This window comes from Streptomyces durhamensis (assembly GCF_000725475.1).
GTDB classification, from domain to species: Bacteria; Actinomycetota; Actinomycetes; order Streptomycetales; family Streptomycetaceae; genus Streptomyces; species Streptomyces filipinensis.
In genome coordinates this window covers 1-57,085 of record NZ_JNXR01000027.1, presented here as the reverse complement: position 1 = coordinate 57,085, position 57,085 = coordinate 1, and the positions used below count along the sequence as shown (strand labels likewise).

The 57,085-nt window shown below is 72.6% G+C and carries 50 protein-coding genes (1 of these 50 cut by a window edge); 13 read left to right on the top strand and 37 right to left on the bottom strand.

What is annotated here, in order from left to right:
- The 6 genes from IO33_RS0132655 to IO33_RS0132630 all read right to left on the bottom strand — a co-directional run.
- On the bottom strand, positions 1-1,312 hold the 5' portion of the coding sequence (locus tag IO33_RS0132655) for a serine/threonine-protein kinase (RefSeq protein WP_031171708.1). 317 nt of this gene lie to the left of the window's left edge; only the first 1,312 of its 1,629 coding nucleotides appear in the window; the start codon lies at positions 1,310-1,312; the stop codon falls past the left edge of the window.
- 79 nt (positions 1,313-1,391) lie between these two features.
- A complete protein-coding gene (locus tag IO33_RS0132650) occupies positions 1,392-3,113 on the bottom strand; it encodes a serine/threonine-protein kinase (RefSeq protein WP_031171705.1) in 1,722 nt (573 codons plus the stop codon).
- A gap of 96 nt (positions 3,114-3,209) precedes the next feature.
- The gene (locus IO33_RS0132645; RefSeq protein WP_031171704.1) at positions 3,210-4,979 is read right to left on the bottom strand and encodes a serine/threonine-protein kinase; all 1,770 of its coding nucleotides are present in this window, start codon (positions 4,977-4,979) and stop codon (positions 3,210-3,212) included.
- Positions 4,980-5,106: 127 nt separating this feature from the next.
- Positions 5,107-8,178 (bottom strand): protein kinase, encoded by a 3,072-nt coding sequence (locus IO33_RS0132640; protein ID WP_031171701.1) that lies wholly within the window; start codon positions 8,176-8,178, stop codon positions 5,107-5,109.
- Between the two features lie 163 nt (positions 8,179-8,341).
- Positions 8,342-10,441, bottom strand: coding sequence for a serine/threonine-protein kinase (locus IO33_RS0132635; RefSeq protein WP_031171699.1), 2,100 nt, complete (start codon positions 10,439-10,441; stop codon positions 8,342-8,344).
- 264 nt (positions 10,442-10,705) lie between these two features.
- Positions 10,706-12,415, bottom strand: coding sequence for a glycerol-3-phosphate dehydrogenase/oxidase (locus tag IO33_RS0132630; protein WP_031171696.1), 1,710 nt, complete (start codon positions 12,413-12,415; stop codon positions 10,706-10,708).
- A gap of 279 nt (positions 12,416-12,694) precedes the next feature.
- Between IO33_RS0132630 and IO33_RS0132625 the strand changes: the two genes are divergently transcribed.
- The gene (locus tag IO33_RS0132625) at positions 12,695-13,903 is read left to right on the top strand and encodes a nucleotide sugar dehydrogenase (protein WP_031171694.1); all 1,209 of its coding nucleotides are present in this window, start codon (positions 12,695-12,697) and stop codon (positions 13,901-13,903) included.
- 138 nt (positions 13,904-14,041) lie between these two features.
- Entirely contained in the window at positions 14,042-14,593 is a 552-nt protein-coding gene (locus IO33_RS0132620) for a hypothetical protein (RefSeq protein ID WP_031171692.1), read from the top strand.
- Between the two features lie 67 nt (positions 14,594-14,660).
- Here IO33_RS0132620 and IO33_RS0132615 read toward each other — a convergent pair whose 3' ends face one another.
- The 4 genes from IO33_RS0132615 to IO33_RS0132600 all read right to left on the bottom strand — a co-directional run bounded on the left by IO33_RS0132615 (position 14,661) and on the right by IO33_RS0132600 (position 20,195).
- Complete coding sequence (locus IO33_RS0132615; RefSeq protein ID WP_031171690.1) at positions 14,661-15,785, bottom strand: GuaB3 family IMP dehydrogenase-related protein; 1,125 nt, start codon at positions 15,783-15,785, stop codon at positions 14,661-14,663.
- Positions 15,786-15,922: 137 nt separating this feature from the next.
- Positions 15,923-17,431 carry an IMP dehydrogenase gene (guaB, locus tag IO33_RS0132610; RefSeq protein WP_031171689.1) on the bottom strand — a complete coding sequence of 503 codons (1,509 nt, stop codon included), beginning with the start codon at positions 17,429-17,431 and terminating at the stop codon, positions 15,923-15,925.
- Between the two features lie 173 nt (positions 17,432-17,604).
- A complete protein-coding gene (locus IO33_RS0132605; protein WP_030641278.1) occupies positions 17,605-18,192 on the bottom strand; it encodes a sigma-70 family RNA polymerase sigma factor in 588 nt (195 codons plus the stop codon).
- A 1,391-nt stretch (positions 18,193-19,583) separates the two neighbouring features.
- Positions 19,584-20,195 carry a response regulator transcription factor gene (locus IO33_RS0132600; protein ID WP_003948568.1) on the bottom strand — a complete coding sequence of 204 codons (612 nt, stop codon included), beginning with the start codon at positions 20,193-20,195 and terminating at the stop codon, positions 19,584-19,586.
- A gap of 380 nt (positions 20,196-20,575) precedes the next feature.
- Here IO33_RS0132600 and IO33_RS0132595 point away from each other — a divergent pair, with 380 nt between their 5' ends.
- Complete coding sequence (locus tag IO33_RS0132595) at positions 20,576-20,905, top strand: WhiB family transcriptional regulator (RefSeq protein WP_031171686.1); 330 nt, start codon at positions 20,576-20,578, stop codon at positions 20,903-20,905.
- Between the two features lie 102 nt (positions 20,906-21,007).
- Here IO33_RS0132595 and IO33_RS0132590 read toward each other — a convergent pair whose 3' ends face one another.
- Positions 21,008-21,907, bottom strand: coding sequence for a LysR family transcriptional regulator (locus IO33_RS0132590; RefSeq protein ID WP_031171685.1), 900 nt, complete (start codon positions 21,905-21,907; stop codon positions 21,008-21,010).
- 81 nt (positions 21,908-21,988) lie between these two features.
- Here IO33_RS0132590 and IO33_RS0132585 point away from each other — a divergent pair, with 81 nt between their 5' ends.
- The 3 genes from IO33_RS0132585 (at position 21,989) to IO33_RS0132575 (ending at position 24,290) form a co-directional block, all read left to right on the top strand.
- Positions 21,989-22,657 carry an MOSC domain-containing protein gene (locus IO33_RS0132585; RefSeq protein WP_031171683.1) on the top strand — a complete coding sequence of 223 codons (669 nt, stop codon included), beginning with the start codon at positions 21,989-21,991 and terminating at the stop codon, positions 22,655-22,657.
- A 74-nt stretch (positions 22,658-22,731) separates the two neighbouring features.
- Positions 22,732-23,505 carry an SDR family NAD(P)-dependent oxidoreductase gene (locus IO33_RS0132580; RefSeq protein WP_031171681.1) on the top strand — a complete coding sequence of 258 codons (774 nt, stop codon included), beginning with the start codon at positions 22,732-22,734 and terminating at the stop codon, positions 23,503-23,505.
- A gap of 77 nt (positions 23,506-23,582) precedes the next feature.
- Positions 23,583-24,290, top strand: a complete 708-nt coding sequence (locus IO33_RS0132575; RefSeq protein ID WP_031171679.1) for an ester cyclase — start codon at positions 23,583-23,585, stop codon at positions 24,288-24,290.
- Positions 24,291-24,347: 57 nt separating this feature from the next.
- On the opposite strand, the gene groL is transcribed toward IO33_RS0132575, so the two are convergent.
- The 4 genes from groL to IO33_RS0132555 all read right to left on the bottom strand — a co-directional run bounded on the left by groL (position 24,348) and on the right by IO33_RS0132555 (position 28,729).
- Positions 24,348-25,973, bottom strand: a complete 1,626-nt coding sequence (gene groL, locus IO33_RS0132570) for a chaperonin GroEL (RefSeq protein WP_031171676.1) — start codon at positions 25,971-25,973, stop codon at positions 24,348-24,350.
- Positions 25,974-26,094: 121 nt separating this feature from the next.
- Positions 26,095-26,403: a co-chaperone GroES gene (gene groES / locus IO33_RS0132565; protein ID WP_020132158.1), complete on the bottom strand. Its 309-nt coding sequence runs from the start codon at positions 26,401-26,403 to the stop codon at positions 26,095-26,097.
- A gap of 245 nt (positions 26,404-26,648) precedes the next feature.
- On the bottom strand, positions 26,649-27,470 hold the full coding sequence (locus IO33_RS0132560; RefSeq protein WP_051927107.1) for a polysaccharide deacetylase family protein: 822 nt from the start codon (positions 27,468-27,470) through the stop codon (positions 26,649-26,651).
- A 347-nt stretch (positions 27,471-27,817) separates the two neighbouring features.
- Positions 27,818-28,729 (bottom strand): polysaccharide deacetylase family protein, encoded by a 912-nt coding sequence (locus IO33_RS0132555; RefSeq protein ID WP_031171670.1) that lies wholly within the window; start codon positions 28,727-28,729, stop codon positions 27,818-27,820.
- Between the two features lie 90 nt (positions 28,730-28,819).
- On the opposite strand from IO33_RS0132555, the gene IO33_RS0132550 reads away from it, so the two are divergent.
- Positions 28,820-29,983 carry a class I SAM-dependent methyltransferase gene (locus tag IO33_RS0132550; protein ID WP_031171668.1) on the top strand — a complete coding sequence of 388 codons (1,164 nt, stop codon included), beginning with the start codon at positions 28,820-28,822 and terminating at the stop codon, positions 29,981-29,983.
- On the opposite strand, the gene IO33_RS0132545 is transcribed toward IO33_RS0132550, so the two are convergent.
- From IO33_RS0132545 to IO33_RS0132530, 4 genes are all read right to left on the bottom strand, one after another.
- Entirely contained in the window at positions 29,980-31,281 is a 1,302-nt protein-coding gene (locus IO33_RS0132545; protein ID WP_031171666.1) for an RNA polymerase sigma factor, read from the bottom strand. The two genes, IO33_RS0132550 and IO33_RS0132545, sit on opposite strands and share 4 nt — an antisense overlap.
- Before the next feature lie 43 nt (positions 31,282-31,324).
- Positions 31,325-31,681 carry a YciI family protein gene (locus IO33_RS0132540; RefSeq protein WP_031171664.1) on the bottom strand — a complete coding sequence of 119 codons (357 nt, stop codon included), beginning with the start codon at positions 31,679-31,681 and terminating at the stop codon, positions 31,325-31,327.
- 179 nt (positions 31,682-31,860) lie between these two features.
- The gene (locus tag IO33_RS0132535) at positions 31,861-32,928 is read right to left on the bottom strand and encodes an LCP family protein (RefSeq protein WP_031171662.1); all 1,068 of its coding nucleotides are present in this window, start codon (positions 32,926-32,928) and stop codon (positions 31,861-31,863) included.
- A gap of 197 nt (positions 32,929-33,125) precedes the next feature.
- Positions 33,126-34,148: a LacI family DNA-binding transcriptional regulator gene (locus IO33_RS0132530; protein WP_031171659.1), complete on the bottom strand. Its 1,023-nt coding sequence runs from the start codon at positions 34,146-34,148 to the stop codon at positions 33,126-33,128.
- A gap of 142 nt (positions 34,149-34,290) precedes the next feature.
- Between IO33_RS0132530 and IO33_RS0132525 the strand changes: the two genes are divergently transcribed.
- Together IO33_RS0132525 and IO33_RS0132520 are read left to right on the top strand one after the other, a co-directional pair.
- Complete coding sequence (locus IO33_RS0132525; protein WP_031171657.1) at positions 34,291-36,597, top strand: beta-xylosidase/alpha-l-arabinosidase; 2,307 nt, start codon at positions 34,291-34,293, stop codon at positions 36,595-36,597.
- Between the two features lie 152 nt (positions 36,598-36,749).
- Positions 36,750-37,619, top strand: a complete 870-nt coding sequence (locus IO33_RS0132520) for a COG4705 family protein (RefSeq protein ID WP_031171656.1) — start codon at positions 36,750-36,752, stop codon at positions 37,617-37,619.
- A gap of 217 nt (positions 37,620-37,836) precedes the next feature.
- On the opposite strand, the gene IO33_RS0132510 is transcribed toward IO33_RS0132520, so the two are convergent.
- Genes IO33_RS0132510 through tsaB form a run of 4 tightly spaced genes read right to left on the bottom strand, consistent with a single transcriptional unit; the run spans position 37,837 to position 40,355 of the window.
- Entirely contained in the window at positions 37,837-38,094 is a 258-nt protein-coding gene (locus IO33_RS0132510; RefSeq protein WP_031171654.1) for a hypothetical protein, read from the bottom strand.
- Positions 38,091-39,182 (bottom strand): tRNA (adenosine(37)-N6)-threonylcarbamoyltransferase complex transferase subunit TsaD, encoded by a 1,092-nt coding sequence (gene tsaD / locus IO33_RS0132505; protein ID WP_031171652.1) that lies wholly within the window; start codon positions 39,180-39,182, stop codon positions 38,091-38,093. Before tsaD ends, IO33_RS0132510 begins: the two co-directional genes overlap by 4 nt.
- The gene (gene rimI, locus IO33_RS0132500) at positions 39,175-39,681 is read right to left on the bottom strand and encodes a ribosomal protein S18-alanine N-acetyltransferase (RefSeq protein WP_031171650.1); all 507 of its coding nucleotides are present in this window, start codon (positions 39,679-39,681) and stop codon (positions 39,175-39,177) included. The genes tsaD and rimI overlap by 8 nt, the downstream gene beginning before the upstream one ends.
- A gap of 17 nt (positions 39,682-39,698) precedes the next feature.
- Positions 39,699-40,355, bottom strand: a complete 657-nt coding sequence (gene tsaB / locus IO33_RS0132495; protein WP_031171648.1) for a tRNA (adenosine(37)-N6)-threonylcarbamoyltransferase complex dimerization subunit type 1 TsaB — start codon at positions 40,353-40,355, stop codon at positions 39,699-39,701.
- A gap of 114 nt (positions 40,356-40,469) precedes the next feature.
- On the opposite strand from tsaB, the gene IO33_RS0132490 reads away from it, so the two are divergent.
- Entirely contained in the window at positions 40,470-41,033 is a 564-nt protein-coding gene (locus tag IO33_RS0132490) for a hypothetical protein (protein ID WP_031171646.1), read from the top strand.
- Here IO33_RS0132490 and IO33_RS0132485 read toward each other — a convergent pair.
- The 6 genes from IO33_RS0132485 to IO33_RS0132460 all read right to left on the bottom strand — a co-directional run bounded on the left by IO33_RS0132485 (position 41,030) and on the right by IO33_RS0132460 (position 46,799).
- Positions 41,030-41,311 carry a hypothetical protein gene (locus IO33_RS0132485; protein ID WP_078963992.1) on the bottom strand — a complete coding sequence of 94 codons (282 nt, stop codon included), beginning with the start codon at positions 41,309-41,311 and terminating at the stop codon, positions 41,030-41,032. The genes IO33_RS0132490 and IO33_RS0132485 overlap by 4 nt on opposite strands.
- 126 nt (positions 41,312-41,437) lie before the next feature.
- Entirely contained in the window at positions 41,438-41,950 is a 513-nt protein-coding gene (gene tsaE, locus IO33_RS0132480) for a tRNA (adenosine(37)-N6)-threonylcarbamoyltransferase complex ATPase subunit type 1 TsaE (RefSeq protein WP_031171642.1), read from the bottom strand.
- Entirely contained in the window at positions 41,916-43,175 is a 1,260-nt protein-coding gene (locus IO33_RS0132475) for an alpha/beta fold hydrolase (RefSeq protein WP_031171640.1), read from the bottom strand. Before IO33_RS0132475 ends, tsaE begins: the two co-directional genes overlap by 35 nt.
- Before the next feature lie 120 nt (positions 43,176-43,295).
- On the bottom strand, positions 43,296-44,462 hold the full coding sequence (gene alr, locus IO33_RS0132470) for an alanine racemase (protein ID WP_031171638.1): 1,167 nt from the start codon (positions 44,460-44,462) through the stop codon (positions 43,296-43,298).
- A gap of 483 nt (positions 44,463-44,945) precedes the next feature.
- Positions 44,946-46,382: a bifunctional ADP-dependent NAD(P)H-hydrate dehydratase/NAD(P)H-hydrate epimerase gene (locus IO33_RS0132465; RefSeq protein ID WP_031171636.1), complete on the bottom strand. Its 1,437-nt coding sequence runs from the start codon at positions 46,380-46,382 to the stop codon at positions 44,946-44,948.
- Positions 46,383-46,427: 45 nt separating this feature from the next.
- Positions 46,428-46,799 (bottom strand): holo-ACP synthase, encoded by a 372-nt coding sequence (locus IO33_RS0132460; RefSeq protein WP_031171634.1) that lies wholly within the window; start codon positions 46,797-46,799, stop codon positions 46,428-46,430.
- A gap of 92 nt (positions 46,800-46,891) precedes the next feature.
- Here IO33_RS0132460 and IO33_RS0132455 point away from each other — a divergent pair, with 92 nt between their 5' ends.
- A complete protein-coding gene (locus IO33_RS0132455; protein WP_031171633.1) occupies positions 46,892-47,671 on the top strand; it encodes an SDR family NAD(P)-dependent oxidoreductase in 780 nt (259 codons plus the stop codon).
- 58 nt (positions 47,672-47,729) lie between these two features.
- On the opposite strand, the gene glmS is transcribed toward IO33_RS0132455, so the two are convergent.
- On the bottom strand, positions 47,730-49,577 hold the full coding sequence (gene glmS, locus IO33_RS0132450; RefSeq protein WP_031171630.1) for a glutamine--fructose-6-phosphate transaminase (isomerizing): 1,848 nt from the start codon (positions 49,575-49,577) through the stop codon (positions 47,730-47,732).
- A 163-nt stretch (positions 49,578-49,740) separates the two neighbouring features.
- On the opposite strand from glmS, the gene coaA reads away from it, so the two are divergent.
- Positions 49,741-50,709 carry a type I pantothenate kinase gene (coaA, locus tag IO33_RS0132445; protein WP_031171628.1) on the top strand — a complete coding sequence of 323 codons (969 nt, stop codon included), beginning with the start codon at positions 49,741-49,743 and terminating at the stop codon, positions 50,707-50,709.
- 90 nt (positions 50,710-50,799) lie between these two features.
- Here the strand turns inward: coaA and IO33_RS0132440 are convergent, their stop codons facing one another.
- The 4 genes from IO33_RS0132440 to rplM all read right to left on the bottom strand — a co-directional run bounded on the left by IO33_RS0132440 (position 50,800) and on the right by rplM (position 53,978).
- Positions 50,800-51,330 carry a hypothetical protein gene (locus tag IO33_RS0132440; RefSeq protein WP_157857949.1) on the bottom strand — a complete coding sequence of 177 codons (531 nt, stop codon included), beginning with the start codon at positions 51,328-51,330 and terminating at the stop codon, positions 50,800-50,802.
- A 111-nt stretch (positions 51,331-51,441) separates the two neighbouring features.
- A complete protein-coding gene (glmM, locus tag IO33_RS0132435) occupies positions 51,442-52,800 on the bottom strand; it encodes a phosphoglucosamine mutase (protein ID WP_031171624.1) in 1,359 nt (452 codons plus the stop codon).
- 179 nt (positions 52,801-52,979) lie between these two features.
- Positions 52,980-53,492 (bottom strand): 30S ribosomal protein S9, encoded by a 513-nt coding sequence (rpsI, locus tag IO33_RS0132430; RefSeq protein ID WP_004927169.1) that lies wholly within the window; start codon positions 53,490-53,492, stop codon positions 52,980-52,982.
- A 42-nt stretch (positions 53,493-53,534) separates the two neighbouring features.
- Positions 53,535-53,978 (bottom strand): 50S ribosomal protein L13, encoded by a 444-nt coding sequence (gene rplM, locus IO33_RS0132425; protein ID WP_030345455.1) that lies wholly within the window; start codon positions 53,976-53,978, stop codon positions 53,535-53,537.
- 298 nt (positions 53,979-54,276) lie between these two features.
- On the opposite strand from rplM, the gene IO33_RS0132420 reads away from it, so the two are divergent.
- Complete coding sequence (locus IO33_RS0132420; RefSeq protein ID WP_031171618.1) at positions 54,277-55,152, top strand: hypothetical protein; 876 nt, start codon at positions 54,277-54,279, stop codon at positions 55,150-55,152.
- 1 nt (position 55,153) lies between these two features.
- Here IO33_RS0132420 and truA read toward each other — a convergent pair whose 3' ends face one another.
- The 3 genes from truA to IO33_RS0132405 form a co-directional block, all read right to left on the bottom strand.
- Entirely contained in the window at positions 55,154-56,008 is an 855-nt protein-coding gene (gene truA, locus IO33_RS0132415) for a tRNA pseudouridine(38-40) synthase TruA (protein ID WP_031171616.1), read from the bottom strand.
- Positions 56,009-56,083: 75 nt separating this feature from the next.
- Positions 56,084-56,578, bottom strand: a complete 495-nt coding sequence (rplQ, locus tag IO33_RS0132410; protein ID WP_031171613.1) for a 50S ribosomal protein L17 — start codon at positions 56,576-56,578, stop codon at positions 56,084-56,086.
- Between the two features lie 189 nt (positions 56,579-56,767).
- Positions 56,768-57,085 (bottom strand): DNA-directed RNA polymerase subunit alpha C-terminal domain-containing protein (locus tag IO33_RS0132405; protein WP_030173928.1); only part of this gene is annotated, 318 nt, incomplete at its 5' end.

The window sequence follows — 57,085 nt, the reverse complement described above, 5'->3', positions numbered from 1 at the left end:
GCGCGCTGTTCTTGATCTCGTGCAGGGAGTCGTCCGCCTTCCGGGCCAGGTGCAGCTCGACCCAGACACTGCCGCTGGAGTCCTCGTACGTCACCCAGTTCTTGTCGGTGGCGTCCTTGCCGGGTCTGACGGCCCGGTAACCGGCGGGCACGGCGACCGTGGCGCCCAGCTTCGCCTCCGGCTTCTTCGCCCAGCCGTCGGGCAGCGGGCCCGCGAAGGGGTCGGCGAGGACGAGGTACACCGCCACCGCCGCAGCGACCAGCGCCGCGCCCGCGCCCAGCCACACCGCGCGGCGAAAGCGCCGGGAGCGGCCGGGCGCGGGGGGCAGCAGGGCGGGCTGCGTCGGTGCCGGGGGCGCCGACGGCGCCGGGGGCCGTGCCGCCTCCTCCAGCAGCGCCCGGACCCGGTCGGCCGGCGGCCGCTGCGCGGGGTCCTTGCGCAGCAGTCCGTCGATGACCTCGGCCAGCGGGCCGGAGGCGGCCGCGGGCGCGGCCGGGGTGGAGTTGAGGACCGACTGCAGCGTGGCCGGGGTGTTGCTGCGGCGGAACGGCGAGACGCCCTCGGTGGCCGCGTAGAGCAGCACCCCCAGCGACCACAGGTCGCTCGCCGGGCCGGGCCGCTGGCCCAGCACCCGCTCCGGTGCGACGTACTCGGGCGAGCCGACGAAGCCGCCGGTGTCCGTGAGCCGCGTGTCGCCCTCGATCCGGGCTATCCCGAAGTCGGTGAGGACCACCCGGTCGTGCCGGCCGAGCAGGACGTTGTCGGGCTTGACGTCACGGTGCAGGACGCCCGCCGCGTGCGCCGCCTCCAGCGCGCCGAGCACCTGAAGCCCGATCCTGGCCGCCTCGCGCGCGCCCAGCGTGCCCTCCTGCAGGACGTCGCCGAGGGTGCGGCCGTGCACCAGCTCCATCACGATCCAGGGCCGGCCGTCGACGACCGCGACGTCGTGGACGTTCACCACCGCCGGGTGGTCCAGCCGGGCCGCCGCGCGGGCCTCGCGGCGCATGCGCTCGAAGGCGTTGGCGCGTTCCCGTTCGGGAAGGTGGTCGGGGACGTGGGGCTCCTTGACGGCCACCTCCCGGTCCACCGTCTCGTCCTTGGCCCGCCACACCGTGCCCATCCCGCCGTGGCCCAGCTTGCCGAGCAGCCGGTACCGGCCGGCGACCAGCCGTCCGGCACCCGCCTCCTGCTGCGGGGGCGGGACGGCGTCCGGTCGTGGATGCGACGGTACCTGCGGCTGCTGCCGCGGCGGTCGCAGGACAAAACTCGTCGTGTCGTCGGTGCCGTGACCGACTCCCCCGTCGCTGCTCATGGACCATCCATAGCGCGCCACCGGTGCCGACAGCCACCGGGTACGCGAACCGGTCACACACCCGTGACCGAGCGGCCGGTCAGGAGCCCGCCCGGAAGGTGTCGACCGCCACGTCGAAGTACTCCCGCGCCTCCCGCACCTTGCCGACCGGCGCCGACACCCAGACGTCGTACATCCGCCCGGCCTCCTGCCAGCACAGGTCGTAGGTGTGGCGCGGGCCCTCCGCCGCGTTGAAGCCGTCCCAGGTGAACTCCCACAGCGCGGCCGGATGCCCGTCGTGCGTGGCGGCGGTGACCCGGCCGTCGCGGTAGCCGGGGTTGGTGGCGGACCCGCCTGCGGCCGACCGCTCCAGCGCGCCCCGCGGGCCGCCCGGCTGGGCACCGGTCACCTTCACGCCGAGGCGGTAGGTCTGGCCGGGCGAGAGGTAGAAGACGCGCTCGCCCTGCGGACTGCGGGTGAAGTCCTGCGGCACGGCGAGGGAGAAGCCGGCCGGATCCCGGGCGGTGCGGTAGCCGGAGGGCGCGGTGCGCGAGCCGGTCGAGGCGGGACCGGTGACCGTCGGGCGTGTCGCGGTGGGCGCCGGCACGGCGGTGCCGGGTGCCGAGGGCGGACGCGTACCGCTCCCGGTCGCCGGGGACGTCGCCGTGCCGCCGGGGCTGCCGCCGCCCCCGTCCCGGTGCAGCAGCAGCGCCGCCGCCGACACACCGGCCCCGGCGAGCGCGGCGATCAGCAGGGCCGCGAGCAGCACCCCGCGCGGGGACGTCCGGGGCGGCGGCTCGGCCGTCGGCCCGGCCGCGGCGGGCGGCTGCGGTGTCCGGTGCGGAGGGGCCGGCTCGGTGGGCGTGTACGGCGTGGCGGCGTGCGGCGCACGACTCGCCGCCGTCCCGGGCCGCGGCGTCCGGCCCCCGCCCGTCCGGTGGGCGTGCCCGGGGGCCGGGGTGCCGGACGGGCCCGGTGCCGGCGGTGTCCGGCCCGTCTCCAGGAACGTCCGCAGCATCTGCTCGGCCGGTGCCGCGCCGAGCCGCCGGTCGGGGTCGCGTTCCAGCAGCCCCCGTACGACCGGCAGCAGGGGCTCCGCCTCGGCGGGGGGCCGGATGTCGGCGGCGACCACGGCGTGCAGGATGCCGCCGAGCGAGTCGCGCCGGAACGGCGACTCGCCGCTGAGCACCGTGCACAGCAGCGCGCCCACCGACCACAGGTCGGACTCCGGCCCGGTGCGCAGCCCCGACATCCGCTCCGGTGCGGTGTATTCGGGCGAGCCGACGAAGGAGCCGGTCTCGGTGAGCGTGGTGGCGCCCGCGACCTGCGCGATACCGAAGTCGGTCAGCACCACCCGGCCGGTGCCGGACTCGATCAGGACGTTGGCGGGCTTGATGTCCCGGTGCAGCACCCCCACCTCGTGCGCGGTGCGCACCGCGCTGAGCAGGGCGACACCGATCCGCGCGGCCTCGGCGGCGTCGACCGGTCCCTGCCGCGCGATCCGGTCGGCGAGCGAGCCTCCGTCGACCAACTCCATGACCAGGTAAGGACGTTCGTCCTGTTCCACCACGTCGTGCACGACGATGATGTGCGGGTGGCGCAACTGGGCGACCGCCCGCGCCTCACGGAACGTACGGTCCCGGCGGCGCCGCGCGTCGTCCTCGGTGAGGGAGTCGTCCGGGAGGAGTTCCTTGACCGCGACACGCCGTCCCAGTACCTGGTCGAGGGCCCGCCACACGACTCCCATGCCGCCACGCCCGATGCGTGCCTCCAGGCGGTAACGGCCCGCGATCACCCGGAAGTCGGCGCCCTCGGTCCCCATGGGCCCCATCATGCCGCACCGGACCCATGCGCTCCGGGGCGCCGATCGGCCAAGCCGGGCCGATCGACCAGCGTTTTTCGGCCGTATCAGCCGTCGTCAGCCGTCCTTCGGCTGCTGCCAGCCCTGCAGAACCGCCTTGAACTGCTTGCTGGTCGTCGCCCAGTCCGCCGCGGGCGACGAGAGGTAGACCGCGTACTCGTTGCCCTTCCAGGAGATGTACGTCTCCTCGACGGCACGCCGCGGTCCCGGGAACGGCGTGTCCTTCGGCAGCGCGGTCCAGGTGTACTCCCAGACCGAGCCGCCGAGGTCGCGGTAGATGTTCTTCTGCAGCCGGACGCGGTGGTAGCCGACCAGCCGCCGGCTGATCTGCTCCTCCAGGTTGATCTGGTGCGAGTAGGCGTCCTTGAAGTCCGGTGAGGTGTCGAGAGCGATACGGACGAAGTGCTTGCCGCCGTCGGGCGTGTAGTCGACCTGCCGGAGGGAGGGGACGCTGGGTTTGCTCTCCACCTCCTTCCGCGACCAGCCCTTGGGCAGGTAGATGCTGAAGCCCCACTTGTCGTCGTAGCGCTTCCACGAGGCGGGAACCGTTCCGTCGGGGCGCGGCGCGGCGCTGCCGCTCGCGGAGGCCGGCGCGGTGGCCGGGCCCGCACCCCCGCTCGTGCCGGTGTTCTGCTCCATGCCGCCCCACTTCTGGAAGGCCACGGCCGCGCCACCGCCGAGCACCGCCGCCGCGGCGACGACGAGCGCGAGGGTGCGCAGCCTGCGCCGGGGACGGGGCCGGGGCGTCGCCGGGCCACCCGCCGCGTTCGAAGGCGTGGGCGCCACGGCCGTCGGCCCGGTCGCGGAACGGCCCGGACCCGCCGGCGCTCCGGGGCCGTAGCCCGGGGTGGTCGCTCCGGGGTCGTAGCCGGAGGTGGTCGCGCCGGGGTCGTAGCCGTGGGAGCCGTAGCCCGCGGTGGTCCCCGTGGAGCCGTGGCCCGAGGCGGACGAACGGCTCGTCCCGGGGGTGTGCACGCCCGAGCCCTGGTTCGGGATGAACGGCTGGGCCGGGTGGCGGCCCTCGGCCGCCTCGGCGAGCATCTGTTCCGCCTGCTCCGCACCCGGCCGCCGGTCCGGTTCCTTGCGCAGCAGGGAGGCTATGACGGGGCCGAGCGCACCGGCGTGGCGCGTCTCGTCGGCGTCCTCCTCGACGACCGCCTGCATGGTGCCCAGCGGTGAGGTGCGGCGGAACGGCGAACGGCCCTCGACCGCCGTGTACAGGGTGGCGCCGAGCGCCCACAGGTCCGAGGCCGGGCCCGGGTCGTGGCCGCGCACCCGCTCCGGCGCGAGGTAGTCGACCGATCCGACGACCTCTCCGGTGCGCGTGATGGTGGAGTCGCCCTCGATCTGGGCGATGCCGAAGTCGGTGAGCAGCACCCGGCCGTCGCGGCCGAGGAGGACGTTGCCGGGCTTGACGTCCCGGTGCAGTACGCCGGCGGAGTGCGCGGCGCGCAGCGCCCGCAGCACCCACAGGCCGATGCGCGCGGCCTCCCGCGGCTCGACGCGCCCCCGTTCCTTCACCGCGTCGGCCAGCGAATGGCCCTCGACCAGCTCCATGACGATCCACGGGCGGCCGTCGTGTTCGAGGACGTCGTGCACGGTGACGACCGCAGAGTGGTTGATGCGCGCGGCGGCGCGGGCCTCCGCCCGGGTCCGTGCGAGCAGGACGGCCCGGTCGCTGTCGGAGACGTAGAGTGCGGCGGTCAACTCCTTGACGGCGACCGTCCGGTTCAGCACCTCGTCGTGGGCGCGCCACACCCGGCCCATGCCGCCGCTGCCGATCGAATCGGCGAGCCGGTAGCGGCCCGCTATGAGCAGGCCCTGCATCTGATTCACGTTGCCCCGCAATGTTCTTGACAGGGTCAGGTTAAGGACCGGTCCACCAACAGGGAACCAGCGGGGTCCCAAGGTGACACCACTGTGACGGTTGCCGCCGCCCCTGTGTACAGGGCGCTCAACGCGTGTAGCGGTACGTCGCCGTGGCCTGCTCGTAGAGCTGCGTCACCTCGTCCCGGTCGGCCTCCGGACCGCGGACCTGGACGATGTGGTAGCGGCCGTTCAGCAGGATCGCCATGTTGCGTACGAACAGGTCGTGTCCCTGCCCGTCGGTCCAGGTGAACTGGCCCTCGGCCATGGTCCGTCCGCCCACCTCGATGGTGCGCAGCCCGGTGGCCGTGGCCCAGCTGGAGTCGCGGTACGGCTGGAGTTCGCGTTCCTTGTCCCGCTGGTAGCGCATCGGGTCGCTGCCGTACGTCGCGGCGCCGTCCCGCCCGGGGACGACGATCAGCTCGAAGCTCCCGTGTGCGTAGAGCACCTGGCCGCTGCCGTTCTTCGGAATGCGGTCCCAGCCCTTGGCGACGGCCACCTGGAAGCCGTCCGGGTCCTTGCGCAGGGTGAAGCCGTCGGCGACGGACGTGTCGCCGCCGGTCTGGGTCTCGGTGGCGGGCGCGCTGCTCTCCGGTGCGCTCCGCCCCGGGGAGGGCTGCCGCCGGGTGTGCGACGGCGCGGGACTCGCCTCGGCCGCGGTGCCGGTGCGGTCGCCGCCCGCGGCCCCGTTCTCCCCCTGTCGGGGCATGAACAGCATCGCGTAGGCGATCGCGCCGGCCAGCAGGAGCAGGATCAGCAGGAGCAGGGTCCGGCCGAGGCGCCGCGGGGAACGGCCCTCCTCCCGGGCTCGCTTGTGCCGGCCGTGCGCGGGGGCCGCGGGGAGTCCCGCGCGGCGACGGCGCACCAGCTCCCCGCGGCGCCGGACGATCGGCAGCCGGCTGGGGTCGGCGGGCGGCACGGGTACGACATGGGTGCCGGCGTCCGGCTCGGGCGCGGAGCGCACCAGCGAGCGCAGCCAGCCGTTCAGTTCCTCGACGTCCAGGCGCTCGGTGGGGTCCTGGCGCAGCAGTGACTCCACGACCGGCCGCAGCGGACCGCATTCCTCGGCGAAGGCGGGCGGCTCGGCGCACACCAGCTGCACCAGCTCGGCCGTCGACTCCTCCGGGTACGGCGCGTGCCCCTGCACGGCGCGGAACAGCAGCGCCCCGAGCGCCCACAGGTCGGTCGCGGGCCCGATCGGCGCCGCCAGCTGCCAGTTCTCGTGCACGGGTACGGCTTGCTCCGGCGCCCACCGCTCGGTCACCGGCCCGACGACGGTCATCCGCACCTGCCGCGCCCGCTCGGCCGCCAACGCGGTGCCGGGCCCACGCCGGGCACCTGTCACGGCCGCCCCGGCGCCGTCCCAACCGGGGCGGGCCTGGACGTGGGCGGAACCGGGACCGGGACCAGGACCTGTGACGGGGGAGAGCGGGTCACCGGCCTGCCGCCCGCGTGCGGTGCCGGTCCCCTGCCCCGGCCCGGACGCCTGGCCGGGAACGGACGTCTGACCAGGCCCGGACGTTTGACCGCGCACGGACGCTTGCCCGGGAACAGACGCCTGGCCGGGAACGGACGCCTGACCTGGCACGGACGGGTACGCGGAGCGTCGGCCCGGCGGGGGCGGCACGGGCCGCCGCACACCGCCGCCCGGCTCCGGGCTCCCGGAGCCCGGGAAGGCACCGCTCGGATCCCGGAAACCGCCACCGGACTCCGGCCCCGCGGAGGCACCGTTGAGCCCGGAAGAGCCACCCGCCGCACCGGGACGCGCCGAGGCGCCGTTCAGCTCCGAAGAGCCACCAGCCCCACCGGAGCGCTGCCAGCCGCCGCCCACGTCCGGGAAGTCGCCCGGGGCACCCGGGCCCTGGGAAGCGCCGTTCAGCTCCGAGGGGTCTCCAGACCCACCAGGGCGCTGCCGGCCCTCATCCAGCTCCGGGAAGCCCCCGCGGACACCCGGCCCCAGGGGAGCACCGTTCGGCTCCGAGGGGTGTACCCCGTAGGGGTCGGCGACGCGGCCGGGCGGGGTCGGCCCGGCGGGGTGAGGCGGTGCCGTGCCGTCGGTCTTCTCGGTACCGGCGCCGTCCTCGGCGGGCGGCCGGGCCCCTGGCAGGGCGGCGCGGCCGCCCTGGCGGGCCTCCTGGACCCGGGCGGCGGCACGGGCACCCGCGCGGTACGCGGCGATGGCCCCGGCGCGGGCGGCACGGATGTCCGCGCCGCCCTCCGGGGGCCGTTGCCCCGCCGGGCGGGGCACAGCGGTGCCGCCGGAGGCCCCGTTCGCCCCGGGCAGCGCTCCGGCCGACCGCGCCTGGATCGCGGCCCGGCGCGCGGCCTCGGGATCGACGTCGGGATCGACGTCGGCGGCGGGGACGGGTCCCGATCCGGCCGCCGCACCACTCGCCCGGCCGCCGGAACCGGAGGACGCGCCCCACCCCCCGGCGAACGGAGTCGGCGCCGGTCGCGCGGCGCTGCCGGGCTCGGCCGGCGCTGTCCCGGCTCCGCCCACGGCGTGCGCGGCGCCCGGGGCGGCGTCCCCCGTGCCGTCCTCGGGCGGCACCGGGTCGTACCCGCACAGCGCCTCCTCCGCGGCGCCGACGGCGAGGCCGGTCAGCATCACACGGCCGTCGTCGCAGACCAGCACCGTGCGCGCGGTGACGTTGCGGTGCACCCAGCCATGGGCGTGCAGCACCCGCAGCGCCATGAGCACGTCGGAGGCGACCTCGGCCGCCCGGTACGGCGACAGCGGCTGCTCGGCGAGCAGTGCGGACAGCGGGCGCGCGGCCACCAACTCGCTGACGATCCACAGCGAGCCGCCCTCGGCGAAGACGTCGAAGACCTGGTCGAGGCGCGGATGGTCGGGGATGCGGGCCGCCGCCTGCACGGCCTCCACGGCGCGCCGCACGGCCGGATCGGCGGGCCGCCGGGTGGCGGTCCGGGCGTCCGGCGCCCGCCGGGTGCCGCGCTCGCGCGCGGTGAACCCCTCGGGCAGGCCCTCCGCGTCGAGCACCTCCGCCTCGACGACCTCCGGCAGCGGCACCTGCCGGACGAGCACGTCCTGGCCGCTGTAGGTGTCGAAGGCGCGGGTCTCGGTGAGTTCGTACTCCTCGGCGGGCGGCAACGGCAGGCGGTAGCGGTCGGCGAGCACCCGACCCGCGTAGTCCTCCACTTTGCCTCCCCCGGCCGCCCGGTCGGTCACATCCGTTCGCCTCGCGACCCGTTCCGCACACGCATCCGGCTGCGTACGATCCGCAACCATTCACGATACGTGCCGGAGGCAACCCGCATTGAGTGGATGACGGATTATCACGCCCCAAACCGGCGCCCGCTGTCTACGACTTGGGCGTGAAGGTCGTCGTCAGCGTCTTCCAGGTGTCCTTGCGCAGCACACTGTCCCACTTCGCGGACTTCGCGGTGTACATCAGTCCGTAACCGAGGTGGCCGTTGACCACGAACCCGCGGTCGATGGTGCGGTAGCCGGTGCCGTCGTCGACGTAGGTGAACTCCCAGTCGGCCGTGTTCCAGCCGCGGTAGTCCACCTTCTCGATGCGGATCCGGTGGTACTGGGAACGCTCCATGTAGCCTTCCTGGTTCTCCCAGTCCGCCACCGGGTCGTCCTTGGGGCTGCCGGTCCAGCCGATGAGCAGCTTCTGCCCGTCGGGACCGGTGTAGCGGTCGCCCGCACCGCCGGTGGACTGGTACGACCACCCCTTGGGCAGCCCGATCGAGTACCCCTGGCCGCCCTTGCGGGTCGACACCGCCGGCGCGCTCCCGCCGCCCTTGGAGCCGGACGTGCCGGAGGCGTCGTCGGTGGACGCGCCCGCGTCGACCGCGCGGGACGCGGCACCGGTGCCGGCCGCGGACGGGGCCGCCCCGTCCGTCCGTGCCCCGCCTGCCGTCGTCGTGCCGCCCTTGTCCTGCTTGGTGGACGCGCTGGCGCTGGCGGCCGCCTCGGCCGCGCTGCTCTTGCCGTCCTTGCCGTCGCCGTCGTTCAGCACGATGGCCAGGATGGTGCCGAGCACGGCGAGGACGATCACCACGGCGATGATCACCAGGGTGCGCCTGGGCACCACGTCGGTCAGCGGCGCTCTCGGCACCGGTCGCGGCGGCAGGTCCAGGTCCGGCGGGGGCATCACGGGCCAGCCCGAACTCGGCTTGTTCGCGCTGGAGTTCGGTCCACGGACGGCACCCGACGCCGGGCCGCCAGGCCGTCCTGGGGATCCGGCGCCGGACCCCGTGGAGGAGCCGGGCCGCGCCCCACCGGAGGACGCCGGGCGGGCGCCACCGGAGGACGCCGGGCGGGCGCCACCGGAGGACGTCGGGCGGGCGCCGCCGGCCGTGGCACCGCCCACGCCCGCCGCTCGCCCGGCACCCGGCACGCTCGTGTCGCCGCCACTCTTCGTCCGTGCCGACGCCGCGGCGGTGGCCGCCGCCCCGGCCGCCTTGCGGACCGATCGCAGCGCGCCGCGCAGCTTGTCCGCCGCCTCCTCGCCGCGCCCGCCCTCGGACGGCCCGGGCTGCGCGGGCAGCGGAACCACCCGCGTGGCGTCCAGGGGCTCCGGTTCGGGCGCGTGGAGCACCCTGTTGAGCAGAACCCGGGCGCCGGCGTCGTCGAGCCGCTCGGCCGGGTCCTTGGTGAGCAGGCCGTAGATGACGTCCTTGAGGGGGCCCGCGTTCTTGGGCTCCTCCACGGGCTCGGTCATCACCGCGGTGAGGGTGGCGATCGCCGACCCCTTGTCGTACGGGGGGACGCCCTCGACCGCGGCGTACAGCAGGCCGCCGAGCGACCACAGGTCGGCCGCCGGGCCCGGCTTGTGACCGCGGGCGCGCTCCGGGGAGATGTAGGACGGGGCGCCGACGAGCATGCCGGTGGAGGTGATGGACGGGTCGCCTTCGACCTGCGCGATGCCGAAGTCGGTGAGCACGACCCGGCCGTCCTCGGCGATGAGCACGTTGGACGGCTTCACGTCGCGGTGCAGGATGCCCTCGCGGTGCGCGGCGCGCAGCACGTCGAGGACGGCGAGGCCCACTTCGGCGGCGCGCCTCGGTTCCAGCAGGCCGTCCTCGCGGATGACCTCGGCGAGGGACTTGCCCTCCACCAACTCCATGACGATCCAGGGCCGGTCGTCCTCGTCGACCACGTCGAAGACCGTCACCGCGCTGTTGTTGCGGATCCGGGCGATCGCCTTGGCCTCGCGCAGGGTGCGCGTGATCAGGCGCCGCTTCTCCTCCTCGTCGATGTTCGACGGGAACCGCAGCTCCTTGACGGCGACCGTCCGGCTCAGGGTCTCGTCCTCGGCGCGCCAGACGGTGCCCATTCCGCCCCGGCCCAGCACGTCTCCCAGCCGGTACCGCCCGGCGAGGAGACGACGCTCGCTCTTGTCCTGACGAGTCTCCTGACGAGATGTTCCCGCCCGCTCCGCCTCCGACATGCGTCCCCTCATACAACCCGCCCTGACAGAGCTTCCATTGTCTCTCACTCGACAAGTGCTCAACGCCCAGGGCCCCTCGCCGCGGCGGGGCCAACGTGCCGGAAGCCGGGCGAAGTGCACGTTTCTCGCGCGGGGATGACGACTGTTCGGCTGTCGGCGGCCCCGGCTGCCCGACGTGAGCGGAAGGTACGGCTCCGCTGTGCGCTCCCGTCATGACGGAGCGCCATGACGCCGGCCGGGGAACGGGGCGGGCGGGCGCCCCGCTCAGCTGAGCGGCACGATGTCCGGTGCGCCGAGCCGCGCCGCGTCGGCCGTCTGGTCGTCGGGCTGGAGCTGGGACTCCCGCTCGGCCTCCACGCGCTTCTCGTAGTGCTCGACCTCGCGCTCGATCTGGTCCTTGTCCCAGCCGAGGACCGGTGCCATCAGCTCGGCCGCCTCGCGGGCGCTGCGGGTGCCCCGGTCGAAGGTCTCGATGGAGATGCGGGTGCGGCGGGTGAGGACGTCGTCCAGGTGCCGGGCGCCCTCGTGCGAGGCGGCGTACACCACCTCGGCGCGCAGATAGTCGTCGGCGGCGGCCAGGGGCTCGCCCAGGGCGGCGTCGGCGGCGATGAGGTCCAGGACCTCCTCGGCCATGGAGCCGTACCGGTTCAGCAGGTGTTCCACGCGGGCCACGTGCAGTCCGGTGCGGGCGGCGGTCCGTGCGCGTGCGTTCCACAGCGCGTGGTAGCCCTCCGCGCCGAGCAGCGGGGTCTCCTCCGTCACACAGTCGGCGACCCGCATGTCCAGGCCGTGCACGGCCTCGTCTACGGCGTCCTTCGCCATCACCCGGTAGGTGGTGTACTTGCCGCCCGCCACGACCACGAGCCCGGGCGCCGGGTGGGCGACGGTGTGCTCGCGGGACAGCTTGCTGGTGGCGTCGGACTCCCCGGCGAGCAGCGGGCGCAGTCCGGCGTACACGCCCTGTACGTCGTCGCGCCCGAGCGGCACCGCGAGCACCGAGTTGACGTGTTCCAGCAGATAGTCGATGTCGGCGCTGGACGCGGCCGGGTGGGCCTTGTCGAGGTCCCAGTCGGTGTCGGTGGTGCCGACGATCCAGTGCCGGCCCCAGGGGATGACGAACAGGACGGACTTCTCGGTGCGCAGGATCAGACCGCTGCTGGAGTGGATGCGGTCCTTGGGCACGACCAGGTGGATGCCCTTGGAGGCGCGGACGTGGAACTGGCCGCGCTCGCCCACCATGGCCTGCGTGTCGTCGGTCCACACGCCGGTCGCGTTGACGATCTGCTTGGCGCGGATCTCGTACTCCCCGCCGCCCTCCACGTCCTGCACCCGGGCGCCGACGACCCGCTCGCCCTCGCGCAGGAACCCGGTCACGCGCGCGCGGTTGGCCACCTTGGCGCCGTAGGACGCCGCCGTGCGCACCAGGGTGGCCACGAAGCGGGCGTCGTCCATCTGGGCGTCGTAGTACTGCAGGGCTCCGACCAGGGCGTCCTTCTTCAGGCAGGGGGCGACGCGCAGGGCTTGACGGTGGGACAGATGGCGGTGCAGGGGCAGGCCCCGGCCGTGTCCGCGGGCCATGGACATCGCGTCGTACAGGGCCACGCCCGAGCCCGCGTACAGCCGCTCCCAGCCCTTGTGCTGCAGCGGATAGAGGAACGGCACCGGTTTGACCAGGTGCGGGGCGAGCCGCTCCAGGAGCAGACCGCGCTCCTTCAGGGCCTCGCGGACGAGGGCGAAGTCGAGCATCTCCAGATAGCGCAGACCGCCGTGGACGAGTTTGCTGGACCGGCTGGAGGTCCCGGACGCCCAGTCGCGGGCCTCGACCAGACCGGTGGACAGGCCGCGGGTGACCGCGTCCAGGGCGGTGCCCGCGCCGACGACTCCGCCGCCCGTCACCAGGACGTCCAGCTCGCGCTCCGCCATCGCCGCCAGTGCCTCTGCGCGCTGCGCCGGCCCAAGAGTCGCTGTCCTCACCGCTGCCTCCCGCTGTCGCACACTCGCTCGCGTCGGCCGCACCCGGTGGGCGAAGCCCGGTTCATCCCCTCCTCATGCCCAAATTCTGACCGGGTTGCCCGACTTCAGCCACCACGGGCTCCCAACCTGTGGACAACTTGCGCACAACCCTGGAAGACACACGGACACAATCAGACATAACGGTCATATATGTACCTAGTCTGACAGAGAACTCGCTCATCCTGTCGGCAGCGGTTGCGTACCTGTTCCGCTTCGGCTACTGGGAAGGACGGCCCACGCATGCCCTCAGACCTCGCCGTCATCGGACTCGGCCCCTACGGTTTGCCGCTCGCCCAGGCCGCCGTCGCCGCAGGCGTCGCCACCATCGGCTACACGACCGGCCCCGAGGCGGGCTCGCTCAGCCCGGCCGAGCTGCGCCGGATGCACGCGGCGGGCTTCCGGCCGGGCACCGACCCGGCCCAGCTCGGCCGGGTGCGCACGGCGGTGATCTGCGCGTCGACCCCGCGCGGCGCCGACGGCGGGCTCGACCTCGGCCAGGTCGAGGCGGCCGCCCGCACCCTCGCCGAACGGCTCCGCCCGCACACCACGGTCATCCTGGAGTCGCCCGTGCTGCCCGGCACGACGGAGGAGTTCCTGCGGCCCCTGCTGGAGAAGGGCTCCGGGCTGCGCGCCGGCCGCGACTTCCACCTCGCCTACTCCCCCAGCCGGGTCGACCCCGGCAACCGCGACCACACCCCCGCCAACATCCCCAAGGTCATCGGCGGCCTCACCCCGGCGTGCACCGAGTCGGCCGCCGCCTTCTACGGCCGGCTCACCGACAAGGTGGTACGCACGCGTGGTCTGCGCGAGGCCGAGACGGTGCAGTTGCTGGAGACGAATTTCCGGCACGTCAACATCGCGCTGGTCAACGAGATGGCCGTGCTCTGCCACGAGCTGGGCGTCGACCTGTGGGACGTGATCCGCTGCGCGGAGACCAAGCCGTTCGGCTTCCAGGCTTTCAAGCCCGGACCTGGCGTCGGCGGGCACGGCGTCCCGCAGGACCTCACCGGCCACGCCACCCGCACCCTGCGCATGGTGGAACTGGCCCAGCAGGTCAACAGCCGGATGCCACGGTACGTCGTCCAGCGCGCGGCGGCCCTCCTCAACGAGCACGGCAAGTCCGCCCGGGGCGCGCGCGTGCTGCTGCTCGGCGTGACCTACAAGCCCGACCTCGCCGACCTGCAGGGCACACCCGCCCAGGAGATCGCGGTCCGGCTGATGGAGCTGGGGGCCTCCGTGAGCTTCCACGACCCCTACGTGGCCGCCTGGAACGTCCTGGACCGCCCGGTCCCGCGCGCGGACGCGCTCTACGAGGCCGCCGCCGACGCCGACCTGACCATCCTGCTCCAGCACCACCGGACGTACGACCTGCAGGGGCTGTCGGTGAAGGCCCAGCTGCTGCTGGACACGCGCGGCGCCACGCCCACCGGGGCGGCGCACCGGCTCTGAGCCCGGTCACGAACGGAAAACGGCCGGGGGCCCTGTCGTCCCCGGCTGTTAGTCTCCCCCGGACCCGCCGCACACGGATGCGCGGGCCTCTTCCGTTTCCGTAACGCCGTCGTGCTCCACCTCGGGGGGATTTCTGTCATGAGCCAGTCAGCGCCACCGCCACAGCCGCCGCAGTCCGGTCCGCTGGGCGCCAACCCGTACGCCCAGCAGGCCCCGGCCCCCGTCCCGGGAGCGCCGTACCCGCCGCAGCCGGGCGCCTTCGCCGCGCCGGCGCCGGCCGCCCCGGTCCGCAGCAACCTGGTCCTCGGCCTGGTCGCCGCGCTCGTCGCCGCCGTGGTCGCCGGTGCGCTCTACGGCGTCATCGCCGGCGCCACCAAGCACGAGATCGGCTACGCGGCCGTCGGCGTCGGCTTCGTCATCGGCCTCGCGGCCGGCAAGGCGGGCGGCCGCAACCCGGCCCTGCCCGTCCTGAGCGCCGTCCTCGCGCTCGGCGCGGTCTACCTGGGCCAGCTGGTCGGCGACGCGATCATCATCGCCAACCACTTCGACGTCAGCTTCAACGAGATCTTCTTCAAGCACTTCAGCGGTGTCCAGGAGGTCTGGAAGAAGGACGCCGACCCGCTGACCTTCCTGTTCCTGGCCATCGGCGCGGCAGCCGCGTTCTCGGGCTCCAGGAAGGCCGCCCAGTAGACCCGCGCCCGCACGGGAAAGGGCCCGCCCACCGCTGACGGTGGCCGGGCCCTTCGCGTCGTACGGGTCAGCGGCGGTGCTGGCTGTCCGCGACCGTCACCTCGACCCGCTGGAACTCCTTCAGCTCGCTGTAGCCGGTGGTGGCCATGGCGCGGCGCAGGGCGCCGAAGAAGTTCATCGAACCGTCGGGGGTGTGGGACGGGCCGGTGAGGATCTCCTCGATGGTGCCGACCGTGCCGAGGTCGACCTTCTTGCCACGGGGCAGCTCCTCGTTGACCGCCTCCATGCCCCAGTGGTGGCCCTTGCCCGGCGCGTCCGTGGCGCGCGCCAGCGGGGAGCCCATCATCACCGCGTCCGCGCCGCAGGCGATCGCCTTGGGCAGGTCGCCGGACCCGCCGACGCCACCGTCCGCGATCACGTGCACGTACCGCCCGCCGGACTCGTCCATGTAGTCACGGCGCGCCGCTGCCACGTCGGCGACGGCCGTCGCCATCGGCACCTGGATGCCCAGCACGTTGCGCGTGGTGTGGGCGGCGCCGCCGCCGAAGCCGACCAGGACACCGGCCGCACCGGTCCGCATCAGGTGCAGGGCCGCGGTGTAGGTGGCGCAGCCGCCGACGATCACCGGCACGTCCAGCTCATAGATGAACTGCTTCAGGTTCAGCGGCTCGTGCGCGGACGAGACGTGCTCCGCCGAGACCGTCGTACCGCGGATGACGAAGATGTCCACGCCCGCGTCCACGACCGCCTTGGAGAACTGCGCGGTGCGCTGCGGGGAGAGCGCGGCAGCCGTGACCACGCCGGAGTCGCGCACCTCCTTGATGCGCGCGCCGATCAGCTCCTCCTTGATGGGGGCGGAGTAGATCTCCTGGAGGCGGCGGGTCGCCTGCTCGGCCGGCAGCACGGCGATCTCGTCGAGCAGCGGCTGCGGGTCCTCGTGCCGGGTCCACAGGCCTTCGAGGTTGAGCACGCCGAGGCCGCCCAGCTCGCCGATGCGGATCGCGGTGGCCGGGGAGACGACCGAGTCCATGGGGGCGGCGAGGAAGGGCAGCTCGAAGCGGTAGGCGTCGATCTGCCAGGCGATCGAGACCTCCTTCGGGTCCCGCGTACGGCGGCTGGGGACGACGGCGATGTCGTCGAAGGCGTACGCCCGGCGGCCGCGCTTGCCGCGCCCGATCTCGATCTCAGTCACGTCTGTGGCCTTTCCCTATGCGTTGCAGCGCCTTCCAGTATCGCCGACGCCCGCGGCAGAAGCCCTCCGCAGGTACGGCAACGGCGGCCCCGGATGCTCCGGGACCGCCGTTGCGGAAGCTCACGCGCGCGTGGGCGTCACTTCTTGCTGCTGTAGTTGGGCGCCTCGACCGTCATCTGGATGTCGTGCGGGTGGCTCTCCTTCAGACCCGCCGAGGTGATCCGCACGAAGCGGCCGTTGGCCTGCAGGTCCGGGACCGTCCTGCCGCCGACGTAGAACATCGACTGGCGCAGGCCGCCGACCAGCTGGTGGACCACGGAGGACAGCGGGCCGCGGTAGGGCACCTGACCCTCGATGCCCTCGGGGATCAGCTGCTCGTCGGAGGCGACGCCCTCCTGGAAGTAGCGGTCCTTGGAGAACGACCTGCGGTCGCCGCGGGTCTGCATGGCGCCCAGCGAGCCCATGCCGCGGTACGACTTGAACTGCTTGCCGTTGATGAACAGCAGCTCGCCCGGGGACTCCTCGCAGCCCGCGAGCAGCGAGCCGAGCATCACCGTGTCGGCGCCGGCGACCAGAGCCTTGGCGATGTCGCCGGAGTACTGCAGACCGCCGTCGCCGATCACCGGGACCCCGGCGTCCTTGGCGGCGAGCGCGGCCTCGTAGATCGCGGTGACCTGCGGGACGCCGACGCCGGCGACCACACGGGTGGTGCAGATGGAGCCCGGTCCGACACCGACCTTGATGCCGTCGGCACCCGCGTCGACCAGGGCCTGGGCGCCGTCACGCGTGGCGACGTTGCCGCCGATGACGTCGACGCCGGAGGAGTTCGACTTGATCTTGGCGATCATGTCGCCGACCAGGCGGGAGTGGCCGTGCGCGGTGTCCACCACGATGAAGTCGACACCGGCCTCGATCAGGGCCTGGGCGCGCTCGAAGGCGTCACCGGCCACGCCGACCGCCGCGCCGACCAGGAGACGGCCGTCGGCGTCCTTGGCGGCGTTCGGGTACTTCTCGGCCTTGACGAAGTCCTTGACGGTGATCAGGCCCTTGAGGACACCCTCGCCGTCGACCAGCGGCAGCTTCTCGATCTTGTGCTTGCGCAGCAGCTCCATGGCCTCCGGCCCGGAGATGCCGACCTTGCCGGTGACCAGCGGCATCGGGGTCATGACCTCGTGCACGCGGCGGCTGCGGTCGCTCTCGAAGGCCATGTCACGGTTGGTGACGATGCCGAGGAGCTTCTTGTCGCCGTCGGTCACCGGGACGCCGCTGATGCGGAACTTGGCGCACAGCGCGTCGGCCTCGGCGAGCGTGGCCTCCGGGTGGATGGTGATGGGGTCGGTCACCATGCCGGACTCGGAGCGCTTCACCAGGTCGACCTGGTTGGCCTGGTCCTCGATGGACAGGTTGCGGTGCAGCACGCCGACGCCGCCCTGGCGGGCCATCGCGATCGCCATGCGCGACTCGGTGACCTTGTCCATGGCGGCGGACAGCAGCGGGATGTTGACCCGCACGTTCCTGGAGACGTACGAGGCGGTGTCGATGTCGTCGGGCGCCATGTCCGACGAGCCCGGCAGCAGCAGCACGTCGTCGTAGGTCAGCCCGAGTGTCGCGAATTTTCCGGGCACTCCGTCGACGTTGGCAGTCATGACACCTTCCCCAAATGGCCTTGATCGGTGCGGATGTCCATGCTAACGGGAAGCATCGCTAGCAAATTCCACGGTACGGGCTCGCTTCAGGCTTCGTATGTTCGTACGGAAACGGAAGCGTGCGTGTTCAACAGGATCCGCGAGCGGACGACAGGGGCCTCGCCCCAAGGGTGTTACTGCTCGGCGAGCGCCCGGAGCCGGCTCAGTGCCCTGTGCTGGGCGACCCGGACCGCGCCGGGTGACATTCCCAACATCTGCCCCGTCTCCTCCGCGGTCAAGCCCACGGCGATGCGCAGCAGCAGCAGTTCGCGCTGGTTCTCCGGGAGGTTGGCCAGCAGCTTCTTGGCCCACTCGGCGTCGCTGCTGAGCAGGGCGCGCTCCTCGGGACCGAGGGAGTCGTCGGGGCGTTCCGGCATCTCGTCGGAGGGCACCGCCGTGGAGCCCGGGTGGCGCATGGCGGCGCGCTGGAGGTCGGCGACCTTGTGGGAGGCGATGGCGAAGACGAACGCCTCGAAGGGGCGGCCGGTGTCCCGGTAGCGGGGCAGCGCGAGCAGGACCGCGACACAGACCTCCTGGGCCAGGTCCTCGACGAAGTGACGCGCGTCGCCGGGCAGCCGGGACAGCCGGGTACGGCAGTAGCGCAGCGCCAGCGGGTGGACATGAGCGAGCAGATCGTGCGTGGCCTGCTCGTCCCCGTCGACGGCGCGATGCACGAGCGCACCGATCGCCCCGTGGGCCGTGCCCGCCTCGTCGTCGCGCATCGGTCCATGGTGCCTTGCGGCCGTCCGGTCCGTCGCATCGTGCTCGTGGTTGTGCACCGAAGCGTTATGAGCAAGTGCGCCGGCACTCATCCCCTGCGCCCTCCCCTTCACCTCGACCGACTCGTCCCCGAGAGACTCCACATCTCAAGGATGCGGCATCCGCGCCGAAACGAGCAGCGCGCGTGCGGTGGGCCGCCTTGCGCCGCGCTCTCCCAAGCGTCCGGCGGAGTCGTACGCCGGGGGCGCGGACAGCCCGGCCCGGTGTGCCGCGCTCCTCGTCCAGCGGTGCCGACCACGGGTGTTCCCACAGTGGATCTCCGAGCCCGGGTACGGCCGGCCACCCGTCCGGCGGCCTGCCACCCACCTCGCCGGGTGTGACCGGGTCCACCCGCCGAAGGCCCCTCACGGCCGCCTCCACGGGCAACCGGGACGGCCCTGAGGGCGCGGCGGTACGACGCCGGAGCCGAGGGTGCCACAGCAGGACACCCGGCATCCGTGCCCGCTTTGGACCCGGCGCCCCGCCGGCCACGCACGCGTGCGTGCCCGCAGGTGCGGCTTTCGACACCGGGAGCACCACGCTCCCGCGCACGACCGCGGCACGCCCCTCCGGCCCGGCAGCCGGGAATGAATCCGCGCGTGCGCCATGGCGCGGTTCGCGTCGTCACACGACCCGAACAGCCCGACGAGACCCACTGCCCCGCCCACCCCCCCACCACCACATGCCCCCGCCGCCCCGGCACCACCAAGGCCGCCACACGCCCCGTGGCCCTCGAAGCAACCACGGGACGAGGAACCAACGAGGTCGCCCCGAGACGCGGCACCCCCGAGACCCCCGCAAGACACGGGCCCGAGACCGCCACACGCCCCCGGACCACCCACGTCCCCGCAGGACGGGAAACCGCCGCAGGCGCCACACGGCCCCGGACCACCGAATCCCGCCCAAGACGGGGAACCGCCGCAGGCGCCACACGGCCCAGGACCCCCGATGCCTCCCCAAGGCGAGAGACCGCCGAGGCCGCCACAAGGTCCAAGACCCCCGAAGCCCCCGCAGGACACGGAACCACCCAAGCCGCCCCAGAACACGAGTCGGCCGAAGGCGTCACACGGCCCGGGCCGACCGAAGCCGCCATGGCCTGTGGGGCCACCGAAGCCACCGCAAGCCGCGGGACCGTCGAAGGCGACCCACGTCGCGGGGCCGGCGGTGTCGGCGTCTGGGCCGGGTGCGCGGAGAACGGCAGTTCACCCGAACCCGCGCGCAGTGACGCCCCTGTCGGGTGTTCCCGCGCCGATGGGGCGCCCCACTGCTGCCAGGGGAGGCGGATGCGTGTCCGGCTCCGGGAGTGCTGCCCGGGGGCGGCCGGCCCCGCCTGCCCCGCGGGGCTGGGCACTGCCTACCGGACCAGTCCCCAGCGGAAGCCGAGCGCCACGGCGTGGGCCCGGTCCGAGGCGCCGAGCTTCTTGAACAGGCGCCGCGCGTGCGTCTTGACGGTGTCCTCGGAGAGGAACAGCTCGCGGCCGATCTCTGCGTTGGAACGGCCGTGGCTCATGCCCTCCAGGACCTGGATCTCACGCGCGGTGAGCGTCGGCGCGGCACCCATCTCGGCCGAGCGCAGACGGCGCGGGGCGAGCCGCCAGGTGGGGTCGGCCAGTGCCTGCGTGACCGTGGCCCGCAGCTCCGCGCGCGAGGCGTCCTTGTGCAGGTAGCCCCGGGCGCCGGCGGCGACCGCGAGGGCCACGCCGTCGAGGTCCTCGGCGACGGTGAGCATGATGATGCGCGCGCCGGGGTCGGCGGACAACAGCCGGCGCACCGTTTCCACGCCGCCCAGGCCGGGCATGCGCACGTCCATCAGAATGAGGTCGGAGCGGTCGGCGCCCCAGCGGCGGAGGACTTCCTCGCCGTTGGCCGCCGTCGTCACGCGCTCGACGCCGGGCACGGTCGCGACCGCGCGGCGGAGCGCTTCTCGGGCAAGCGGGGAGTCGTCGCAGACGAGGACGGATGTCATGACCGCCCTCCGCAGCTGATGCGCGTCACCTTGAGCCTCCAGGCTGGTACGGAATCGTCACCTGTGCGGTCGACCGTCTCGGACGCCTGCCCGAGCTCTTGTGTTTTCAACCGCCTCCGCACTCTCAACGACGGTCACTCGAAAGAGTTACGGGGCTGCGTGCCGTCTTCGGCACTCTACGTGAGGGCCTCGACACGGTGCAGACACGGACAACAGACCCTCAACTTTTCATCACAACTATGCCCCATTTGGCCGCTTTTCTTCCCGTTTCGGGATGTCCGAGGCTAGATTCGCAATGAGTCATATTTTCATCTCCTTAGACCGGAGATGTACGGTCGTTGGCACCGTATCCGCTCAGAACGGCTACAAGGGGTCACGTAATGGCAGATTTCTCCCGCCTTCCCGGACCGAACGCGGACCTGTGGGACTGGCAGCTGCTGGCTGCCTGCCGCGGCGTGGACAGCTCGCTCTTCTTTCACCCGGAGGGCGAGCGCGGGGCGGCTCGGAGCGCTCGCGAGAACTCGGCCAAGGAAGTCTGCATGAGGTGCCCTGTCCGCGCGGAGTGCGCGGCGCACGCGCTGGCGGTACGCGAGCCGTACGGCGTGTGGGGCGGACTGACCGAGGATGAGCGTGAGGAGTTGATGGGGCGCGCGCGCAACCGGCTGATGACGGCCTCGGCCGTCGGCGCGGATGCAGCCCCGAACCATTGAAGGAACGTTTCTGCACCCACAGCCCCCCGGGTGCGCTCTTTCCCCTCCACCAGGGCACGCCGCGTGCGTGCCCTTGATCTGCCGCGCCCCTCCCCGCGGCGGCTAGCCGCGCCCGGCCGCCCGGGCCAGCTGTTCCAGCGTCGCCGCCACGGCCGGCACCTGTGCCAGGTCGGGCAGGGTGAGGGCGACGATCTCGCGCCGTACCGCCGGCTCCAGCCGCACCATGCGCACACCCCGCGGCCGTACCGACTCCACCGCCAGCTGGGGCAGTACGGCCACCCCCAGGCCGGCGCCGACCAGGCCGACCACCGCGGGGTAGTCGTCCGTGGCGAAGTCGATGCGCGGAACGAAACCGGCTCCCTCGCAGACCTCGACCAGCTGGCCGCGGCAGCGCGGGCAGCCCGCGATCCACGGCTCCTCGGCCAGTTCGCCGATGGCGACGGACTCCGCGCGCGCCAGGCGGTGCCGCTCCGGGACCAGGGCGACCAGGCGGTCGGTCAGCAGGGGCCGTACGACCAGGTCGTCCCAGTCCTCGGCGACCGCCGCCCCCTCGTAGCGGAAGGCCAGGGTGAGGTCGCAGTCGCCCTCGCGCAGAAGGTCTGCGGACTTCGGGGGCTCGGCCTCCTCCAGGGAGACGCGGGTGCCGGGGTGGGCGGCGCGCAGGGCGGCCAGGGCGGTGGGCACGAGGGTGGACGTACCGCTCGGGAAGGAGACCAGCCGGACCCGGCCGGCCCGCAGGCCCGCGATGGCGGCGACCTCCTCCTCGGCCGCGGTGAGCCCGGCGAGAATGCCGGAGGCGTGCCGGACCAGGGCTTCTCCGGCCTGGGTCAGCCGCATCTCGCGGCCGTTGCGGACCAGCAGCGGGGTGCCGACCGAAGCCTCCAGGGCCTTCATCTGCTGGCTGACGGCGGGCTGGGTGCAGCCCAGTTCACGCCCCGCCGCGGAGAAGGAACCGGTGGTGGCGACGGCGCGCAGGACGCGGAGATGACGGGCCTCGATCACCCTTCGAGCATAAGGGTTTCTTGGGGAGGAGGCGAGATATCAATTCGACGCTTTGGGATGCGGTCCCGTACCGTTCGGGGCATGAGGGTTCTCACGGTCAATCTGGGCCGCCCGCAGCCGGTGCCGTACACCGACCAGCCACAGGGTGTGACGGGCATCGACAAGAAGCCGGTCGACGGGCCGGTGCGGGTGACGGCACCAGGCCCCAAGGGTGTGGGCGGAAGCGGCCTGGCCGGGGACGCGGTGTGCGAGCTGCGCCATCACGGCGGGGACGACCAGGCTGTGTACGCCTACGCGCGCGAGGACCTCGACGACTGGGGACGCGCACTCGACCGGTCGCTGCCCAACGGCTGCTTCGGGGAGAACCTGACGACGCACGGGCTGGACGTGTCCGGGGCGCTGATCGGCGAGCGCTGGCGGATCGGCGCCGCGCTGGTCCTGGAGGTGACCTCCGGCCGGATCCCGTGCCGCACGTTCCAGGGCCATCTGGGCGAGCGCGGCTGGGTCAAGAGGTTCACACAGAAGGGCGCAACGGGTGCCTACCTCCGGGTGATCGAACCGGGCGAGATCCAGGCGGGCGACCCCGTGGAGATCGTGCACCGGCCGGACCACGGGGTGACGGCGGCGCTGCAGTTCCGCGCGGTCACCACCGAGCGGGAACTGCTGCCGCGGCTGCTCGCGGCGGGCGAGGCGCTGCACGCGGAGACGCTGGCCACGGTGCGCAAGTACACGGCGCAGCGGCAGGGCTGAGGGGCCGTCGGCCGGGGCGCCACCCGGGCCGACGGCCAGCGGACGCGCTTGCTCCGGGTCACTACCCTTGGGCCATGACAACGGCTCTGATTACGGGATCGACCGCGGGGATCGGCGCCGCGTTCACGCGGCGGCTGGCGGCGGACGGACACGACCTCGTGCTGGTGGCACGGGACACCAAACGGCTGCGCGAACAGGCGACCGAACTGCACGACCGGCACGGCATCGAGGTGGAGGTGCTGACCGCCGACCTGTCCGAGGACAAGGGCATCGAGGCGGTCGCCGACCGCCTCGGCGACCGGAAGAACCCGGTCGACCTGCTGGTCAACAACGCGGGCTTCGGCAACAAGGGCCGCTATCTGGAAGTGGCCATGGCCGACGAGCTGCGGATGCTGAAGGTGCACTGCGAGGCGGTGCTCCGGCTGACGTCGGCGGCGGCCGAGGCGATGCGCGAGCGCGGGCGGGGCGGGATCGTCAACGTCGCCTCCGTGGCCGCCTTCGTGCCGCGCGGCACCTACGGCGCCTCCAAGGCGTGGGTCGTGCAGTTCACGCAGGGCGCGGCCAAGGACCTGGCCGGCAGCGGCGTACGCCTGATGGCCCTGTGCCCCGGCTTCGTGCGCACCGAGTTCCACGAGCGGGCCGGGATGGGCACGGACAACATCCCGGGCTGGATGTGGCTGGACGCCGACAAGCTGGTCGCGGCGGCCCTGGCCGATCTGGCGCGCGGCAAGTCGCTGTCGATCCCCGACCCGCGCTACAAGGCGCTGATGGGCCTGGTGAAGGTGACCCCGCGCGGGCTGATGGGCGGGATCTCCTCCCGGACGGGACGCAAGTACGGGCCCCGCTAGCGGACGGGTGGCGCTGCCGTACCGGTGCGAAAATAGGCGTGACGGAGACCGGGCCAGGGGGGCCGGGAGGCGGCGTCATGACCTTCGTACAGCTCATCGAGTGCAGGACGAGCCGGCTGGACGAGATGAACCGGCTGATGGACGACTGGGTCGCGCAGACCAGGGGCAGACGGACGGCGACGCACGCGCTGGTCGGCAAGGACCGCTCGGACGCGTCGCACATCGTCGAAGTGGTGGAGTTCCCGTCGTACGCGGAGGCGATGCGGAACTCGAAGCTCCCGGAGACCGGCCAGATCTTCCAGGAGATGGTCGCGCTGTGCGACGAGGCGCCGACGTTCATGGACCTGGACGTCGTGCGGGACGAGCGGCTCTCCGAGGACACCGTGCGGCGGTTCTACGGGGCGCTCGCGACCGCGGGCGAGCTCTCTCCCCTCAACGACCTGCTGGACGAGGACGTCCACAGCCACGATCCGGTGAACCCGCAGGACACCATCGGCCTGGACAACGCCCGTGCCGAGTACCGGATGTGGCGCGCCGCCTTCGACTTCACCTTCACCGTCGAGGACGTGCTCGCGCAGGGCGACCGGGCGTGCGCGCGGTGGACGTGGAACGCCACGCACACAGGGGACTTCATGGGGATCGCGGCCACGGGCAGGAACGTCACCATGACCGGGATGACGCTCTTCCGCTTCACGGACCACGGCAAGATCGCCGAGACCTGGTGGCAGCACGATCAGCTGGGGCTGATGCAACAGCTGGGCGCGCTGGACGAGTTGGAGCAGTAGACAGGGCGAAGGCCCGGCACCGTGACGGTGCCGGGCCTTCGCTCGGGAGCGCTTGGCTCAGTGGGAGTGGCCGTGGCCGTGGCCCGCGGCGGCCGGCTCTTCCTCTTCCTTCTTCTCGACGACCAGGGTCTCGGTCGTGAGCAGCAGGGAGGCGATGGAGGCGGCGTTCTCCAGGGCGGAGCGGGTGACCTTCACCGGGTCGATGACGCCGGCCTTGACCAGGTCGCCGTACTCGCCGGTGGCGGCGTTGTAGCCCTGCCCCTTCTCCAGGTCCTTGACCTTGGAGACGATGACGTAGCCCTCCTGGCCGGCGTTCTCGCCGATCCAGCGCAGCGGCTCGACCACGGCGTTGCGGACGACCGCGACACCGGTGGCCTCGTCGCCGGTCTTGTCGAGGTTGCCCTCAAGGACCTTGGAGGAGTGGACCAGGGCGGAGCCACCACCGGAGACGATGCCCTCCTCGACCGCGGCGCGGGTCGCGGAGATGGCGTCCTCCAGACGGTGCTTCTTCTCCTTCAGCTCCACCTCGGTGGCGGCGCCGACCTTGATCACGCACACGCCGCCGGCCAGCTTGGCGAGGCGCTCCTGGAGCTTCTCGCGGTCCCAGTCGGAGTCGGTGTTCTCGATCTCGGCCTTGATCTGCGCGACGCGGCCGGTGAGGTCCTCCTGCCTGCCGGCACCCTCGACGATCGTGGTGTCGTCCTTGGTGACGGTGACGCGGCGGGCGGAGCCGAGCACGTCCAGGCCGACCTGGTCGAGCTTGAGGCCGACCTCCTCGGAGATGACGGTGGCGCCGGTGAGGATGGCCATGTCCTGCAGCATCGCCTTGCGGCGGTCGCCGAAGCCGGGGGCCTTCACCGCGACGGCGTTGAAGGTGCCGCGGATCTTGTTGACGACCAGGGTCGACAGGGCCTCGCCCTCGACGTCCTCGGCGATGATCAGCAGCGGCTTGGAGGCGCCGGCCTGGATGACCTTCTCCAGCAGCGGCAGCAGGTCCTGGATGGAGCTGATCTTGCCCTGGTTGATGAGGATGTACGGGTCGTCGAGGACGGCCTCCATACGCTCCTGGTCCGTCACGAAGTACGGCGACAGGTAGCCCTTGTCGAAGGCCATGCCCTCGGTGAAGTCCAGCTCCAGACCGAAGGTGTTGGACTCCTCGACGGTGATGACACCGTCCTTGCCGACCTTGTCCATCGCCTCGGCGATCAGCTCGCCGACCTGCTGGTCCTGGGCGGACAGCGCGGCGACGGCGGCGATGTCGGACTTCTCGTCGATCGGGCGGGCCGAGGCGAGCAGGTCGTCGGAGACGGCCTTGACCGCGGCGTCGATGCCCTTCTTCAGGGCGGCCGGGGAGGCGCCGGCGGCGACGTTCTTCAGGCCTTCGCGCACCAGCGCCTGGGCGAGCACGGTGGCGGTGGTGGTGCCGTCACCAGCGATGTCGTTGGTCTTGGTGGCCACCTCCTTCACCAGCTGCGCGCCGAGGTTCTCGTACGGGTCCTCGATCTCGACCTCGCGGGCGATCGTGACACCGTCGTTGGTGATGGTGGGGGCACCGAACTTCTTGTCGATGACGACGTTGCGGCCGCGGGGGCCGATCGTCACCTTCACCGTGTCGGCCAGCTTGTTGACGCCGCGCTCAAGGGCGCGACGGGCGTCCTCGTCGAACTTCAGAATCTTCGCCATGACAGCGGAAGCCCTCTCGGAAATCTGTGGGTGTAAAGACGACTGCGCCCCGGACGCCCGGCTTCGTTATCGGTCGCGGGGGCCAGGGGCGCAGCTCAAGAGCAAAATGTGCTCGAGGTGACTACTTCTCGATGATCGCGAGCACGTCGCGAGCCGAGAGGACGAGGTACTCCTCGCCGTTGTACTTCACCTCGGTGCCGCCGTACTTGCTGTAGAGGACGACATCGCCGACCTTGACGTCGAGCGGAAGACGCTCGCCGTTCTCGAAGCGGCCCGGGCCCACGGCGAGGACGGCGCCCTCCTGGGGCTTCTCCTTCGCGGTGTCCGGGATGACCAGGCCAGAGGCGGTGGTCTGCTCGGCGTCGAGCGGCTGGACCACGATGCGGTCCTCGAGCGGCTTGATGGCAACCTTGGAGCTGGTGGTCGTCACGATCCGACCTCCCCCTTCGGAGATCTCACGGGGTTAACTGTCTGAGGTGGCGACCAGGTGGATCCGTCGTCGCGGGTGCCGGACCTGCCCGTCGCGTGTTGGCACTCTCCAGGGGGGAGTGCCAGAGCTGAGACTATGACTGCGATTAGCACTCGGTCAAGCGGAGTGCCAATGCCGTGCGGCGCGTCGGCCGAATCCGGTCCCCGCGCTGTCTGCGCCGGGCGCCTTTGCGGCCCGGTGGGTGGTCAGTTCAGGTAGTCCTCCAGGTGCCCCACCGTCAGCCCCCTCTGCTGGACCCTGCGCAGCGCCCGCGCGGTGCGCTCGCGCAGGCTCGGTCCCGTGGTCTCGTCCGGGCCGATCAGGATGATGTCGCCGGGGCGGAGATGGTGTTCGCCGTGGGTGTAGACCAGGTCGGTCGGGGTCATGGCGGCGCGCCACAGGACGACCGTGGAGATGCCGCAGTCCGAGGCCGCGTGCAGGGTGGTGGTGTCGTACGAGCCGTACGGCGGGCGGAAGAGGCGGGGGCGCAGGCCGAGGCGGGAGCTGATCCTGTCCTGCTGGCCGCAGATCTCGGCGCGCTGGGCGGCGTAGGGCAGCCCGGACAGCGCACGGTGGTCGAGGGTGTGGTTCTCGATGCCGGCGCCCAGCCGGCGCAGGCGGGCGAAGTGGCCGTAGCCGGGGCCGGCGACGCTGTCGGTGAGGAACATGCTGAGGGGCAGCCGGAGTTCGCGGACCATGTCGACGAAGCGGGGGTCCTTGTCGGCGCCGTCGTCGTAGGTGAGGAAGACGACCCGGTCGTGGGTGGGGATGTGGTCCATGACCCGGGGCAGGACGCGGCCGGCGGTGTGCGGGGTGAGGGCCAGCGCGCGGGCGGCGGGGCTCGGCGGGCGGTCGAGGGGCTCGGTCAGGCCCCAGTGGCGGTAGCCCCGGTCGGTGGCGGGACCGGGCGGGTGCACACCCTCGGCGGCCCTCTTGCCGAGGCGCTCGATGGGATCGACGGACTGCGCACAGCCGCTGAGCAGCAGAGCCGAGGCGAGCACCCCGACCAGCACCCGCGCTGCCCCCACCCGGGACCTCCCGAAGACGGCCCCCGCGCGGGAAGGCCGGGGGCCGTCGGAGCCCACCCGGGCGCGGGGCGCCCGCCGGGCGCCGGACCTCGCCCACACACCTGCCGCCCGCGAGCCACCAGGGCTCGTCCGGGCCTCTGGCACCCGCGAGCCACGGGAAGCAGCCTGCACGCGAAGCGCTCGCAGGCCACCGGAACTCGCCCAGGCGTGGGACGCCCGCGGGCCACCGGAACCCGCCAGGGCGCGAGGCACCCGTGCGCCACCGGAGCCCGCCCGGGCGTGGGACGCCCGCGGGGCGCCGGGGGTGGTCCGGGGCGGCCGTGGGGCCTCGGAGGGCCCCGCGCAGCTCACAGGTAGTCCTCCAGGCGGGCCACGGCGTAGCCCTCGCGGGTGACCTTGTTCAGGAAGCGGCGCATGTCGTCGATCATCGTGCCGTTCCAGTCGGAGCGGCCCCGGAAGTGGGTGAGGACGATGTCGCCGCGGCGCATCTTCTGGTCGTCCTCGCGGTACTCCCAGTGGTCGACGAAGACCTCCTCGTTCCAGATCGGCGCGTACCGGATGCCGCAGGCCTTGGCGGCGCGCAGGGTGTCCTGGTTGTAGTCGCCGTAGGGCGGGCGGAAGACCGTCGGGCGCCTGCCGAACTGCTTCTCCATGATGTCCTGCATGCCGCAGATCTCGTCCCGCTGCTCCTCGTAGGACAGGCCCGGCAGGTACGGGTGGTGCAGGGTGTGGTTGTTGAGGGTGTGGCCGTAGGACTGCATCCGGCGGAAGTACCCGTAGTCGTCGTTGACCAGGTAGTCGCTGAGGAAGGCGGTGTACGGGATCTTCAGCTCCCGCATCATCCGCAGGAAGTCCGGGTCCTTCTCGGAACCGTCGTCGATCGTGAGGAAGACGATCTTCTGCCGGGTGGGGATCGTGGTGAAGACCGGGGGCAGATACCAGTCCTCCTGGTGGTCCACCTCGAAGCCGTCCCGGGCGGTGATGTGCGGCTTCTGCGCGGGTGGGGGCGGGGGCGTCAGCGGGACCTGGTCCAGCCCCCAGCGTCTGGCGGCGGCGACCAGGCGGGCGTGTTCGGCGGCCTGGCGGGCCTGGGGGCTCAGCGCCTGCGCGGGGCCGCCCCGGCCGGGCGCGGAGCGGGTCACCTCGGGGCCGGCACAGCCGGCGAGGAGAGCGGTGCAGAGCAACGCGACGGCTCCCCGGCGGAGGACCGGACGTCCGACGCGAGTCTGATTTTTATCGTTTTGTACGATTACCTGCATGGCGCCGGATCCTCCCAGGCCAGGGCCCCGATCCCGGGCCGACACCGCCGCCGGAGGCGCACGATCCACCGACTGGCCCACAATGACCCGGTGAACGACCTCGCTCTGCTCCTCAGCCCCGAAGGCCGTGCCCTCCTCGACGAGGTCCGCGACACCGCTCCGGCGGACGAACTCGCCGTCGCCACCCGGCTGCGCCGCGACCACCCCGCCGCACTGGTGTCGGCCGCGCTCGGCCAGGCCCGGCTGCGGCAGCGGGCGGCGGCGAAGTTCGGGACGGCGGACGCGGGGCGGATGTTCTTCACACCGAACGGGGTCGAGCAGTCGACGCGGACCAGCGTGGCGACGTACCGCGCGGAGCGGATGCGGGGCCTCGGCGTGACCTCCGTGGCCGACCTGTGCTGCGGGATCGGCGGGGACGCGATCGCGCTCGCGCGGGCGGGGATCCGGGTGCTCGCCGTGGACCGGGATCCGGTGACGGCCGCGGTGGCGCGGGCGAACGCCGAGGCGCTGGGGCTGGGCGGGCTGATCGAGGTGCGCGAGGCGGACGTCACGGAGGTGGACACCGCCGGGTACGACGCGGTCTTCGTGGATCCGGCGCGCCGCGGGGGCCGCGGCAGGATCTTCGACCCGGAGGCGTACTCACCGCCGCTGTCCTGGGCGGTGGAAGCCGCCTCGGCCGCCGGCACGGCCGCGCTGAAGATCGCCCCGGGCATCCCCCACGAGGCGGTCCCCGCCGAGGCCGAGGCGGAGTGGATCTCCGACGGCGGCGATGTGAAGGAAGCGGTGCTGTGGTTCGGCACGGGGGCGCCGGGAGCGGTGCGCGCCACGCTGCTGCCCGGCCCGCGCACGCTGCTCGGCCGGGGCCTGCCCGATCCCGCGGTGCGCCCGGTGGGGCGGTACCTGTACGAGCCGGACGGCGCCGTGATCCGCGCCCATCTGGTCGCGGAGGTGGCCGAACACCTGGACGGCGGGCTGATCGACCCCACGATCGCCTACGTCACCGCCGACGGGCTGCGGCCCACGCCGTACGCCTCCGCCTATGAGATCACCGACCAACTTCCCTTCAACGTCAAGAAGTTGAAGGCCCTGCTGCGCGAGCGCGAGGTCGGCACGCTGACCGTGAAGAAGCGCGGGTCGGCGGTCGAACCGGAGGAGCTGCGCAGGAAGGTCAAGCCGCAGGGGCCCCACGCGGCGACGGTGTTCCTCACCCGGGTCGCCGGGGCGCCCACGATGCTCGTGGGCGGGCCCGCCTAGGGCGGCCCTGCCGGCGCACCGGCCCGGCGCAGCAGCAGGGCGCGTTCCTTCTCGTTGCGGGCGAGGCCGGCCGCCCGCTCGAACTCCGCGCGCGCCTGAGCCGTACGCCCGAGCCGGGCCAGCAGATCGCCGCGGACGCTGGGCAGCAGGTGGTAGTCGCGCAGGGCGGGTTCGGCGGCCAGGGCGTCCACCAGCCGCAGGCCCTCGGCCGGCCCGTCGGCCATGGACACGGCGACCGCGCGGTTCAGCTCGACCACCGGGGACGGGGCGCGGGCGGCCAGCAGGCCGTAGAGGGTGGCGATGGCGCGCCAGTCGGTCTCCTCGTAGCGGTACGCGTGCGCGTGGCACGCGGCGATGGCCGCCTGCAGGGCGTAGGGGCCCGGGGCGCCGGTCGCCGTGGCGTCGGCGCGGTCGAGAGCACGGATGCCGCGCGCGATGAGCAGGCGGCTCCAGCGGCGCCGGTTCTGGTCCTTGAGCAGGACCGGCTCGCCGTCCGGACCCGTGCGGGCGGCCATGCGGGAGGCCTGGAACTCCAGCAGCGCGGTCAGGCCGTGCACCTCCGGCTCCTTGGGCATCAGCGCGGACAGGACGCGGGCCAGGCGCAGCGCGTCCTCGCACAGCCCGGGGCGCAGCAGGTCGTCGCCGGCGGTCGCCGCGTAACCCTCGTTGAAGATCAGGTAGATGACGTCCAGGACGGAGCCGAGGCGGGCCTCGCGGTCGGGTCCGCAGGGGACTTCGAAGGCGATGTTCTTCTTCGCCAGGGTGCGTTTGGCCCGGACGATGCGCTGGGCGATCGTCGCCTCCGGCACGAGGTGGGCGCGGGCGATCTCGGCGGTGGTCAGGCCGCCGAGCAGCCGCAGGGTGAGCGCGGTGCGGGCGTCCGGGGACAGCACCGGGTGGCAGGTGGTGAAGACGAGCCGGAGCAGGTCGTCGTCGATGCCGTCGGGGTCGGCGGGCTCGTCGTACGGCGGCGGGGACGACTGCGCGCGGTCCCGGCCGATCTCCTGCAGCTTGCGGGCGTAGGTCTCGCGGCGCCGGACCAGGTCGACGGCGCGGTGCCGGGCGGTGGCCATGAGCCAGGCGCCCGGGTTGTCGGGCACGCCGTCGCGGGGCCACTGCTCCAGGGCGGCGACCAGCGCGTCCTGGGCCAGTTCCTCGGCGATGCCGACGTCCCGGACGATCCGGGCCACCCCGGCGATGACGCGGGGTGACTCCAGGCGGAAGACGGTCTCGATGGCGTGGGCGGCTGCGGCCCCGGGTGCTGCGGGGGCGTGCGCCGCGGTGGGCTGTGATTCCACAGCCCACCATGCAACACCCCCGGACGGCACGGCGCCAGGCGCGTCAGCCCTCGGCGATCTCACGCACCTCACAGGTCACTGTCCAGAAGTCCTCGTGCACCTGCAGGAACCGCTTGGTCCACTCCAGGGCCTCGGCCTTGTCCTTGCACTGCATGAGGGCGTAGCCGCCGACGGCCTCCTTGGTCTCGGTGAACGGCCCGTCGGTGACGGAGATCCTGCCGCCCTCCCAGCGCACCCGGGTGCCCTGGGCGGACGGGGTGAGCCCGGCGGTGTCGAGCATCACGCCGGCCTTGGTGATCTCCTCGATCAGCTCGCCCATCCGCTGCATCAGCTCCGCGCTGGGGCCCTCGGCGGGGGCGGAGGACTCGTCGATGCGCACGAGCGACAGATAGCGGGGCATGGTGACTCCTTCGGTCGGGGCGGCGGGGTCCGTCCCCGCCGCTCACCCATGCGTCGAACGGGAGGGACCCGGATCGACACGTTCACCGAAGATTTTTTTCCGCGGGCGCCGCGCAGGCACCGGACCACGCCGTCGTCGCCGTCCTCGCCCGTCGCGCGGGGACGGCGGGGTCGTGCCGGTCAGCGCAGGGACGCCCACAGCTCGCTCGCCGCGGGCTCCTTCGCGATCACCCGGTTGGGGTCGGAGGGGGCCGTGACGACCGGCATCATCACCGTCTTCACATGGTCTGCGGTCAGGCCCTTCAGGCTCTGCCCGAGCCGCGTCAGCTCGGGCAGGGAGTCCAGGCCGGTGTCGGTGGTGAGGCCGGCGGTGACCGCGTCGGCGGCCCGGTACAGCCTGGCCGGGTCGGTGAGCAGGTTCGTGGCCGCCAGCCGCGCCGACAGGGCCTTCACCAGCTGCTGTTGCAGCCCTATCCGGCCGAGGTCGCTGCCGTCGCCTATGCCGTGCCGGGTGCGGGCGAGCGCCAGGGCCCGCTTGCCGTCCAGATGGTGGGCGCCGGCCTTGAGGTGCAGATGGCTCATGTCGTCGTCGATGTCCTGTGCGGTGGTGACGTCGACTCCGCCGAGCGCGTCCACCAGCTGCGCGAAGCCGGAGAAGTCGATCTCGATGCAGTGGTCCATGCGGACGTTCGTGATCGACTCGACCGTCTTGACGGCACAGACCGGGCCGCCCACCTCGTACGCGCTGTTGAACATCGCGCCGTAGGCAACCGGCGTCGAACCGCCGGAGGCGAGCGGGCAGGACGGGCGGGTGACGAGGGTGTCGCGCGGGATACTGACGACGGTGGCCCGGGTACGGCCCGCGTCGATGTGGACGACCATCGCCGTGTCGGAGCGGGCGCCGGAGCTGTCGCCGCCGCCGAGTTCCTCGTCGGCCTTGCCGCTGCGTGAGTCCGAGCCCAGGACCAGGATGTTCAGGGAGCCGGTGGGCAGCGGCGCGGCGGCGGCCGAGGCGCTCGGGGACGGGTTGGCCACCGCCCGGGCGGGCCGGTCGTCGCCGAGCGCGCTGTTGATGTCGACGCTCGTGATGTTGTGGTTCAGATGCCAGTACGCCCAGCCCACCGCGGCCGCGCCCAGCACCAGGGTGCCCGTCAGGGTGAGGCCGACGATCTTCAGCGCTCTCGACCGCCGGCCCACCGCTCCGCCCACGTCCCCTTGCTCGCCGTGCTGCTCCTCGTGCTGCCCCATGCGTCGCGTCACGGCAGGAACGTAAGTCCGAATTATTAGGGGACTGTTAGCGGAAGCCGTGAGAATCGGCTTTCTTCGGAAATTCGAGATCCCACGCGAAAGGCCTCCGAAAGTTTCGGTCGACCAACCGATTGACTTCGGAGGAGTGCGGGGGCACGCGCCCCACCCCTCCATACCTCACCTTCCGGCCGCCCGCGTCACCGCGCCGCCGTACTCGCCCGCACCACCAGGCTCGTCGCCAGCTCCACCCGTGTCGCCGCCCGCTCCTCCCGCTCGCGCCCCAGCTCCAGCACCAGCCGGGCCGCCGCCTCGGCCATCTCGGTCAGCGGCTGCCGTACGGTCGTCAGCGGCGGGCCGACCCAGCGGGCCACCGGCAGATCGTCGAAGCCGACGACGCTGACGTCCTCCGGGATGCGCAGGCCCAGTTCGCGCGCGGCCTCGTACAGGCCGAGCGCCTGCAGGTCGTTGCCCGCGAAGACGGCCGTCGGCCGGTCGGGGCGGCGCAGCAGTTCCAGCCCCAGGCGGTAGCCGGAGTCGTGGTGGAAGTCGCCGGCCACGATCAGCGTGGGGTCGACCGGCAGGCCGGCGGTCTCCAGGGCCGCGCGGTAGCCGTCGAGGCGGGCCCGGCTGCACATCATGCGGGAGGGGCCGCTGATCGCGCCGATCCGGGTGTGGCCGAGGTCGACCAGATGGCGGGTGGCGGCGAGGCCGCCCTGCCAGTTGGTGGCCCCGATGGAGGGCACGTCCGGGCCCGGGTCGCCGGCCGGGTCCATCACCACGAACGGGATGGACCGGCTGGTCAGCAGCGCCCGCTGGGACGCGTCGAGACCGGAGAGCACCAGGACGACACCGTGCGGGCGGCGCGCGGCCACCTGGTCGGCCCAGGTCCGGCCCGGGGTGAGCCGGCCGGCCGACTCGGACAGGACGACGCTCAGTCCGGCGTCCCGGGCCACGTTCTCCACACCCCGGATGACCTCCAGCGCCCAGGCGCTCTCCAGCTCGTGGAAGACCAGGTCGATCAGGGGCGAGCGGGAGGCCTCGGCGCGCCGGCGCCGGTAGCCGTGGGTGCGCAGCAGCTCCTCGACCCGGGTGCGGGTGGCGGGGGCGACATCGGCGCGGCCGTTGAGGACCTTCGAAACAGTCGGAGCCGATACGCCGGCCTCACGGGCGATCTCGGCGAGGGTCGCCGTCTGCGTCTCTGCGGGCTTCGAAGGCTTCATGCCCGCGATCGTAACCGCGCCAGGCCTCTTGACGAAGGCCTTCTCGCGCCATAGGTTCCCGGAACATTCGGTGTTCTATTCGAAACATTCGTCCTGGTGGCCGGTACACGCCGTGCGCCACAGCCAGAGTGACGGGAGTTCCATGACCACCGCTTCTTGGCGCGACCCCGCCCTGCCCGCCGACGCCCGCGTGGCGGACCTGCTCTCCCGGATGACCCTGCGGGAGAAGGCCGCCCAGCTGTACGGCGTGTGGGTGGGCGCGGCCACGGACGGCGACGGGGTCGCCCCGCTGCAGCAGGAGATGACCGCCGGCCACGACTGGGACGAGCTGGTCGCCCTCGGCCTCGGCCAGCTGACCCGCTCCTTCGGCACCGCCCCCGTGGAACCGGGGCTCGGCGCGCAGGCCCTGGCCCGGGCGCAGCGCCGGATCGTCGCGGCGGGCCGCTTCGGCATCCCGGCCGTGGCCCATGAGGAGTGCCTGGCCGGGTTCACCGCCTGGCGGGCCACGGCGTACCCGGTGCCGCTCGCCTGGGGCGCGGCCTTCGACCCGGCGCTGGTCGAGGAGATGGGCCGGCGCATCGGCCGGGACCTGCGCGCGGTCGGCGCCCACCAGGGCCTGGCCCCCGTCCTGGACGTGGTGCGCGACCCGCGCTGGGGGCGGGTGGAGGAGACGATCGGCGAGGACCCGTACCTGGTCGGCACCATCGGCACGGCCTATGTGCGCGGCCTGGAGTCGGCGGGGGTGGTCGCCACGCTCAAGCACTTCGCCGGGTACGCGTCCTCGGCCGGCGCCCGGAACCTGGCCCCGGTCCGTGCGGGGGTCCGGGAGTTCGCGGACGTCACGCTGCCGCCGTTCGAGATGGCGCTGCGCGAGGGCGGGGCCCGCTCGGTGATGGCGGCGTACACCGAGACCGATGGCGTGCCCGCCTCGGCCGACCCGCACCTGCTGACCGAGCTGCTGCGCGAGGAGTGGGGGTTCACCGGCACGGTGGTCGCCGACTACTTCGGCATCGGTTTCCTGCGGACGCTGCACCGGGTCGCGGCGGACGAGGCGGAGGCGGCGCGGCTGGCGCTGATCGCGGGCGTCGACGTGGAGCTGCCGACCCTGCAGTGCTACGGCACCCCGCTGGTCACGGCCGTATGCGAGGGGCGTGTCCCCAAGGCCCTGGTGGACCGGGCGGCCCGGCGCGTCCTGCTGCAGAAGTGCGAGCTGGGCCTGCTGGACGCGGACTGGCGGCCGGAGCCGGCGGGGCCGGTCGACCTGGACTCGGCGGAGAACCGCGCCCTGGCCCGCCGTCTGGCGGAGGAGTCGGTGGTGCTGCTGGACAACCCCGGCGGCATGCTGCCGCTGGCCCCTGACGCCCGGATCGCGGTCGTGGGCCCGCGCGCGGCGGACCCGCTCGCGATGCTCGGCTGCTACTCCTTCCCCTCCCACGTCCTCACGCGGCACCCCGATGTCCCGCTCGGCATCGAGATCCCCACCCTTCTGGACTCGCTGCGCGCGCACCTGCCGGACGCCAAGGTCACGTTCGCCGAGGGCTGCGCGGTCTCCGACCCCGACCCGGCCGGTATCGGGGAGGCGGTGTCCCGGGTCGCGGAGGCGGATGTGTGCGTGGCTGTGCTCGGCGACCGGGCGGGCCTGTTCGGCCGGGGCACCTCCGGCGAGGGCTGCGATGTGGCGGACCTGCGGCTGCCGGGGGCGCAGGCGGAGTTGCTGGACGCCCTGGTGGCGACCGGCGTGCCGGTGGTCCTCGTGCTGCTGACCGGCCGGCCGTACGCGCTGGGCCGCTGGCACGGCCGGCTCGGCGCGGTCGTGCAGGCCTTCTTCCCCGGCGAGGAGGGCGGCCCGGCGGTGGCCGGGGTGCTGTCCGGGCGGGTGAACCCCTCCGGGCGGCTTCCGGTGAGCGTGCCGCGGCAGCCCGGCGGTCAGCCCTGGACGTATCTCCAGCCCCCGCTGGGCCTGGCCGGCGAGGTGAGCAGCCTGGACCCGACGCCGCTGTACCCGTTCGGGCACGGCCGCTCGTACACGACGTTCGCCTGGGAGGACGTGCGCGCCCCGGAGGCCGAGGTCCCCACGGACGGTTCCTGCGACCTCGCGCTGACCGTACGCAACACCGGCGAGCGGGCCGGCGCCGAGGTCGTCCAGCTGTATCTGCACGACCCGGTGGCCTCGGTGACCCGGCCGGACGTCCTCCTGATCGGCTATCAGCGGCTGCTGCTGCAGCCGGGCGAGTCCCGCCGGGTCACCTTCCGCTTCCATGCCGACCTGTCCTCCTTCACGGACCGCGCGGGGAAGCGGCGGGTGGAGCCGGGCGCGCTGGAACTGCGGCTGGCCGCGTCCAGCGCGGATGTGCGCCACCGGGTGCGGCTGCGGCTGACGGGGCCGGTCCGGGTGGTGGGGGCCGAGCGGCGGCTTCGGTGCGAGGCGGAGGTGTCCGGAGGGAACTGATTGAACCTCAGGGGGCCGGTGGAACGTATTGAGCCATGGCGGAAGCACAGCGACCTCCCTTCCGCAAGACCTCTGACACGGGCGTTCAGGATGGGTTCAGGTTGCCCCTGACAGGGTCGTTGATCACCTGACACCCCCTCACAGGAGCCCCTTTGACGACCACATCCGTGATGAAGAAGCTGCCCGAGGTCACCCTCGCGTTCTGGGTCATGAAGATCGCGGCGACCACCCTGGGCGAGACGGCGGGCGATCTGTTCGCCCAGACGCTGAAGCTGGGCTACTTCCTCACCACCCTCGTCCTGTTCCTGGTCTTCGTGGTGACGCTGGTGGTGCAGCTGCGCTCGTCCCGCTACAACCCGTTCTTCTACTGGACCGTGATCCTGTCGACCTCCATGGCCGGCACCACGATGTCCGACTTCATGAACCGGGACGCCAGCGCCAAGTACCTCTCCGGCGGCGCGACGAAGCTGGGCTGGGGGCCGCAGGGGTTGGGCCTCGGCTATCCGGAGGGCGCCGCGATCCTGATCTCGATCCTGCTGCTGATCTTCCTCGGCTGGAAGCTGAGCGGGATGACCTTCCAGATCACCGAGATCGTCACCTTCCGGGGCGAGGCCCTGTTCTGGTCGGCGATCCTGGTCTCCAACACCCTCGGCACCTCGATGGGCGACTTCCTCTCCGACAGCTCCGGCCTCGGCTACCTGGGCGGAGCGGCGCTGGTGACCGGCGTACTGCTGGTCCTGGTCGCGCTGATGAAGGTCCCGGCCGTGCCGAACGTCCTGCTGTTCTGGATCGCGTTCGTCCTGACCCGCCCGCTGGGCGCCACGGCCGGCGACTTCCTGACCAAGCCGGTCGCCAAGGGCGGCCTGGACCTGGGTACGGCGGGTTCCTCGGCGGTGCTGCTCGCGGTGCTGTTCGGGCTGATGGCGTACGCGCAGGTCAAGGAGCGGCGGGCGGCGGCTGCCCCGGAGCAGGCGCTCCCGGGGACGGAGCCGGCCCGCGCGGAGGAGGCCGGCCGCCGGTGAGACGCGAAACCCCGCCCCGGGAAGCCGGGGCGGGGTTTCGGATGGAGCGCCGGGCAGGCCTTGCACCTGCATCTCCCCGCAGGAAGCGGGACGTCTTTCCTTGGACCACCAACGCACTGCGTCCGGGGCGGAGTTCCGATGCCGATGTCTCGGCTTCGGCGTTCCGGCCGTTCGCGGTGTGATGATCATAGGACAGTCCGGCCGGGGCTGCCAAACCTCAGCCGTCCGCCACCGACTCGAACCGCCAGCGGTGCACGGCCCGGGTCACCAACCCCGGGGCGGGCTCGGGAAGTTCGGGCAGCTCGGCGTCGTACGGCGCCTCCCACCAGGTGATGACCAGCACCCGGTCCTGCGGCGCCCGGAAGGTCTCGCGCCTGAGCGGTTCTTGTGCCAGGCGCTGTTCCCGCGCCCAGGCGAGGAGGTCCGCCCCCCGGCCCTCGGCCGCCCGCGCCTCCCACATCAGGGCGACGGTCACGAGTACAGGTTCTCCTTGCTGACCTCGTGCACATGGTCGTGGTCGTGGCCCGGCACATGCGGGTCCGTGACCGGCAGGGAGGAGTCGGCCGACAGGTCCCAGCTGGAGGCGGCCCGGTTGCGGGCGACCATCTCGGCACCGAGCGCGGCCACCATCGCGCCGTTGTCCGTGCACAGCTTGGGGCGCGGCACGCGCAGCCGGATGCCGGCCGCCTCGCAGCGCTCCTGGGCCAGCGCACGCAGCCGGGAGTTGGCCGCGACACCGCCGCCGATCATCAGATGGTCGACGCCCTCGTCCTTGCAGGCACGGACGGCCTTGCGGGTCAGCACGTCGACGACGGCCTCCTGGAAGGAGGCGGCCACATCACGGACCGGGACCTCCTCGCCGGCCGCGCGCCTGGCCTCGATCCAGCGGGCCACGGCCGTCTTCAGGCCGGAGAAGGAGAAGTCGTACGCCGGATCACGCGGGCCGGTCAGGCCGCGCGGGAAGGCGATCGCCTCCGGGTCGCCCTCGCGCGCGTACCGGTCGATGACCGGTCCGCCGGGGAAGCCCAGGTTCAGCACGCGGGCGATCTTGTCGAAGGCCTCGCCCGCCGCGTCGTCGATGGTCGAGCCCATGGGCCGCACGTCGGAGGTGATGTCCTCGGACAGCAGCAGCGAGGAGTGGCCGCCGCTCACCAGCAGGGCCATCGTGGGCTCGGGCAGCGGGCCGTGCTCCAGCTGGTCGACGCAGATGTGCGAGGCGAGGTGGTTGACGCCGTACAGGGGCTTGCCGAGGGCGTAGGCGTACGCCTTGGCCGCCGACACGCCGACGAGCAGGGCGCCCGCGAGGCCGGGACCGGCGGTCACCGCGATGCCGTCCAGGTCCCTGGCACTGACCCCGGCCTCCTTCAGGGCGCGGTCGATCGTGGGGACCATGGCCTCCAGGTGCGCGCGGGAGGCCACCTCCGGTACGACACCGCCGAAGCGGGCGTGCTCGTCCACGCTGGAGGCGACGGCGTCCGCCAGCAGGGTGGTGCCGCGGACGATGCCGACGCCGGTCTCGTCACAGGAGGTCTCGATGCCGAGGACGAGCGGTTCGTCAGCCATTGATCTCGGTTCCTTGTTCTGAATCTGAGGAAGCGCCCGCGGCGGATCCGCCGTCGGATGCTGTGGTCAGCCGCATGACCAGGGCGTCCACATTGCCCGGCTGGTAGTAGCCGCGCCGGAAGCCGATGGGTTCGAAGCCGAAGCGCTCGTAGAGCTTCTGGGCGCGGACGTTGTCGACCCGGCACTCCAGCAGCACCTCGTGGCACTCGAACGAGGTCGCCGCGCGCAGCAGTTCGGCCAGCAGCCGGCCGCCGAGGCCGGTGCCCTGGAGGCCGCGGGCGACGGCGATGGTCTGCACGTCGCCCTGGTCGCCGGAGGCGGCGAGCCCGGCGTACCCGGCGATCCGGCCGCTCTCGTCCTCGGCCACGAGATAGCACCGGGTCGCCCCGGCGCCCCGGGAGTGGGCCAGCTCGGACCAGAACATGCCCCGGGACCAGGTGTCCTCGGGGAACAGGTCCTTCTCCAGCTCCAGGACCGGGTCGATGTCCCACCAGCGCATCTCGCGCAGTCGCACGGTCACTTCGGTGTGACCACCTTGTAGTTCTTGGGGACCTGGGCGTCCGGGCGGCGCAGGTACAGCGGACGGGGGGCCGGCAGCTCCTCGCCGGCGGCCAGCTTCCCGGCCGCGAGCGAGGCGAGGGCGGCTGCCGAGACATGCTCGGGCTCGTGGACTCTCGGGAACGTGTCCGGGTAGAGCAGCGCGCCCGCGCCGACCGCCGGAAGACCGGCGACCTGCTCGGCGATGTCGGCGGGCCGGTCCACGGCCGGGTCGGTCAGCCGGGTCCGGGAGTCGGCGTACGTCGCCCAGTAGACCTCCTTGCGCCGGGCGTCGGTCGCCACGACGAAGGGGCCCTTCTCGATGTCGGCTGCGTAGGCGAGGCCGTCCAGCGTGCACACGCCGTGCACCGGGACGCCGAGGGCGAGACCGAAGGTGTCGGCGGTCATCAGACCGACGCGCAGTCCGGTGTAGGGGCCGGGTCCGATGCCGACGACGACGCCGGTGACGGCGTCGAGTCTGAGCCCGGCCTCGGCGAGCACGCGGTCGACGGCCGGGAGCAGCAGCTCCCCGTGCCGGCGCGCGTCCACCTGGCTCGACGAGGCGACGACGTCCGCGCCGTCGTGCAGCGCGACGGTGACGGCGGGGGTTGCGGTATCCAGAGCGAGCAAGAGCACGCAAACAGCCTACGGCGCCCACGGCTCACGCACGGCCGCCCGGGTCGAACGGTCACCGGCTGCTACGGTCTGCATGAAGTACGACATATGCACACGAAGCGGAGGTGAGTGCACGTGGCAGGGACCAGCTCGGGCATCGTGGCCGCCCTCACCGCGGCGGCTCTCGGAGCCGTCGGCTTCCTCGCCTACCAGGCCCACGCGACCGCACCGGCGAGCCTGGGGGTCCGGCCCGCGGCGGGCGCGCCGCCCCTGGCGGCCGCCGGCAAGGCGCCCCGCGACCGCCGCCACCCGACCGCCCTGCCGCGCGGCTCCGGCTTGGGGGAACGCGTCGTGTACTCGCTGGACGACGACCGGGTCTGGCTGGTCGGTGCGACGAACCGGGTGCAGCGCACCTTCCGGGTGAACCCGGGCAACATCGACCCGCCGATCGGCACGTACTGGGTCACGTCCCGCTCCAGCGCGGTCACCGGCAGCGACGGCGTCCCCGTCGAGCACGTCGTGCGGTTCACCAGCATCGACGGGCTGGCGATCGGCTTCAGCGCGGCGGTCGGCAACGGGGAGCCGCAGACGGGGGCCGAGCGGAGCGCGAGGACGGGCGGGATCCGGGAGACGCGGGCGAACGGCGACGCGATGTGGGCCTTCGCGACGATCGGCGTGCGGGTCGTGGTGATCCGCTAGGCGCAGCGCCGCACGGTGGCGTCGGACGCCTGCTGCTTGGGGGCCTGCAGTGCGGGCGCCTGCTGCTTGGGGGCCTGCAGTGCGGGCGCCTGCTGCTTAGGGGCCTGCTGCTTGGGGGCCTGCTGCTTCGCCGTGGTCCCTGGCGCCGTTCCCCGCACCCCCTCGGGGCGCTCCTCAGCGGCCTTGGGCGGGATGGAGACCTCTTTCGCCGCGGCGCACGAGGCCAGGAGGTCACGCATGGACACCCCTGCGACCACTGCGGGACGGGGCTCGGGCATGGACGCCTCCTGATGCGCGGGGGCGGGCGTAGTTAGGCACGCCTAACCACGGGCTGGATACCATGTGACCACGCCCGGGACGTCCTGCGCAATATGTTGCCGACGGCCTGTCGGAATCCTCGTGCCTCAGGCCGTGAGCGTCTCCAGGCCGGCCTCGGCCCAGCGCTCCCCCAGCCCGCTCAGCGTCACGTACCGCACCTCGTCGGTGGTGTCTCCGACGGCGCGGTGGATGACGACCTGCAGGCGGTCCTCGGTCAGCTCCTCGACCTTGCCCTCGCCCCATTCCACGACGATCACCGACTCGGGCAGCGAGACGTCGAGGTCCAGGTCCTCCATCTCGTCCAGGCCGCCGCCGAGCCGGTAGGCGTCGACGTGGACGAGGGGCGGGCCGTCGCCGAGGGAGGGGTGGACCCGGGCGATCACGAAGGTCGGCGAGGTGACCGCGCCGCGCACGCCGAGACCCTCGCCGAGCCCGCGGGTCAGCGTGGTCTTGCCCGCGCCCAGCTCGCCGCTGAGCATCACCAGGTCACCCGCGCGCAGCAGTTTGGCCAGGAGGCGGCCCAGCTCCCGCATCTGCTCGGGCGAGGTGATCGTCAGCCGGGTCTCAGCGGGGTCGTGCGCTGCTGCTGGTGCTTCCATAGCCAGTAACGGTAGCCCCTGCGGGCACCGCACCCGCACGGGTGAGCAGGTCGGCGAGGCGGTCGGTGACCACTTCCGGGTGCTCCAGCATCACCAGGTGCCCGGCGTCCGGGACGAGGACCAGCTCGGCTTCGGGCAGCAGGTCGGCGATGGCCTCGCTGTGCTCGCTGGGCGTGACCAGGTCCCGGACGCCGGCCAGCACGAGCACCGGCATGGTGCGGAAGCAGGCGAGCGCCTCGGTCTTGTCGTGGTCGGTGAACGCCGGGTAGAACTCGGCGACCACGTCGATCGGCGTGGACTCGATCATCCGCTCCGCGAACCGCTCCACGGCCGGGTCGACGTCCCGCCCGGCGAACGAGTACCGCTTGATGATCCCGGCGAACAGGTCGGCGGTCGCCCGGCGCCCCTTCTCCACCAGCTCCGCCTGCTGTCCGAGCGCCTTCAGCACCCCGGGCAGGATCCGGCGCACCGCGTTGACGCCGGCGACGGGCAGCCCGAAGTTGACCTCGCCGAGCCGCCCGGACGACGTGCCCACCAAGGCGGTGGCGACGACCCGGTCCCGGATCAGCTCGGGGAACTGGGCGGCGAGGGCCATCATGGTCATGCCGCCCATCGAGTGGCCGACCAGCACGATCGGCCCCTCCGGTACGGCGGCGTCGAGGACGGCCTTCAGATCGCGGCCGAGCTGGTCGATGGTGACCGGCACGCGGTCCCGCGTCTGGGCCACGCCCCGCCCGGACCGGCCGTGGCTGCGCTGGTCCCAGTGCACGGTCCGCACCACCCCGCGCAGGGCCGCCCGCTGGAAGTGCCAGGAGTCCTGGCTGAGGCAGTAACCGTGGCAGAAGACGACGGTGACCGGCGCGGGCGCCTTGCGGCCGAACAGCCGGCGGCGGCGCGGGGAGACGTTCGGCCCCGGATCGGGCTCGGCCTCGTCGACCTCGTAGTACAGCTCGGTGCCGTCGTCGGCGTACGCCTTGCCGGGGGTGCCGCGCAGGGTGCCGTAGGGACCCGCGGAGTCCAGCGCCAGCCGCGCCTTCCTGCGCATGCCCCGGCCCACCGTCATCCGCTCGACGGCCACGCCGGCCGCCGCGCCCGCGGCGAGCACGCCTATCGCGGCACCGGCGATGCCGGTCGCCCTGCGCCAGCTCCCGGCCGCCCCCGCAGCGGAGGCGGCGGCCGCCGAGGCGACGACGTCCGCCACGGCCTCCGCACTGCTCTCGCTCACGTACCGCTCCTCTTCGCCGTACTGCAGTTCGCCTGGGTGGGTGAAACGGATGAAACCTGTGGTGCTGGTGTGGTGCGGGACTGCTGTTGTTGCCGAGGTGACCGTGCCGCTCGCGGACGGTTACCCCAGTTCTTCCCCGTTCACATAGACGCGAGGAACCCGGGTTCCGATGCGGGTGACGATTTCGTACGCGATCGTGCCGCAGGCCTGCGCCCAGTCCTCGGCGGTGGGCTCACCGCGGTCACCGGGCCCGAACAGCACCGCCTCCGCGCCCACCGCGGGCTCGTCGCCACCCAGGTCCACCACGAACTGGTCCATGGCGACCCGCCCGGCGACGGTCCGCCACTTGCCGTCGACCAGCACCGGACCGGTACCGGAGGCGTGCCGGGGGATGCCGTCCGCGTATCCGACCGGCACGAGGCCGAGGGTGGTCCCGCCGGGCGTGACGTAGTGGTGGCCGTAGCTGACCCCGTGACCGCCCGGAACGTGCTTGACCAGCGCCAGGGAGGCGCTGAGCGTCATGGCGGGCCGCAGGCCGAAGTCGGCGGGGGTGCCCAGTTCCGGGCTCGGCGAGATGCCGTACATGGCGATGCCCGTGCGGACGAGATCGAAGTGGGTCTCGGGCAGCGTGAGCGTGGCGGGCGAGTTGGCGATGTGCCGCACCTCGGGCCGCACGCCCTGCTCCTCGGCGTACGCCAGCATCTCCCGGAAACGGTCCAGTTGGGCGGCGATGGACGGATGCCCGGGCTCGTCGGCGCACGCGAAGTGCGACCACAGCCCGGTCACCCTCACCAGCCCCTCGGCCTCGGCGCGCAGCGCCTCGGTGACGAGTTCGGGCCAGTCGGCCGGCTGGCAGCCGTTGCGGCCGAGACCGGTGTCGGCCTTCAGCTGCACGCGCGCGGTGCGCCCGGTCTCGCGGGCGGCCGCCACGACCTCCCGCAGGGCCCACAGACCGCTCAGGGACACGTCGAGGTCGGCCTCCAGCGCCTGCCGCCAGGGGCCGCCCGGCACCCACAGCCAGCACAGGATCGGGCCCGGCAGCCCGGCCGCGCGCAGCGCGAGGGCCTCCTCGGGCGTGGCCGTGCCGAGCCAGGTCGCGCCCGCCGCCAGGGCCGCGCGGGCACACGGCAGCGCCCCGTGGCCGTAGCCGTCGGACTTGACCACGGCCATCAGGGCCGCGTCCTTCGCCCGGGCACGCAGGGTACGCACATTGGCCCGCAGGGCGCCCAGGTCGATCTCGGCGCGGGCGCGCAGGGGGGCGGTCGGCACAGTCGCAGTCTCACTCATCGCGCCCCCAGTCTCTCAGAGGGCCGTACGGGCCCCGGCGCGCACTGTCAGGTACCCGGCCCTCCGCCCCCTACGTGGACGTAGTCGTACCTGGGCGCACCAGGGCTGACACACCGTCCACGGCAGCATCTGCGGCACCGAGACACCCCGGGATGCGCTTCGTCCGCCGACCAGGCGATCGGCCGAACGTGCGACCCCGCGCGATCGGCGGTGCCGCGCGGGCCGGATCGTCCGGGGGACCTGGACACACCCTGTTCGGCACCGAGCGCGGCTCGCCCGGCAGGGCGGGACGCGGGAGGACTCCCGGCGCCCCGGCGCAGGAGCTCCACGCCCCGGCCGACCCCGTGACGCTGCTGTCCGGTCCGCCGTACGGGGTGCCGACGGCGGTCACCCTCGGGCGCCAACCGGCCGGTCCGGCGGGGCTTTCGGCCGCCGGCGCCGGCGGCCGCCTCCGCGAAGAACGGGTCACCCGCGGCGCACCGCTCACGCGCAGTCCCGGACGTCCCTCCAGGCCCGTGGGATCCACGCGGCCACGTCATGCGCCCCCACCGGCGCCCCCTGCGCCGCGAACCGGCCGGCGAGCCCGTGCAGATACGCCGCCACACTCCCCGCGTCCCGCGCCGGCAGCCCCGCCGCCAGCAGCGACCCGGCGAGCCCCGACAACACGTCACCACTGCCCGCCGTGGCCAGCCACGGCGTCCCCGTCGCGTTCACCCGCACCGCCCCGCCCCCCGAGTCCGCCACCAGCGTGGTCGACCCCTTCAGCAGCACGGTCGCCCGGTACACCGCCGCCAGCTCCCGCACCGCGGCCAGCCGGGCCTCCTCGACCTCCTCCCGCCGCACCCCGAGCAGCGCGGCGGCCTCTCCCGCGTGCGGGGTCATCAGAGTCGGCGCCGTACGCCCGCGCACCGCGTCCCGCTCGGCCAGCCGCAGCCCGTCCGCGTCGACCAGCACCGGCACGTCCGCGTCCAGCACCTCGGCCACGGTCGCCGCGTCGTCACCCGCCCCCGGCCCGACCACCCAGGCCTGCACCCGCCCGGCCCGGGCGGGACCGGCGTCGGACACGAGGGTCTCCGGGAAGCGGGCGATGACCGCCTCCCCCGCCGGACCGACGTACCGTACGGCGCCCGCCCCGCCGCGCAGCGCCCCGGACACGGCGAGCACGGCGGCCCCGGGGTAGCGCGCGGACCCGGCGGCGATCCCCACGACCCCCCGCCGGTACTTGTCGCTCTCGGCCACCGGCACGGGCAGCAGCCGCGCGACCTCGGCATGCTGCAGGGCCTCCAGTGCGGCCTCGCCGGGCAGTTCCAGCCCGATGTCGACGAGCCGTACGATCCCGGCGTACTCCCGCGCCGGATCGATCAGCAGTCCGGGCTTGAAGGTGCCGAAGGTGACGGTGAGGTCGGCCCGGATCGCGGCCCCCCGCACCTGCCCGGTGTCGGCCTCGACCCCGCTGGGCAGGTCCACGGCCACCACGGCGGCCCGGGCCCGCTCCACCGTCCCTGCGAGCTTCTCGGCTTCGGGCCGCAACCCGCCCTTGCCGCCGATCCCCACGATCCCGTCGACGACGAGGTCGGCCCGCTCGATCAGCGCGTCGACGGCGTCGGACGCGGCGACGGATCCCCCGGCCCGGCGCAGAGCGGTGAGCCCCGCGGCGTGCGCCCGTTCGGGCGCGAGGAGTACGGCCGTGACGCCGGCTCCCCGCCGGGCCAGCCGCGCCCCGGCGTACAGCGCGTCCCCGCCGTTGTCCCCGCTGCCGACGAGCAGCACCACCCGGCTGCCGTACACCCGTCCGAGCAACTCGGCGCAGGCGGCGGCCAGGCCCGCGGCGGCCCGCTGCATCAGGGCACCCTCCGGCAGCCGCGCCATCAGTGCGCGTTCGGCCGCCCTTACCGTCTCCACGCTGTACGCAGTACGCATGGCACCGAGTCTGCCCCGCGACCGCGGTCGTCCACACCCGGGCGCTCAGCCCTCCGCGACCACCACGGCCGAGGCGACGCCGGCATCATGGCTGAGCGACACATGCCAGGACCGCACGCCCAGTTCCGCGGCCCGGGCCGCCACGGTCCCCGTCACCCGCAGCCGCGGCTGCCCGGTGTCCTCGACGTACACCTCGGCGTCGGTCCAGTGCAGTCCGGGCGGCGCCCCGAGCGCCTTCGCCAGCGCCTCCTTGGCGGCGAACCGCACCGCGAGCGAGGCGATCCCGCGCCGCTCGCCGCTGGGCAGCAGCAGCTCCCGTTCCACGAACAGCCGGTCGGCCAGGCCCGGCGTCCGGTCCAGCGAGGCACGGAACCGGTCGATCTCGGCGACGTCGATCCCCACTCCGATGATGCTCATGCCGGGCAGCCTACGATCGTCGGCCCGGTGGCACCCGCCCGCCTGCCGAAATCCCCCTGCCGTGCCGCGCGCACGCCGTCTACGCTGCGCCCATGACGTCCCAGTCCTACCTCTCCGACCTATTCTCCCTGGACGGCCGTGTCGCCGTGGTGACCGGAGGCAGTTCCGGCATCGGCCGGGCCGTCGCCCGGGCGCTGGCGCGGGCCGGGGCGAGCGTGGTGGTCGTGGCGCGCGGCAAGGAGCAGCTGGCGGACACGGTCGGCGAGTTGACCGCCGAGGGTGGCCGGGCCGGCTGGGTCGCGGCCGACCTGAGCACCCGTCACGGTGTGCGTGCGGCGGCCGAGGAGGCGGCCGGTGTCTTCGGCGAACCCGACATCCTCGTCAACTCCGCCGGGATCAACCTGCGGCCGCCGATGGGCGAACTGGGCGAGGACGTGTGGGACGCCACCATGGCCGTCAACCTGGAGGCGCCGTTCCTGCTGGGGCAGCGGTTCGGTCCGGGCATGGCGGAGCGGGGCTTCGGCAGGATCATCCACATCACCTCCCAGCAGGCCCATCGCGCCTTCGTGCAGAGCGGGGCGTACGGCGTCTCGAAGGGCGCGCTGGAGTCGCTGGCCCGCTCGCAGGCGGAGGCCTGGTCGCGGTACGGCGTCACCGCCAACACCCTGGTGCCGGGCTTCGTGATGACACAGCTGAACCAGCGGCTGTCGTCCGACCCGGAGAAGGTGGCGGCGCTGGCCGAGCGCACCCTGACCGGCCGCAACGGCCTCGCCGAGGACTTCGAAGGCGCGGCCGTCTTCCTCGCGAGCCGCGCCTCCGCCTATGTCACCGGCCAGTCGGTCTTCGTGGACGGCGGCTTCTCGGTCCACTGACCCGCGCCCGGAAGGGGCGCGGGACCGTGCCGACATGCGGCTTTGCCGCGGGGGCGGCCTATTCCACCGTCACCGACTTCGCCAGGTTCCGCGGCTGGTCCACCTCGTTCCCCCGGGCGGTGGCCAGCTCGCAGGCGAAGACCTGCAGCGGCACGGTCGCCACCAGCGGCTGCAGCAGGGTCGGGGTGGCCGGGACGCGGATCAGGTGGTCGGCGTAGGGGACCACCGCCTCGTCGCCCTCCTCCGCGATCACGATCGTGCGCGCCCCGCGGGCCCGGATCTCCTGGATGTTGGAGACGATCTTGTCGTGCAGGACCGAGCGGCCACGCGGGGAGGGCACCACGACCACCACCGGCACGTCCTCCTCGATCAGCGCGATCGGGCCGTGCTTCAGCTCGCCCGCCGCGAAGCCCTCGGCGTGCATGTAGGCGAGTTCCTTGAGCTTGAGGGCGCCTTCCAGGGCGACCGGGTAGCCCACGTGCCGGCCCAGGAACAGGACCGTGTTCTTCGACGCCAGCGTCCGCGCGAGCGCCCGTACCGGCTCCATGGTCTCCAGGACCCGCTCGACGTCCTCCGCGATCCGGGACAAGTCCTTGATCACCGCCTGGATCTCGTCGCCCCACTTGGTGCCGCGCACCTGGCCCAGGTACAGGGCGACCAGGTAGCAGGCCACCAGCTGGGTCAGGAACGCCTTCGTGGAGGCGACGGCGACCTCCGGACCGGCGTGCGTGTACAGCACCGCGTCCGACTCACGCGGGATCGTCGAGCCGTTGGTGTTGCAGATCGCCAGCACCTTGGAACCCTGCTCGCGGGCGTGACGCAGCGCCATCAGGGTGTCCATGGTCTCGCCGGACTGGGAGATGGCGATGACCAGGGAACGGCCGTCCAGGATCGGGTCCCGGTAGCGGAACTCGCTGGCCAGCTCCACCTCGCAGGGGATCCGCGTCCAGTGCTCGATGGCATACTTGGCGATCAGGCCGGCGTGGAAGGCCGTACCGCACGCGACGATGACGACCTTGTCGACCTCGCGCAGCTCGGAGGGGGTGATCCGGAGCTCGTCCAGCGTCAGCGAGCCGGACGGGTCGATCCGGCCGAGCAGCGTGTCGGCGACCGCCTTGGGCTGCTCGGCGATCTCCTTGAGCATGAAGTAGTCGTAGCCGCCCTTCTCGGCGGCGGAGGCGTCCCAGTCCACGTGGTACGAGCGGACCTCGGCCGGCTGGCCGTCGAAGCCCGTCACGGTGACGCCGTCGCGGCGCAGCTCCACGACCTGGTCCTGGCCGAGTTCGACCGCGGAGCGCGTGTGGGCGATGAACGCGGCGACGTCGGAGGCCAGGAACGCCTCGCCCTCGCCGACGCCCACCACCAGCGGGGAGTTGCGCCGCGCGCCCACGACCACGTCCGGCTCGTCGGCGTGCACCGCGACGAGCGTGAACGCGCCCTCCAGGCGCCGGCACACCAACCGCATGGCCTCCGCGAGGTCGGCGGTCACCGAGAACTCCTCGGCGATGAGGTGCGCGACGACCTCGGTGTCCGTCTCGGAGGCCAGTTCATGGCCCCGCTCGGCGAGTTCGGCCCGCAGCACCGCGAAGTTCTCGATGATCCCGTTGTGGACGACGGCGACCCGGCCCGCGTTGTCGAGGTGCGGGTGGGCGTTGGCGTCCGTGGGGCCGCCGTGCGTGGCCCAGCGGGTGTGGCCGATGCCCGTCGGTCCCGTCGGCAGCGGCCGTTCGACCAGCTCCTTCTCCAGGTTGACCAGCTTCCCGGCCTTCTTCGCGGCGGCCAGCCCGCCGTCCGCCAGCACGGCGACGCCCGCCGAGTCGTACCCCCGGTACTCCAGCCGCTTCAGTCCGGCCATCACGACATCGAGCGCCGACTGCGCCCCTACGTATCCCACGATTCCGCACATGAGCCGCAGCCTACGACCCGCGGCGCGTCCAAAACTGCCTCCGCCTGCCCGAAATCGGAAATTCCCACCGTCGTACGAAGACCTCAGCGGGGCGTGACGGACCCCACCCGCCGTGCTGTTCAAACTCCGTTAACAATGGACTGTGATCTCACCGGTCTCCCCGATGCCCCGGAGCGCCCACCGGCACAGGCCGGAGGCGACTCCCTACGTCGACCTCACCCGCGCCGAGTGGAGCGCGCTGCGCGACAAGACGCCGCTGCCGCTGACCGCCGAGGAGGTGGAGAAGCTGCGCGGCCTGGGCGATGTGATCGACCTGGACGAGGTGCGGGACATCTACCTCCCGCTCTCCCGGCTCCTCAATCTGTATGTGGGTGCCACCGACGGGCTCAGAGGCGCGCTGAACACCTTCCTCGGCGAGCAGGGCTCCCAGTCCGGCACCCCGTTCGTCATAGGCGTCGCCGGCTCGGTCGCCGTCGGGAAGTCGACCGTCGCCCGCCTCCTGCAGGCCCTGCTCTCCCGCTGGCCCGAACACCCGCGCGTCGAGCTGGTCACCACCGACGGCTTCCTGCTGCCCACCAAGGAGCTGGAGGCCCGCGGCATGATGTCGCGGAAGGGCTTCCCCGAGTCCTACGACCGGCGGGCCCTCACCCGGTTCGTCGCCGACATCAAGGCCGGCAAAGCCGAGGTCACCGCCCCCGTCTACTCGCACCTCATCTACGACATCGTCCCGGACCGGCGGCTCACCGTCCGCCGGCCCGACATCCTGATCGTCGAGGGCCTGAACGTCCTGCAGCCCGCCCTGCCCGGCAAGGACGGCCGCACGCGGGTCGGTCTCGCCGACTACTTCGACTTCAGCGTGTACGTCGACGCGAGCGGCGAGGACATCGAGCGCTGGTACCTCAACCGCTTCAAGAAGCTGCGCCAGACCGCCTTCCAGAACCCGAACTCGTACTTCCGCAAGTACACCCAGGTTTCCGAGGAGGAGGCCCTCGACTACGCCCGCACCCTGTGGCGCACGATCAACAAGCCCAACCTGGTGGAGAACATCGCCCCCACCCGCGGCCGGGCCGCCCTCATCCTGCGCAAGGGACCCGACCACAAGGTGCAGCGCCTGAGGCTGCGCAAGCTGTAGGCCCGCCTCGGCGGGCCGGGACGTGACGCTGCCGGCCCACAAGCGGCTGCGGGCCAGTCAGCGCGAGCGTACGGCGAAGGCCGGCGGCTTCTAGAAGCGTCTCTCGCAGTTGGTGACGATGTCGCCGGGGTCGGCGAACACCGTGTCGGCGCCGCCGGGCGGCTGCGCACCGCAGTTCACGGTGTCCCCACCGGCGTTGTCCGAGACGCCGATCAGGTCGTTGCCGCCGTTGGTGGTGACGGCGTCGGTGCCCGTACCGGCGTCGACGGTGGTGTTGACCGGGACCGTCGAACCGTCGAAGGTGTCGTCTCCGTCACCCAGCGCGACGGTGAGCCGGGTGCCGGGGCTGACGGGCCCGCAGTCGGCACTGGTGGCGGACACCCGGGTGCAACCCGGGCCGATCGCCACACCCGTGCTGTCGGTGAGGATCAGATGGGTGCCGGAGAGGGTGGCCGTGACGTGGTTCGCCACGCCGGCGCGTGCCTGGAGCCCGACGAGACCGCCGAAGATGCGGAACACCGTGGAGCCCGGTGTCTGGGCGGCGGCCGGGGTGGCGGCCGCGGTGACGAGAAGACCCGCCACCACGGCCGGGCCGACCGCTCGCTTGAGGGTGCTGCTCACGATCTTCATGATGTGTTTCTCTTTCGTCGCGGAGGGAGGCCGCTCTCGGCGGCCTCGACGTCAGAGAAACAGTCGGTGACGGATCGTGCACTTTTTGCTACGCCTTGGGGATCAACCCAGGGCGGACTTCACCGCGTCGGCGAGCCGCCCGGCCACCGACCGCGCCTGCTCGATGTCCGCCGCCTCGACCATCACCCGCACCAACGGCTCGGTGCCCGAGGGGCGCAGCAACACCCGCCCGGTCTCGCCGAGTTCACGCTCGGCCTCGGCCACGGCGGCGGCGAGGTCCGCGGACGTCCGCACCCGCGACTTGTCCACGTCCGGCACATTGATCAGCACCTGCGGCAGCCGCTCCATCACGGCGGCCAGCTCCCGCAGGCTCCGCCCGGTCTCGGCGACCCGCGCCGCCAGCAGCAGGCCCGTCAGCGTGCCGTCACCGGTCGTCGCGTGATCGAGGATGATCACGTGCCCGGACTGCTCGCCCCCGAGGGCGTAGCCGTGCTGCTTCATCTCCTCCAGCACGTACCGGTCACCGACGGCGGTCTGCACGAGCCGGATCCCGGCCTTCTCCATGGCGAGCTTGAAGCCCAGGTTGGACATGACCGTCGCGACCACCGTGTCGGCCCGCAGCGTGGAGTGCTCCCGCATCGCCAGCGCCAGCACGGACAGGATCTGGTCGCCGTCGACCTCCTCACCGGTGTGGTCCACGGCCAGGCACCGGTCGGCGTCACCGTCGTGCGCGATGCCGAAGTCCGCGCGGTGCTCGATGACCGCGGCCTTCAGCTGGCCCAGGTGGGTGGAGCCGCAGCCGTCGTTGATGTTGAGCCCGTCCGGCTCCGCGCCGATCGTGACGATCTCGGCGCCCGCCCGGGAGAACGCCTCCGGCGAGACCCCCGAGGCCGCGCCGTGCGCTTCGTCCAGGACGATCTTCAGCCCGTCGAGCCGGTTGGGCAGCACCGACAGCAGATGGCCGACGTACTGCTCGAAACCCTCGCCGTACGAACGCACGCGGCCCACGCCCGCGCCGGTCGGCCGCTGCCACGGCTCGCCGTGCCGGTGGGACTCGTACACCGCCTCGATCCGGTCCTCCAGCTCGTCGGCGAGTTTGTGGCCGCCGCGGGCGAAGAACTTGATGCCGTTGTCCGGCATGGCGTTGTGGCTGGCGGAGAGCATCACACCGAGGTCGGCGCCGAGCGCGCCGGTCAGATGCGCCACCGCGGGAGTCGGCAGCACACCGACGCGCAGGACGTCCACGCCGGCGCTGGCCAGGCCCGCGACCACGGCCGCCTCCAGGAACTCCCCGGACGCCCGCGGGTCGCGGCCGACCACCGCCGTCGGCCGGTGGCCCGCGAAGGTGCCCGCCTCGGCCAGCACGTGCGCCGCCGCTACGGACAGGCCGAGCGCCATCTCGGCGGTCAGGTCCGCGTTGGCGACACCGCGCACGCCGTCCGTGCCGAAGAGTCGTCCCACTTGTCCTCCTGAGGAAGCGTCCTTGCTGCCACGAATGGTGGCAGACGCCGGGTCATCCGATCACACCAGCCTTAGAACGTCTTGTGTCGTTATACGCCCTTGGCCGGGATAAACGAACGCCCCGACGGCACATGTGGCGTGCCGCCGGGGCGTTCGGAGTACGAGCAGGCAGCTGCTGTTTAGCGCTTGCTGTACTGCGGAGCCTTGCGGGCCTTCTTGAGACCGGCCTTCTTGCGCTCGACCGCACGGTCGTCGCGCTTGAGGAAGCCGGCCTTCTTCAGCGGGCCGCGGTTGTTGTCGACGTCGGCCTCGTTCAGCGCACGGGCGACACCGAGACGGAGCGCACCGGCCTGACCGGAGACACCGCCACCCGCGATGCGGGCGATGACGTCGTAACGGCCTTCGAGCTCGAGCACCTTGAAGGGCTCGTTGACTTCCTGCTGGTGCACCTTGTTCGGGAAGTAGTCCTCAAGGGTGCGACCGTTGATCTTCCACTTGCCGGTGCCCGGGACGATCCGGACGCGGGCGATGGCGTTCTTGCGACGGCCCAGGCCGGCGGCCGGCTGCGGCTCGCCGAAGCGGGAGGCCATGGACTCCGAGGTGTACTCGCCCTCGACGGGGACCTCGGACTCGGTGGTGTAGCTGTCGATGTCAAGCTCTTCGAGCGGCTGCTCGGCAGTGGTCTCGGCCACGATTCTCCTCAGATTCTCTTCAGTCTTAGGGGGTGGCCGGACTTACTGCGCGACCTGGGTGATCTCGAACGGCACCGGCTGCTGAGCAGCGTGCGGGTGCTGGTCACCCTTGTAGACCTTCAGCTTCGAGAGCATCTGACGGCCCAGCGTGTTCTTGGGGAGCATGCCCTTGACGGCCTTCTCGATGGCCTTCTCGGGGTTCTTGTCGAGCAGCTCGTCGTAGCGGACGGAGCGCAGACCACCCGGGTAGCCGGAGTGGCGGTACGCCATCTTCTGGGTCCGCTTGTTGCCGGACAGGTGCACCTTGTCGGCGTTGATGATGATGACGAAGTCACCAGCGTCGACGTGCGGCGCGTAGATCGGCTTGTGCTTACCCCTGAGAAGGGTCGCTGCGGTGGTGGCGAGACGGCCCAGGACAACGTCCTGAGCGTCGATGACGTGCCACTGGCGCGTCACATCGCCGGGCTTGGGGCTGTACGTACGCACGGTTCGTAGCCTTCGCTTCGAGTGAATGGTCCTGAACAGGTCACCGAAACGATCACGACAGCCTCGACCGCACCACGGTGACGCAAACCGCGTGCTGATCGCTGGTCATCGGCCCGGTGGACCGGTGTAAGGGCCCGTCCCGTGAGAATGAGCAAGCCAATACACAACGAAGAAGCAGGTTACCTGCAGGGCCCCGGACGGGTCAAAACGAGGGCCTTCCCCCTCATGTCGGCGGACAAACGAGGCATGCCGCCGCTCCCGGCCCGGCACCTTGCGCACCCCGTCTAAGATGCGCCCCATGAGTTACGGGCAGGGGGGACCCCAGTCTCAGTGGGATCCCTGGAAACCTAATTCCCAGCAGCCCTGGAGCAGCGGGGGTGACGACGGGACCCCGGACTGGGCGGCACTCGCCCAGGCCTCGGAGACCCGCAACAAGCGCCGCAAACTGCTGTTCATAGGCGGCGGGGCGCTCGCCACGGTCGCGATAGGCACGGCGGTCGCCATGGCCGTCGTCTCCGCGAACAGCGGCAACGACGCCCACGGCACCCCCACCAATCTGCCCGCCAGCGCCTCCGTGCCGAGCGGCTCGGCCACGCCGTCCTTCGCCCCCACCAGCGCCCCGCCGCCGCTGGACCCGAAGGACTTCATCGCCAGCGCCAAGAAGGACACCGCCCCGCTCAGCGCCGACACCCTCTTCCCCGGCACCCAGCTGACCATGAGCGGCACGGTGTACAAGAAGGGCGCCACGGCGGACACCACCAAGTGCGCCTCCGCCGCCGGCGGCAACCTGCCGAAGATCCTCACCGCCAACGGCTGCACCCGCCTGATCCGCGTGACCTACAGCAAGGGCGGTGTCGCGGGCACCGTCGGCGTCGCCGTCTTCGACGACCAGGCACAGGCCGCGAAGGTCAAGGCCCAGGCCGCCAAGAAGGCCATGGTGCGCTCGCTGCCCGGCAAGGGCGTGAAGAACTTCTGCGACGCCGCGGTCTGCCTCACGACGACGAACTCCGTCGGCCGCTACGCCTACTTCACGACCGTCGGCTTCCTCGACGGCAAGAACGTCACCAACAAGGACACCAAGGTCTTCTCGGCCGGCAACGACCTGCAGCAGTTCATCTTCAACCAGATCTACCGCCGCGGGCAGGCGCAGGCCTCCGCGGCGGCGAACCGGTAGGTCAGCAGCACCCCGCCGACGGCAGCGAGCGCTTGTTCCGCGCCTCCTTGCTGCGCGCGGCCAGCAGCTCGTCGGCGGGGTAGCCGACCTCCTCCAGGGTCAGCCCGTGCGGTCGTACGACATGCACGGCGGAGTCCCGCACCCCGGCGGCCAGCACCTTCCCGGGCCACTCCGGCCCGCGGTGCCCGTCCCCGACGAACAGCAGCGCGCCGATCAGCGAACGCACCATGTTGTGGCAGAACGCGTCCGCGCGGACGGTGGCCGTGATGATCCCGTCCGACCCGCGCACCAGGCTCAGCTCCTGGAGGGTGCGGATCGTCGTCGCCCCCTCCCTCTTCTTGCAGTACGCGGCGAAGTCGTGCTCGCCGAGCAGGGCCCGCGCGGCCTCGTTCATGGCGTCCACGTCCAGGGGCCAGTCGTGCCACAGGACGTGGTTGCGCAGGATGGGGTCGACACCGCCGGGGTTGTCGGTGACCCGGTAGGCGTACCGACGCCAGACGGCGGAGAAACGGGCGTTGAAGCCGCTCGGCGCCGGCCTCAGCGCCCACACCCGCACGTCCTTCGGCAACCGCCCGGCGAGGCGCTTGAGCAGCTTCTGGTTGTGCTCCCGCCAGACCCCTTCGGGCAGGTCCACGTGCGCGACCTGGCCGCGCGCGTGCACTCCGGCGTCGGTTCGCCCGGCGACGGTCAGCTCGTACGTCTCGCGGGACCGCGTCACCGTGCGCAGGGCGTCCTCGATCTCGCCCTGCACGGTCCGCCGGCCGCCCGCCTGCTTGGCCCAGCCATGGAAGTCGGTGCCGTCGTAGGAGACGTCGAGGCGGACACGGACGTACCCGGGCTGTACTTCATCGCTCACACGGAGATCCTCTCAGGTACGGAAAAGCGGGCCCGCCCCGAAGGGCGGACCCGCTTTCCAGCGTCAGGCAGAGCCTCAGGCGTCCTTCGACTCCTCGGCAGCGGCCTCCTCGGCCGGAGCCTCGGTGGTCTCGGCAGCCTTGGCCTCGTCGGCTTCCTTGACCGCACGCTTGGTGGCGGCCTCGGCCTCACCGGTGGCCTGCTGCGCGACCGTCAGCGCCTCGACCAGCTCGATGACAGCCATGGGCGCGTTGTCGCCACGACGGTTACCGATCTTGGTGATGCGGGTGTAGCCACCCGGACGGTTCTCGTAACGCGGGCCGATCTCGGTGAAGAGCGTGTGGACGACGCCCTTGTCCGTGATGACCTGGAGCACCTGGCGGCGGTTGTGAAGGTCACCCTTCTTCGCCTTGGTGATCAGACGCTCGGCGTACGGGCGCAGGCGACGGGCCTTCGCCTCGGTGGTGGTGATACGGCCGTGCTCGAAGAGGCTCTTCGCGAGGTTCGCGAGGAGCAGCTTCTCGTGCGCGGCGCTGCCGCCCAGACGGGCACCCTTGGTGGGCTTCGGCATGTTCTTCTCCTGTGTGTCTGCCCTGGCCGTGTCAGGTACCAGGGTCAGTATCCGAGCAGACGGTTGTCTGTCGGAGATCCGGGCGCTCCTTCGAGCACCGGAAGACCCGCGCCCCCGAAGGGGCGCGGGGAACTGCGCGACCAGCCGAAGCCGGCCCGCAGCCGCGGTTCAGCCCTCCTCGCGGAGCGCTCAGTACTGCTCGGTCTCGACGAACCCGGCGTCCGCGTCGTCGTCCGCGCCGAAGGCATCCGCGGCAGCGGTCGGGTCGAATCCGGGCGGGCTGTCCTTCAGGGCCAGGCCCATGCCGGCCAGCTTCGCCTTGACCTCGTCGATGGACTTCGCACCGAAGTTGCGGATGTCCAGGAGGTCGGCCTCGGAGCGGGCGACGAGCTCACCCACGGAGTGGATGCCCTCACGCTTGAGGCAGTTGTACGACCGAACGGTGAGCTCCAGCTCCTCGATCGGCAGCGCCAGGTCGGCGGCCAGGGCGGCGTCCGTGGGGGACGG

Excerpts from the sequence above, each read along its gene's own strand:
- IO33_RS0132460 (WP_031171634.1), bottom strand. The coding sequence starts at position 46,799 with ATGAGCATCATCGGAGTGGGGATCGACGTCGCCGAGATCGACCGGTTC.
- IO33_RS0132645 (WP_031171704.1), bottom strand. The coding sequence starts at position 4,979 with ATGCAGGGCCTGCTCATAGCGGGCCGCTACCGGCTCGCCGATTCGATC.
- guaB (WP_031171689.1), bottom strand. The coding sequence starts at position 17,431 with ATGACTGCCAACGTCGACGGAGTGCCCGGAAAATTCGCGACACTCGGG.
- IO33_RS0132625 (WP_031171694.1), top strand. The coding sequence starts at position 12,695 with ATGCCCTCAGACCTCGCCGTCATCGGACTCGGCCCCTACGGTTTGCCG.
- IO33_RS0132525 (WP_031171657.1), top strand. The coding sequence starts at position 34,291 with ATGACCACCGCTTCTTGGCGCGACCCCGCCCTGCCCGCCGACGCCCGC.
- IO33_RS0132540 (WP_031171664.1), bottom strand. The coding sequence starts at position 31,681 with ATGCCCCGCTATCTGTCGCTCGTGCGCATCGACGAGTCCTCCGCCCCC.
- IO33_RS0132455 (WP_031171633.1), top strand. The coding sequence starts at position 46,892 with ATGACGTCCCAGTCCTACCTCTCCGACCTATTCTCCCTGGACGGCCGT.
- IO33_RS0132465 (WP_031171636.1), bottom strand. The coding sequence starts at position 46,382 with ATGCGTACTGCGTACAGCGTGGAGACGGTAAGGGCGGCCGAACGCGCA.
- IO33_RS0132535 (WP_031171662.1), bottom strand. The coding sequence starts at position 32,928 with ATGGGGCAGCACGAGGAGCAGCACGGCGAGCAAGGGGACGTGGGCGGA.
- IO33_RS0132595 (WP_031171686.1), top strand. The coding sequence starts at position 20,576 with ATGGCAGATTTCTCCCGCCTTCCCGGACCGAACGCGGACCTGTGGGAC.
- groL (WP_031171676.1), bottom strand. The coding sequence starts at position 25,973 with ATGGCGAAGATTCTGAAGTTCGACGAGGACGCCCGTCGCGCCCTTGAG.
- coaA (WP_031171628.1), top strand. The coding sequence starts at position 49,741 with ATGCCCCGGAGCGCCCACCGGCACAGGCCGGAGGCGACTCCCTACGTC.
- IO33_RS0132575 (WP_031171679.1), top strand. The coding sequence starts at position 23,583 with ATGACCTTCGTACAGCTCATCGAGTGCAGGACGAGCCGGCTGGACGAG.
- rplQ (WP_031171613.1), bottom strand. The coding sequence starts at position 56,578 with ATGCCGAAGCCCACCAAGGGTGCCCGTCTGGGCGGCAGCGCCGCGCAC.
- IO33_RS0132580 (WP_031171681.1), top strand. The coding sequence starts at position 22,732 with ATGACAACGGCTCTGATTACGGGATCGACCGCGGGGATCGGCGCCGCG.
- IO33_RS0132485 (WP_078963992.1), bottom strand. The coding sequence starts at position 41,311 with ATGCCCGAGCCCCGTCCCGCAGTGGTCGCAGGGGTGTCCATGCGTGAC.
- rimI (WP_031171650.1), bottom strand. The coding sequence starts at position 39,681 with ATGCGCTGGTGGGACATCGACCCGGTCCTGGAGCTGGAGAAGGACCTG.
- IO33_RS0132605 (WP_030641278.1), bottom strand. The coding sequence starts at position 18,192 with ATGCGCGACGACGAGGCGGGCACGGCCCACGGGGCGATCGGTGCGCTC.
- IO33_RS0132635 (WP_031171699.1), bottom strand. The coding sequence starts at position 10,441 with ATGTCGGAGGCGGAGCGGGCGGGAACATCTCGTCAGGAGACTCGTCAG.
- IO33_RS0132420 (WP_031171618.1), top strand. The coding sequence starts at position 54,277 with ATGAGTTACGGGCAGGGGGGACCCCAGTCTCAGTGGGATCCCTGGAAA.
- IO33_RS0132585 (WP_031171683.1), top strand. The coding sequence starts at position 21,989 with ATGAGGGTTCTCACGGTCAATCTGGGCCGCCCGCAGCCGGTGCCGTAC.
- IO33_RS0132650 (WP_031171705.1), bottom strand. The coding sequence starts at position 3,113 with ATGGGGACCGAGGGCGCCGACTTCCGGGTGATCGCGGGCCGTTACCGC.
- IO33_RS0132600 (WP_003948568.1), bottom strand. The coding sequence starts at position 20,195 with ATGACATCCGTCCTCGTCTGCGACGACTCCCCGCTTGCCCGAGAAGCG.
- tsaE (WP_031171642.1), bottom strand. The coding sequence starts at position 41,950 with ATGGAAGCACCAGCAGCAGCGCACGACCCCGCTGAGACCCGGCTGACG.
- tsaD (WP_031171652.1), bottom strand. The coding sequence starts at position 39,182 with ATGGCTGACGAACCGCTCGTCCTCGGCATCGAGACCTCCTGTGACGAG.
- IO33_RS0132530 (WP_031171659.1), bottom strand. The coding sequence starts at position 34,148 with ATGAAGCCTTCGAAGCCCGCAGAGACGCAGACGGCGACCCTCGCCGAG.
- alr (WP_031171638.1), bottom strand. The coding sequence starts at position 44,462 with ATGAGTGAGACTGCGACTGTGCCGACCGCCCCCCTGCGCGCCCGCGCC.
- glmS (WP_031171630.1), bottom strand. The coding sequence starts at position 49,577 with ATGTGCGGAATCGTGGGATACGTAGGGGCGCAGTCGGCGCTCGATGTC.
- IO33_RS0132555 (WP_031171670.1), bottom strand. The coding sequence starts at position 28,729 with ATGCAGGTAATCGTACAAAACGATAAAAATCAGACTCGCGTCGGACGT.
- IO33_RS0132620 (WP_031171692.1), top strand. The coding sequence starts at position 14,042 with ATGAGCCAGTCAGCGCCACCGCCACAGCCGCCGCAGTCCGGTCCGCTG.